The following is a 57,671-nucleotide window of genomic DNA, read 5'->3' as shown; positions in this document are numbered from 1 at the left end:
CATCCGGTGTATTTAATTTGAGGACAGACAATATTTTCATTGTCTGTCCTTTTTTGTCTGATTTTTTCGGTAAACGACCCAGCGGACAATTGAGAGGATAAGCAGCAGAATGAGAAACAGGACAATAAAAGGCAGCCAGTCCGTTTTCGACACCGTTTCCGCAGCTTCCCCGGTATAGGGAATTCTTGTCCCCCGTACCAGTAAGCGGTGTGAGTTTACGCCATAGGGCGTGCAGGTGACAAGTGTCACATAGTCTTCATTGCGGTCGATTTTGAGATCGCTGGTATCCGTTGGTTCGACAACCTTTATTTGATCAACCTGGTAGGCGAGCTTGTCGTCGAGCACGGTCAGATAAAAGACATCGGCCTCATTGAGCTCAATCAAATCGTTAAACATTTCCGCTTCGGCGTAGGCTGTGTGCGCGGAAAGAACTGCATGGGTGGCGGTTCCACCGATGGGCAGAGAGGATTTTTCCAAATGGCCGACGCCCATATCGAGTACGACTTCGGATGTTCCGTGGTAAATCGGGAGATTTACATCGATTTTTGGAATTTCGAGGTGGGCCATGATACCATTTTCCTGAACATTAAGCCTCTGGCTGTAGGCTTCGCTTACAGCCAGGTCGGCGTTTCTGTCAAAAGGGTCTGTCAGGACAACGTTTTGTAAAAGGCTTTGATTATAAGCATAGCAGGCCGCCAGTTCGGACTGCTTTGTTTCGCTGCTGATGTCAGAAACCGTGTCATTATATTCGGTTATCAGTTGTTTCTGCCACATTTGATTGTACCAGCTGCTGAAAAAGGGATAGCCCATTATGGCGATTCCCAGCAGAAAAGTGAGAATAATCAGAATGCTGGTGTAGGTTTTTTTTAGCTTCAATATAACCCTCCTTAAATTTTTGTAAAAAATGAAGGAGGACAAGTGTTGAACTCATCCTCCTTCCAGTGGTAGTACTATTGAAAAAATGTTGGTTAATTTATAAAGTATTTATGGATATGGGTTTACTCCGTATTACTGTGTTTTTACTTTTTTTCGATAATAAACCAATAATCCAGCGGCTAACACGATCAACGCTAATCCCGCTGCGATGAAAATGTAGGTTCCCTGACCACCGGTATTTGGTAAACTTCCAGGGTTATTTCCATCCAGAAGGTTGGTGATGGATTTACTGTAGCCGGTATCGGCCACGTAGGTATAGCTGCCGCTTGTTGAATCAAGCGCGTAGGATGCGTAGACATGATCGGTAGAATTTTCCGTAGCCGCGATTTCGACAGGGCTTGGAAGTGTCGCATAGCCATTTGGTGCGATTGTTTCAAAGAGATAATATGTTTTATTCTTGTCAAGGTTTCTGAACTGTAAGATTGCCTCGCTGTCAAGGTCTGTGCCGGAGGTTTTTGTTACAAAGGCAGTGGCGTCATTAATGGAAGCCGCTGTGCTCCATTGGTTAGTGGCGTTATCATAAATCAGATAATTGTAGCTGCCGCTGCCGTTATCTTCGGCAAGCACAAAGGTTGCGTCCGCCAGCGGAGAACCGTCGTCGCCAAGCTTTTTAACGCCATAGCTGTAAATCCGGACTTCCGGGTCTGGCTTGTCGGGGTCTGGGGTGATTGGGTCGATATCCTTATCCTTTGTTTTTACTTTAAGGGAGATTTCATTGGAGACGCCGCCCTTTGAATCAGAAGCACCGGATAAAATTTCTGCGTCATAGTTGATCTGAAGCGCGTCGCCATTGCCTAATTTGCCGATTCCCTGTTCTGTGAAAGCCAGGGTAAGGACATTGCCGGAATAGGTCATTGTGAAGTCGCCGTCGGCGGCTGTTAAATTATAGGCAGTACCGCCAGCCGCTGGTGCTCCGGTTACGGTGATTGACGTGGTGTCGATTTGCAGATACTGGCTGGAGGTATCCACGATGTCAAACTGTGTGTATTTTCCGTCCTGGATATCCGCCGGAACAGTCACATCAACCTGATAGTTTAAGACATCGCCAACGTTGGCATAGAAGACATTGTCGCTGCCGGCGTCTGCGCCGGAAACAATGGTTTTTTCGATGGAGGCGTTGGCATAGGTGTTTTTAGGATAAGCGTCGACGCTGTATTCCCATTCGCTGTTATCTTTGTTGAACATTGGGACAGTGATGATAAAATCGGTCGCGCCATGCACGCCGTCGGGCAGGTAGGTTTCTTTGATAAGGTAAACGCTGAAGTCGTTCAGGTTATCAAAGGTTAACGGACCGGTGGCCGTGGTGGTGCCGGTTGCCGCGGGGCTGAGGTTCGTTACATCGATGGAGGAAGGTTCCGTCGATGCGTTCAATACAGTGATGGGGTTCCCATCAATATCGGTTAAACCGGAAACAGGTGTATAAACCACCGCAACGGGGTCAGCTTCCTGTGCGAAGGTACCGATCTGGTAGACCGAATACTCGGCGTCTGCCAGGTATTCGTGGTAGAGGCCGTTGACCTCTTTGTAGACTTTTCCAGGCTCCTGCACGGAAACACCTGTGCTGTCCAGTTTGTGAAGTGTGAGCGTACCGTTGTTTGCCGCAAACGTGGTTGTTGGTAAGCTCATCATGACTGTGAATATCATAAGAATCGCGACTAAAAAGCCCTGGATTCTCGGCAGTGTGTTTGATTTTTTCATTTTAACTCCTTATTTCTACAAAATATTTTTATTAATCATTTTATTTATCATTGTACGGAAATACGTTTATGCTTATTCCAAAGTTTAAAAACACCTCCTCCAACGGATAACAGAGCAATCAGGGCTCCAATCATCAACATGATCATCCGGGTATTGTCATTATCGCCGGATACAGGCATTTGAATCGCCTGATTATCGCGGATTTCAAAAGTTATATCATATACTGGGTTGTTATTTTCATCTAAGGTTGGTATGTCCCCTTCAAAGGGCTCAACGAGTGTCTCATAGCCTGAGGGCGCTGATATTTCTTTAAAACGGTAACGCCCGACGGGCAGCTGTTTAAACACGGTGGAGGCAATGTTATTTTCCAAAAGGGTTTCCTGTGTGTAGTAATCGCCGCTCACCCAGTCCTGCCACTGGCCAGTGCCGGAATCATAGGAGATATGCTTCCAGGAACTGTCGGTTTCGTCATAACGTTCAATGGTGAAGGCTGCTCCGGGTAATGGATTGCCGCTTTCATTAAATTTTTTCAGGGTGACTGAGCCTGCGGCCTTTTGGTTTGCTAAAGACGCAGTCTTAATCACTTCTCTCCCCTTGACGGTTTCCGTGGTGGTCTCAAAATTTAATGCTTCAACAGCATTTCCGCCTGTAGACTGAAGCGTTGTAACCGTGTCGACATAGGCGATCTCATTGAGATGCAGCCGCCATTGTCCGGTGGGTACCGGATAATCTGCCGGTGCGCTTTCCTCAACAAGCTGGTAAAAGCCTGCGTAGGCGGTTGGATATTTTCCTAGCTGTAACTGCACAAGCCCATTGACATCCGATACATCACCGTCGCAGCGGTACCATTTATCACTCTCTGTCACGTCGGTGGTGATATTGCCAGCATCCACCAGACCGGAGGGCGTTCCACTGCCAGTCCAGTAGTAAAGTGAAAAGACTGCCCCTTCAAGAGGTGATTTGGTGGTGGCGTCAGTTTTTGTGAATTCAAAAAGTCCGGCGTCATAGACAGGGTCGTGATTGTTATCGGTAAAGGCATATTGATAATCACTTTCTTTTTCGCCTTCGGGTCCGGTGTAAACCAGTTTCCCCTGGAGCAGACCGGTATTTTCAATATCACCTGTGTAGGTGGTGCGGTCTGTAAACTCAGAGGCCGCGTCTTTTTCGACGAAAACCTGGAAAGCGATGGTATAGCTGGTGATTTCGCCGGAATCAGGATTCTGTTTCGGCATATCATTAAGGTAGACCACTAGCTCACGGGTGGTTTCGTCATAGGTATAGTAGGGGATAACGCTGTTATCAGTGGTCAGGGTTTGTGCCTGATCCTCTTTGTACGCGGTGCCTGGGTTTACGGTGATCGTGTCTTCCAGCAGACGGACATTTTCATGAATTGTATCGGTGACCGTGACGTTCTTAAAATCAGCCTCACTGCTGTTGTTGGTGACAGTGACATAGTAGGTCACTGTATCGCCCACCCAGGTGTAGCTGTTTTCATCATCCACATCCCAGACCGATCGGTCTGATTTTTTTTCAGCATGCGGAATGGAGGAAAAGGCAATGATGTTTGTTTTGGAGACGCCCCCCAGAGAATGGAGATCTGTTCCGAAAACAGCGCCGGGAATTTCGGTGTAGCTGGCAGTGCTGATGTCGTGCCGGCTTGTGCCGCTGTAAGGCATATAGGCTTTAACCGCTCCGGAGGACAGCGTTCTGAGAGGCAGGCTGTCCCGCTCGATATTGAAATCAGCACGCTTCTGTCCGATGCTGTGTCCGCTCTGGTATATGGTGTTGACAATGTGATAGTTGGTATCCGCTTTGCTGTGACCGTCATACTGATAGTAAAGATAGGGATAGGTTAAATCATCATCAATATACCAGGGGGCGTTATCAGTGCCTGAGCCATTGGCTTTTCCTAAAAAGTTTTCCTGAACAGACCAGGTGGCCGGATAGTTTTCTTTAAGAATCATCTGGCTGGTCGTGTAGGCTGTGATACCTGATAGTGTTTTATTTCCAACCGGTGTATGGTTTCGCGTCGTCGTGGTGTCAAAGAAGCAATCGCTGACAGAGCCGGTACCGGTATGATAGCCGATAAAACCGCCGACATAGGTATTGCTGTTTGGCGTGCTCATGGCCCCGGTGCTGTAACAATTTGTGATCTGGCCGTCGCCACTCTTGTAGCTGACAAAGCCGCCAACCTGATAGGTTGGCCGGGAGGCATTGTTCGTAATGAAAACACTGCCGGTTGAGTAGCTGTTTTTGGCCGAGGCATCGCCGCGAATATAGGCGGCAAAACCACCGGTGCTGGAATTATTATCGGTAGAGCCGTTTTTGTTGTTCTCCACATCAGTCTGTGAATAGCAGTTGGTTACGGAGGCAGAATCGTACAGGTCAGCGACAAAGCCGCCCACGCCGTATGAGGTAATAGCAGCGCCTCTTCTGGTCTGTGTTACTTTTCCGCCAGCGGTGTAGGAGTTTGTCACTGTCGCGTTATCATAGATTTTAGAAGAGAAACCTCCCTGATAATAATGCGTTCCGTTGACAATCGGATCAGTTACATAGCAGGATGTCACATCAGCGTTGTTGTAGATCCCTCCGGCAAAACCACCGTTGCAGCTTGTGCCGTTAATAACCGGGCTGACAGCGTAGCATGCAGCTGCCTTAGCATTCTCGTAGAGAACACCGGCAAAACCGCCGCTCCATGAATCACCTGCTGAGGTTCCGTTCACGTTAGGGGTTATAACCGAACAGTTGGAGAGCTCTGTTGTCCCGTGGCCCGCACCGATGAAGCCAGCGGCATAAATAACACCGTCATTTTTATTTCCGCTTCCATTGGTTACATGACAGTTGGTTAAATTTGCGTTGTGGGCCACACCGATGAATCCGGCTGAATAGTTTCCGCTTGTACGGGTATTTATATTGGTAACGGAACAGTTGTTAAAATAAACAGTAGCATCCCCTGCTGTTCCATTCGTCCAACCGGCAAAACCGCCGGACCGCCCGCCTCCGGTAACATTGATTGTGTAGCCGCTGCCGTCGACGTGGCAGTTTGTTATTTGTGTGCCGTTATCTGCTTTACCGACAAAGGCGCCGGTATCATAGACTGCGTTTATATTTCCACCCAGCTGCAAATTGAAGTTTTGAATACTTGCAGCGTTAAGGCTGCCGAACAAGCCGTATTGACCGTAGCCATTGGGGTCTGTACCCTTTAAGCCCGAGACCAGAAACCCGTTTCCGTTAAAGTTACCGGAGAATGGGCGTGTCTGTTGCCCGATTCCAGGCCAGTTCGCATAGCCTGAGAGATCAATCGGGTTTCCCAAAGCGAAGTAAGTACCGGCATAAGTGTTACCGTTATTTACATCGTTCGCCAGATCGGCCAGCTCTTCAGCTGTGTTAATGATATATGGGTTTGCCGAGGAACCATCCCCACCGCTTAACGGTGTAATCCCATAAACCTGGATACCTCCAGATGGCTCAGAGACCGGAGGCGTTTCATCCGGCACTTTGTCTTGTTCAGCTGTTTCCGGTGCGTCCTGTTCGGTTTGAATTTCAGGCTGTTCGCCGCTGTTCGTTTCGTTTTCCTGAGCAAAGATTCCGGCAGGAAGAAAGCCCATGAACAGCATCAATATGAGAAGAAAACTCATAAACGATTTAAGGCACCATCTCTTTTTCTTTATTTCCATTTCATCACCTGCGCTTTCAATTTCTATTCTTTAATGGCGAGACATCCCAAATGAAATGTCTGAACACCTGTTTTGGTGTTTTGTTTTTTGTCTCCGGTTCGATCACCTGCACTTTCTATTTTTGATTCATTCTCAAGTGAGAACCTAATCAATGATTATAGTATATCTGCACCATAGTCTTATTACAATGAACCAGATAAATTATCACAGCCAATTGTTGACGCTTGTGTGAAGCGTAAAATCCCCTGAAATAAAGTCGTATAAAATTGAAATTCCGTATATATAATGAAGCGAAAGAGTCACCATCGCAAAAAAATGGTAAAACGAACAGGCGTACAGAAATATCAAATCACCTTAAATTCAGTGATAAATTTTGATAGGACAAGGTAAATTATGTGGGTGTACAAAGGCAAAGTGAAAAATACGATAAGAATAAAGAGTATCCTTAAAATTCTATTAACCGATATGGTTCCGGGGTTGAAACTTTTAGCGATAGTAGTGGAAATACACAAAGGGAAAGAAGTGACGGTACCAGCCTATCAATCGGCTGATTTTTGATCTGGCTGGGGAAGCGAAAGCTTATAAAAAAACCAAAGACCGGAAAACCGGCCTTTGGTTAAAATTTGGTCCTGGAGTATTTTCCAGGGCTTTTTTATTTTTCGAGTTCATTTGTATAATAAAAATAGCTATCAGATTGTCTATCATAAAGCATAATTCTCAGGGGTTTCCGAATAACGGTTAGTTTGGTTTCCACATTGCCGTGAAGGATGATTTCATGCTCCTGAATAATAAAGGTACCGTTGCCGTAAACAGTGGATTCAAAAGTATTGTCTGAGTTAAGCGTTATGTAGTCATTGGAATGACCTTCCAGAAGCCAGCATCCAAGTGGTATTTTCAGCATAGCTGTAACAAGCAGGATAATTGAAAAAAATAAGATAATAAACATGGCAACGACCAGACTAAGCTTTTTGTTCATACGCTCCTCCAGCATTTTTTCTTATTATAACAAAATATATATAGCAAGTAAATCAATTAAAATATAATATAATGAGATTAAAAATGATTAGAATAGTAGCTATTGATTAAAATTCCGCATAAAAGAAAAATAAATTCCGTATTATGGAATTATAAAACGTGAAATAATTTGATATAATTTTTTCAACCACGAGAGAGTCAAAAACGGGATGCCTTAATTTTTTAAAAAAATCAAAAAATGGAATTGACAAAACCTTATTATGGAACTATAATACAAATATGGAATTAATGATTCCGTATTATGGAATACAGGAGGAAGTATTAAATGATTGAAATTCGTTGGCATGGTCGTGGGGGACAAGGTGCCTTCACAGCAGCCCGGCTTTTGGGAGATGCCGTTGTGTGCGACGATAAATCGGCATTGGCTTTTCCATCGTTCGGCCCAGAACGCCGGGGAGCTCCGGTATTAGCTTTTACGCGAATTGACGATGAGCCAATCAAGGATAGAAGCGATGTTGTTGATTGTGACTGCGCCATTGTATTGGATGAGACACTCTTAGGCGCGCCGGTGAAGGCGGGATTAAAGCCCGGTGCAAAAGTTATTATCAACACAATGAAGCCCGCAGAAGCATTTGATTTCAGTGACTGCGAGGGATGTAGGGTGATAACGGTTGATGCGACAGGGCTTGCACTGAAAATTCTCGGACGGCCAATTACGAATGTCCCTTTGCTGGGCGCGTTGACAGCCGCTACCGAGCTGACAAGTCTTGATTCTATTTATAAGGCGATCGATACACAGCTGCCGGAAAAGGTACGCGCAAAAAACAAGGCACTTTTGGAAGAAACCTATAACACTGTAAAGGAGGCACTCTAAAATGAACCGACCAAAATTATCGCCGGCACAGCCGGCGGGCACCATTGAACAGCTGCCTATGGGGCCGTCGACCCGTTCGGGCCACCTCATTGATGTGAGCTCAGGAATGCGGACCTTCCGGCCGGTGATCGATGCGGAAAAATGCGTAAACTGCTTACGCTGCTTCTTAGTGTGTCCCGATGGAACGATTGACAAATCAGGAGAAATCCTTGAGATAGATTATGATTACTGTAAGGGCTGCGGCGTCTGTGCAAAGGCATGTAAGGTTGACGCCATTACAATGATTAAGGAGGCAGACGCATGAGTGAAAAAATATTTGTATCCGGTGATGAGGCTGTTGCATTAGCGGTCAGACAGGCAAAACCACATGTGATTGCCGCTTACCCCATTACCCCTCAGACCATCGTTGTAGAACGCCTGGCGGATTATGTGGAGGACGGCAGCCTGGACAGCCAGTACATGTATGTGGAATCTGAACACAGCGCCATGTCAGCTGTAATCGGTTCTGCGGCCATGGGCGCCCGCTCTTTTACCGCGACATCGAGCCAGGGGCTTTTATATATGGTCGAAGGCCTGCACTATGCCAGCGGCTCCCGTTTCCCGATTGTCATGATGAACGCAAACCGTTCACTGGCAGCCCCCTGGAATATTTACGGCGATCAGAGAGATTCTCTGTCGCAGCTGGAATCCGGCTGGATTCAATTGTATGTTGAAAACGTTCAGGAAGCCTTTGATACAACCATTCAGTCTTTTAAGATCGCTGAGGACCCTGAGGTTATGACGCCGGTTATGGTCAATCTGGACGGCTTTGTTTTAACGCATACCTATGAACCTCTTGAACTGACAGATCAGGCAGCGGTAGACGCCTATATTCCATATCAGGATTATATTAACAAGCTTAATCTGGAAGATCCGGTGAGTACCTGCATCACTGCGGGACCGACCTACAATACAGAATTCCGTTACCAGCAGCAGATCGCAATGCTGAAGGCGGAGAAGGTGGTTGACGAGAGCGACGCGGAATTCGGCCGACGCTTTGGACGTACCTACGGTGGTATGGTAGAGGCTTATCAATGTGAGGACGCGGAAGCGATCCTGGTGACAATCGGCAGCGTGACAGGAACAGCCCGCGTGGTGGTGGACACGTACCGCGCAGAGGGCAAAAAGGTTGGTCTGCTGAAGCTGCGCTGTGTACGGCCTTTCCCAACCGAGAAGGTCGCTGCGATTGTTAAAAATGCCAAGGCGGTTGGCGTTCTGGAACGCGATATCAGCTTTGGGTTTGAAGGCGCAGTCTACTCTGATTTTAACTCTGCCCTCAAGCAGCAGGGTGTGGATGTGCCGACCTATAACTACGTTGGCGGCTTAGGCGGCCGCAGTATCTCAAAAGAAGATATCAGCGGTATTTTCGACGCGCTGCTGGAGGGCAGTACGGAAAAACCTGTTGAATTTATTAATGTAAGGAGGGACATTGATTATGGCGCTTAATGCAAAAACAATCCCAAATGAAGAACTGTTCTATGGTCATAAGGCCTGCGGCGGCTGCGGCGGCGCCCTTGCCATTCGCCTGGCACTCAAGGTGCTGGGAGAGCGGAGCATTGCGGTTATTCCGCCGAACTGTATGTCAACCGTTGCTTTTGTGTACCCCCACATGCCATTATTTGTCAATGGGATCATTCCTCCCTTTGCGGCAACCGCGGCAGTCATGTCGGGTGTTTTGGCGGGGGCCAAGGCTCTCGGGCTCGAGGACTACCATGTGGTTGGCTTTGCTGGGGACGGCGGTACTTCCGATATTGGTCTGCAGGCCCTGTCTGGCGCCATCGACCGAAACGATAAGGAAATTTTTATCTGCTATGATAATGAAGCTTACATGAACACAGGGATTCAGAAAAGCGGTCTGACCCCCTATGGCGCGAAGACCACAAATACACCGGCCGGAAAGAATATTCATGGTGCAGCACGGCCGAAGAAAAAAATCTTTGAGATCATAGCAGCCCATGAAATTCCATACGCAGCAACCGCAAGCGTAGGCTACCCAGAAGACTATTTAAGGAAGCTGGAAAAAGCCAAGAATTGTGACGGTCCTTCCTTTATCCATGTCATGGCTCCCTGTCCGACGGGCTGGCAGACGCCGACAGACATCTCGATTGAGCTGGCAAAGGAAGCTGTTGATAATGGCCTGTGGTATCTCGCAGAGTATGAAAATAAGGAATTTACCCTGAACCGTAACCCCAAAGAATTTACTTCCATTCCGGATTATCTCGCAAAGCAGGGCCGGTTTTCACATCTTGATGAAAATGATGTTGCTTTTATTACAGAAGGCAGAGATGAGACCTGGAAAAAAATACGTAAAGATTGGGTGAAATAGGAGAAAAAAATGAAAACAGCACGCGATTATATTGACAGCCTGAGAGACCGGGATATCAGAGTTTATATCAAGGGAGAGCTGATCGACAGCGATAAGGTCATCGACCATCCTTTCATTAAAGGCCATGTCAACGCCGCCTCCATGACCTACGCTTTGGCGAACAGCTCGAAATATGAAGATTTGATGACCGCCACCTCTCATTTAACAGGCAAGAAGATCAACCGTTTCACGCATATTCACCAAAGCGTTGACGATCTGATGAAAAAGGTTAAGATGCTTCGTATGATCTCTCAGAAAACAGGCACCTGTTACCAGCGCTGCGTGGGATTTGACGCCATGAACGCGACTTACTCCGTTACTTATGATATGGATAAGGCGCTGAGAACAGAATACCACGAACGTTTTAAAAAATTTCTTCTGTATGTACAGGAAAACGACCTGATGATCGCCGGAGCCATGACAGACCCGAAGGGTGACCGCAGTCTGCGCCCGAGCCAGCAGGCCGATCCGGATTTATTTGTCCATGTTGTGGATAAAAATGAAGATGGCATTGTCATCCGCGGCGCAAAAGCGCATATGACCGGGATGGTCAATTCTCATGAGATGCTGATCATGCCTACCATGGGAATGAAAGAAGAGGACGCGGATTACGCGGTATGCTGCGCCCTGCCGGTAGACGCTCCGGGTGTGATTCATATCTTTGGCCGACAGACAAATGATGACCGGAAAATGGAAGGCGAGATTGATCAGGGCAATGCAAAGTTTGGTATTGTCGGCGGCGAATGCCTGACGGTTCTCAATGATGTCTTTGTTCCCTGGGAGCGTGTGTTCATGTGTGGCGAAACCCCGTATTCCGGCCTTCTGGTCGAGCGCTTTGCCTGCTACCACAGACAGAACTACGGTGGCTGCAAGGGCGGTGTATCCGACGTCGTGGTCGGTGCGACGGCACTGATGGCCGACTACAGCGGCTACGGAAAGGCAGGGCATGTTAAGGAAAAACTCAATGAGATGATCCATTTAACAGAGACCCTTTATGCCTGCTCGCTTGCCTGCTCCTGTGAAGGAAAGCCCACAGAATCCGGCGCTTATTTTGTAGACCCGCTGTTAGCCAATGTGGGTAAGCACAATGTCACACAGCTGATCTACGATATTGACCGTTTGGCACAGGATATCGGTGGTGGTATAATTGCTACAATGCCGTCGGAATCCGATCTCCGGAATCCTGAAATCGGCAAATATGTGGATAAATACCTGAAAGGTGTGGCGGATGTGCCCACCGAAGACCGGATGCGCATCGGCCGCCTGATCGAAAATATGACCGGCGGCACAGCACTGGTAGAAAGCATGCACGGCGCAGGATCCCCCCAGGCGCAGAAGGTCATGTATTCTAAGCTCTCCAATCTGGAGAAAAAGAAAGAATTCGCAGCACACCTGGCAGGAATCCACTCTGATAAAAGTGAGGAAGAATAAAGATGCGTAACGAGATCAATGCTTATTTTTCGCAGGTAGCGAATGAATACCCGGCTTCAGGAATCCGGAAAATGTTTGAGATAGCAGCACAGTATGACCCGAAGGAAATCGTGAATTTAACCGTTGGTGAGCCAAACTTTGACACGCCCCAGAACGTAAAGGACGCGGCCCAAAAAGCCATCGACGATGGATTTACACATTATAATCCGAATGCGGGTATGCCGGCGCTGCGTGAAGCGGTAGCCGAAAGCTATGCACATTACCACTGCGGCTATAAAGCAGACAATGTCATTATCACTGTCGGTGCTTTAGAAGCGCTTACTCTGGGCCTTTTAACTGTGGTTAACCCGGGAGATGAAGTGCTTGTGCCAGACCCATGTTTCCCCAACTATCTGGGTCAGATTATGATCACCAAGGCAAAGCCGGTAACGGTCCCCGTTTATGAAGAAAATGACTATAAAATCCAGGCAGAGGATATTGAGAAGGCCATAACCCCCAAAACCAAGGCGATTATTCTCAATTCTCCCAGTAATCCTCTCGGCTCCATACTGGAAGAAGAGGATGTAAGAGCAATCGCCAAGATTGTTGAGAAATACAATCTGTATGTTTTCTCGGATGAAGTCTATGACAAAATCATTTATGACGGGCATAAGCATTTCAGCATGGCGCAGATACCGGAGCTGACGAGCCAGGTGATGGTAATGAACAGCTTTTCCAAAGCCTATGCCATGACCGGATGGCGTATTGGCTATCTGCTGGCAGACAGTACATTGACTAAGAGAATGGCCCAAATACAGGAAGGCATGGTGTCCTGTGTCTCTACCTTCACACAGGTGGCGGCCATCGAGGCGCTGAAGGGTCCCCAAACCGCAGTGCAGCAGATGATCGCAGACTACACCAGACGCCGCGAAATTTTAATTGACGGACTCAATGCGATTCCGGGCTTTAGTGTAAAGAAATCTCCAGGCAGCTTCTACGCCTTTGCCAATATTAAAGCCTTTGGAAAAACATCCCAGGAATTCGCGGAGGACTTAGTACGCGAGGCGAAGGTCATCACCGTGCCCGGTTCTGCTTTCGGCAGCATGGGTGAAGGCTATATGCGTTTTGTATTCGCGAATTCAGATGAAAATCTGAAGGAAGCATTACAGCGAATTGACGCTTATGTTAAGAAAAACTACTAACAAGAAAAATCTTGAAAAATAAAAAACCTCTATCCCCCTCTTGAAATAAATAAAAATAAAAAATACCATTAATCTCTCTACCAAATACCAAACCTTAAAATTTATGATTAAAACGGAGTAAGAAATTGAACAATCAAAAACCTGAATACAATCCTTATGATAACTTTTTAGAAGTTGTGGATACAGCAGCCGGAAAGCTCGGCTTAGATAAAAATGAATACATCACCATCACTTATCCTGAAAGAGAGCTTCAGGTAGCGGTTCCCGTACATATGGACGATGGCTCCATTCGTGTGTTCAAGGGCTATCGTGTACAGCATTCCAGCGGGCGCGGCCCAAGCAAGGGCGGCATCCGCTTCCATCCCAATGTCAATATCGACGAGGTAAAAGCCCTGGCAGCTTGGATGACCTTTAAGTGCGCGGTGGTCAATATTCCTTATGGCGGCGCTAAAGGCGGGGTTGAAGTCGACCCTTCAGAACTGTCCAGAGGCGAGATGGAACGCCTGACAAGACGTTACACCGCAGCGATTTTACCGCTTATCGGACCAGAACGTGATATTCCAGCACCGGATGTGAACACAAACGCAGAAGTAATGGGCTGGATCATGGATACCTACAGTATGTTTAAGGGCTATTCTGTTCCCGGCGTTGTTACAGGAAAGCCCATTGATATCGGCGGATCGCTGGGAAGAAATGAAGCTACCGGCCGCGGCGTCAGCATTATCGCCATGGAAGCCTTCAAATACCTGGGCATCGACTCACCCTCTCTGCGCATCGCGGTTCAGGGGATGGGAAATGTCGGCGGTACCACCGCGCGCCTGCTGGCAGAAGCCGGATATAAGATCGTCGGTGTCAGTGATGTTTCCGGCGGTTATTACAAGGCGGATGGGCTGGATATCAGTGACCTGGAAGCGTATATCGCAAACAGCAGCACCCACTCTCTGGAAGGCTACAGTGCAGAGGGTGTTGAAAAAACAGATAATGACGGCCTGTTGTGCTGTGACTGTGATGTGCTGATTCCATGTGCGCTTGAAAACCAGATCACCGCAGAAAACGCAGACCGGATTCAGGCGAAACTAATCGTTGAAGGCGCTAACGGCCCGACAACCGTGGAAGCCGATGAAATCCTTACAAAGAGAAATATTGCCGTTATCCCGGACATTCTCGCAAATGCCGGCGGCGTTGTTGTATCTTACTTTGAGTGGGTTCAGAATACTCAGAATCTGACCTGGGATGAAGACAATGTCAACAGCACACTGCGTAAAATTATGGTTGACAGCTTTGGCGAGGTACAGAATATCCATGATACCGATGCTGTGACATTCCGTGTTGCCGCCTATATCCTTGGGCTTAAACGCCTGAGCATGGCGACAAGAATCCGCGGTATCTTCCCATGATATAAGATTATCGGGCAGTAACTTTGTAACAATCTTATCGGAGAAGACACCTCCTGCTTAAAATAACCATCTCGAAATTTTTTTCGAAATCAGAGACATGATGCGCCGATAAGAAAGTGCAGAATGTTGCAAAGTTTAATATATTGCTAATAACTCTTTTATCAGAAAATTGCCCGCTTCCTTATTTCCTACGTGCTTATGGGCAGTCAATGGTAAAGGAGTTATTTTTATAAAAATTTGACTTTGGACTATATATCAGTAAAATTAGATTATCAGACACAGGGGGGAGCAGCATGGAGTATTGTATTTTATTTGATTTTGGCAGTACCTTTACGAAGGCGGCGGTGATCTGCAAAGAAACGAAAGAGGCTGTCTACACCACCCGGCATCCGTCAACGGTAAGAGAAGACGCGCGGATCGCCATGGAACAATGCCTCTCGGATATCCGGGGAGCCATTGGTGATGACGCGGTTGAAAGCGCAGAGCAGTACGCCTCCAGCAGCGCTGCAGGCGGGCTGCGGATTGTGGTGGTCGGGCTGACCTACAATCTGAGCATTTCTGCGGGGAGAAATGCGGCGTTTGGCGCGGGCGCCAAGATCATTCATGTCACAAGCGGCGCTCTGACAGAGGAAGAAGTTGAAAAAATAGAAGCGCTGCCAGCTGAGATGATTCTGTTGTGCGGCGGTTATGAAAATGGCAACCAGACAATCATCAGGCATAACGCAGAGATGATTGCCAAAAGCCAGATCAGCTGTCCGGTTATTTACGGCGGAAACAGCCAGATCGCCCAGGAAATCCGCGCGAAGCTGCTGCAAAATAAAAAGGAATGTTTCCAGGCGCCGAATATTATTCCGAAGGTAGGTGTTTTAGACATTGATGTAGCGGAAGAGATCATCCGCCATTTATTTATGAACCGCATTGTAGATATGAAAGGCCTGGGCGATATTATCAAGCTGGTTGACGGGCCCATTGTGCCGACGCCGGCGGCAGTTTTAGACGCGGGCATGCTGATGTCGCAGGGTGTCCAGGGCTATGAAGGACTGGGTGAGCTCATGCTTGTGGATATCGGGGGCGCGACAACCGATATTCATTCCTACGCTGAGCATATCCCCTATGAGGGCGCAAGGCTTGTGGGCGCAGATGAGCCCTATGCCAGACGAACCGTTGAGGGAGATCTGGGGATGCGTGAATCCTCCGATGTACTGATACGTGAGCTGGGTGTGGCGTTCTTTGCCAATGAAATCGGAGTTTCGGAGGAAATACTCGAAAAATCCATATGGAACAGGGTGCACAACACAAAATTTCTGCCAGACACCCCTGTCGAAAAACATATCGACCAGACCATTGCGGAGAGTGCCGCGTACTTAGCGGCCAGACGGCACGCGGGCGTTATTGAGCATAAAAGCAGTAATTACTGCCGCAGACTGCAGCACGGGAAGAATCTGACTCATGTGCAGACCATTATCGGAACTGGCGGACCGATCATTAACAGTGAAAACCCAAAGGCCATTTTGAGGCATGCCCTCAGAAGAGAAAAGGGTGAGAAGGATGCACTGCTGCCTTCGACGTGTGATTTTGTGATCGACCGGGATTATATTCTGTATGCAGTTGGCCTGTTAAGCTATGTGGATAAGCATTTGGCGTTTTCTGTTGGGATGAACAGTATCATAAAAAAATAAGAGGATCAAGGAGACACTAACCATGGAAATTAAAATGAAAAAACGATTTGAGTACAAGAATTTGCCGGATATGAAGAGCATTCGGGATGAAGTGGATAAGGTGGCCGCGGATACCGTTATTGGAAAAACTTTGTTCATGGAAGAAAATGGTGTGGCGTCTGAAGCCGAATATAAACGCAAAATGGCAGAGGAAGGCCATGTTATGAAGCACAGCCACATCGGTTGGAATTCATGGGACGCCACCGCGAAAGGGGTAGAAGAAGTCTATAACACACTTCGGAAGCGCGGAAGCTATGTCGATCGTTTTGGATTTTGTCTGGACTGGGTTATGGGCGTGCCAGAAAAATACCGCCATAAGCTGCCTGTGGGGACAGGACTAACCTTTAAAGACCCCGACGAATGGCAGAAGCTTGGGCAGATCGTGCCTGTTCAGCCGCATTTGGGCGACCATATGATTGCCTCGTGTAATTCCTTTGAAAATACGCGTTACGCACTGGCGGCAGGTGTAACAACAATTGGAAACGTTTCGCACTACTATACCTATGAGTATCCTGGCGTTGATATTGAAGAGGAACGCGTGATCGACATGCTCAGGGCCATCGTTTTAATGGGAAAATTTAAAGACCAGGGAACCATTATCCACTCAAATGTGGACGACGGCTTCGGCTCGCAGTTCCATGATCTGGCGAATCTTGTGGGTTGGTGCATTATGGAAAGATATATCGTAGAGGAGCTGCTGGGCGGCCGAATGTGTCACTGCTTTGGCAATCTTTTCAGCGACCCTATTCTGCGGATGACCTTCAACCAGGCGATGTGGGAGATCAATACCTACAAGACACCGGGGTCCATGATCTACGGCAATACCATCGACTTCGGCTTTGACTATGACCGCAACTTCGGCGCTTTGTCCTCATTTGTGATGGCTGACAGCATGGGACAGTCCAAGTGCCCGACCGGCCATGCCGTAACGCCGATCCCTGTGACAGAGGCGGCCCGGGTTCCTTCGATTGATGAGATTGTGCAGGCGCATATGACCGTTGACATGATGATTGAAAAAGGCCGCTACTATTCACCGTATATCAACTGGACAGAGATTAACGCGGAAAAGAACCTGCTGGTGGCGTGCGGCAGAATCTTTTTTGAGCGGATCATGAACGGTCTCGACGATCTGGATGTGGATATTACCCACGCCGGAGAAATTCTGGGAGCTTTAAAATCCATTGGTTCAGAGCAGCTTGAAGAGGTTTTTGGCGTTGGAAAAGCAGATAAGCTGGCAATGCGCGGCCGTGTGCCGGTGCGACCCACCAATATTGTCATGACTATCAATGAGCGCCAGCGCGAGATCAGCGACCAGATTCAGAATCTTGAAGGCGCTCTCCAGGATGTTAACGTCATTATCGGTTCAACCGACGGCCATGAATTTGGAAAAGAAATTGTGAAAAGTATTTTATTCCAGGCTGGCGCAAATGTATTTGACCTGGGTAAAAGCGTTCCGGTGCAGGATATTCTGGATACGATGATCGAAAGCGAAAGTCGTTTTATTGTGATGAGCAGCTTTAACGGTATTGCGCTCAGCTTTGCCCGTGAAATGCTGGAAGGGCTTGAAAAGAGCGGAATGGACGCCCATCTGATCATGGGCGGACTTCTCAATGAAAATAAAGATGGCAGCGATCTGGCTGTGGATGTCAGCGATGACCTGCGCGCTCTCGGCGTATCCTGTGATAACAACGCCGAGGGACTGGTGGATACAATCCAGGCATTTTTGTAAGTTACAGATATAAAAAAGAATTGAAAAAATAGACTAACTATTATATAGTTATTAATATAGAATCGGGAATTCTAAATTAAAGAATCGAGGTGAGAGATACGGCTAAAAATGAAAATAACACAGTGGCAAAGGGAAAAACCACGGAAAAGGAAACATCATTTTCCAAATCAATCCTAAAGACCTTAAGCATTCTGGAGCAGTATTCCAAGGCTGATGAGCTTGGCATTAAAGAGCTCAGCGAAAGTACGGGAATCCCTGCCAGCACAGTGCAGCGAATTGTAAATACCCTTGTTATGAAGCAGTATCTGGTACAAAACCCACATACACTCAAATATCAGCTGGGTATTGCGTTTTTTAATATCAGCAGCCGTTATTCCAACAGCCGTGACTGGGTAGAGGTAGCAAAAGCGCATATGGAAGAGCAGGTTGAAAAAACGCAGGAAACCGTCAATCTTGCTATTTTGCAGGGAAAGAGCGTCATTTATCTGACCAAGGTGGATTCTCCGCATATCCTGCGCCCCAATTTTACAGTAGGTACAGCCTATCCCGCGCTCAATACCGCTCTTGGCAGATGCCTGCTGGCATATCAGCCGTGGGATAAAGTCGAGAGAATGATTAAGCTTCAGCCAAATTTTAATAAGGATATCAACGCATTCCACGAAATGCTGGAGGAAGTTGAGCGGAACGGCTATGCGACAGAGGATGAAGAGTTTCAACCCGGACTTTTCTGTATTGCTGCGCCAATATGGGATGCTAACGACCGTGTAGTAGCGGCAATCAGTACCAGTATCCCCAAAATAAGGCTGGACGAAAGTAACAAAGAAAATATTATACACATGATGCAGTCCACAGCAACTCAGATTTCGTTGGATTTGAAAAAAAGATTCACATATATTGATGTGGACAAACTATCCCCAACAACCAATTAATGTTTAAAAACCCTTGTGACAAGATTAAATAGCCACAAGGGTTTTTTATATTGTATAAAAATATCAAATTACGAAAATATCTTGACAGGAAAACAGAAAAGTAATATTATGAATACATAAATCATTTTGGTATACCAAAACATATATTGTATTTAAAATGGAGGAGTCATGAAAGAAGCATATAAAGAGGAGAAATCCCTTACAGAGCAAGTATACTCGAAGATTAAGGAAAGAATACTGACACTTGATTATCCACCCGGAATCGCCATTACAGAAGCCAACCTGGCCGAAGAATTTTCAGTAAGCCGTATGCCGGTTCATATCGCAATTCAAAAATTAACCAATGAAGGATGGATTGAGACCGGTTTCCGCAAAAAGGTTTATGTAAAAGGTATTTCCGTAAAAGACGTCCGGGAGATTTATGAAATCCGCGAGATTCTGGAAATTAAAGCGCTGGATACCATTTTTAAAAAAGAATTGAATTGGGACTTTTCGTTTAAACTTGAAGAGAAGTTTGTCCGTATGAAAGCCAGCTACCATGATTATTATGCCTTTGAATATGCAGACAGCGAGGTACACCGGACAATGGTCAGCGTTTTAGATAATAAGAGAATTGATCAAATTTACCTCAATCTTCAGGATGAGCTTGTGAGAATTATGGTTTTGATTTTTAAATACCGCAAAAAAAATAACGATTATGCGGAACGGATTATCGCGAGCATGCAAAAAATAATTTTAGGAATTCGAGAAAAAAACTATGATGAAGCGCTTTTTTATTTACAACGAGAGCACCTTTCAGGTGGACTGGACGAAGCGCTTGAGGCGGTTACGTTTTATAATAAGAAAAACCTATAGAGCAATTTACAGTAAAGTTTAAAAGTTGTTTTCTTTACAAAAAATTTCATATTGACAATTGTTGCAATACCGGATATAATCAATTCATAAATGGAATCATTGATTCCGCAATGTGGAATCAATACGCGGAAGTGAATTCCAGGGTATGAGAAAGGAGTTATAGTAAGTATGTCAGTAGTATCAATTCAAAAAACTGAAGGTAATGATTATGCAAACATTGAAAAGACAGTAAGACAGGTGATTTCTGACTGCGGTGGCATTAGCGATATTATCAAACCGGGATATAAGGTTTTGATCAAACCGAATCTGGTTGCCGTGCCTGACGATCGTTTATCAGGAGGGGTTACACGTTGGGAAGTCGTTAAAGCTATTGCAGAACTCGTAAAAGAAGAGGGAGCTGAGGCCATTATCGCAGAATCCAGCGCAGCAGGCGTTGATACAGAGGAAGTCATAAAAGCCTGCGGTTACGACCAGCTGCGAGAAGAAGGCTATCAGGTTATTGACTTGAAAAAACAGGCCAAAAAAGTAAAAATTCCTGTGCCGGATGGAAAGTTAATCAAAGAATTAAGCTCCTGGGATGTTGTAGCCGAAGCCGATGCCATTATCACTGTTCCGGTTATGAAGACCCATGATCAGACAGAGGTGACGCTTGGTCTGAAAAATCTGAAAGGTTTGATCGGCGATGTTCAGAAAAAGGAATTTCACTCCATTGGCGTTATAAACGGCGTCATCGACATTATCCAGACCATTAAGCCTGTGTTAAATGTTATTGACGGTACATTTTGCCAGCAGGGGCTGGGGCCGATTTTTGGTGAAACCGTTGTAATGGATCTCATCGTTGCTTCAAAAGACGTGGTCGCCTGTGATGCTGTAGCCAGCGTTATTATGGGCTACAACGTGGACGAGCCAATGTTGACAGTTGAGGCGAATGCCAGAGGACTTGGCGAAATGGATCTTGATAAAATTGAGATTAAAGGAAAATCCATTGAAGACGTTAAACACCGTTTTAAACGCTCGAGTGAAGTGGAAATTGAAGGCTTGCCGCCCTATAAGCTGATCTTTGCTGAAGGTGCCTGTACAGGCTGCCGTAATACCGTTATCAGTTCATTGATGGATTTGAAAAGCCAGGAATTAACGCAATACCTGGAAGGAAAAATTTTGGTTGTAGGGCCGGTAAAGGAAGAAGAACTGCCACCGGAATCCACGCCGGAAAACACCGTGTTAATCGGAAAATGTACCAATCCGCTCAAGGGTAAGGGCCGTTCAGTAAAAGGATGCCCTCCGGGAAATGTCTTTGTTGTACAGGGAATTGTCGGCGATGAAGTGAAGGTCGGCCGAAGATACAGCGACGCGGATGAAGAAAAAATAAACTAACGTTTATTAAGTAAGTTAAATATAAGGGGAAAAGTATGTTCAAAAAAATGGTGGCAATTGAACGGTTGAATCTGACACCGGAAGCGGAAAATGCACTGTCACAATATGCGGAAAAAGTGCAGTTTTATTACAGTATTCCAGAGGATAACGCCGCGATCATCAAGCGGATTGGCGACGCTGATGCGGTCTTGCTAAGCTACACAAGCCAGATTGACAGCGAAGTGCTGGATGCCTGTCCGAATATTAAGTATATTGGGATGTGCTGCAGTCTGTACGCACCGGAAAATGCCAATGTAGATATTCTTACCGCAGAAAAAAAGGGAATTGTGGTAAAAGGAGTCCGTGATTATGGTGATGAGGGAGTACCTGAGTACGTAATCAGCGAACTTGTTCGGCTTCTGCATGGATTTGGTGGAGTTATGTGGAAAAATACACCAATGGAGCTTACAGATATTAATATTGGCGTGATGGGAATGGGAACAAGTGGTATTATGGTTGCCCGTGCCTTGAAATTTTTTGGCGCCAATGTTTACTATTTCAGCAGAACGAGAAAACCGAAAGTAGAGGATAAAGAGGGCTTTATATGGCTCCCAAAAGACGATTTGCTTGAAAAGGCAGAAATCCTATGTACATGTTTGAATAAAAACGTTATTTTGATGGATGAGCGTGCATTTGAAATCTTTGGTAATGGCAAAATTTTTGTAAACACTTCAATTGGGCCTTCACATGAAATAAGAGCTTTGAAAAAGTGGTTGCAAAACAAAAAAAATTACGCACTGAGCGATACGTTTGGTGGTCTTGGTTCAAAAGAGTTTTCAAACTACCCGAATGTTTTTTGCCCAGATAAAGCGGCGGGAACATCCGCTTTGTCGAAAGTCAGACTAAGCCAGAAAGTCATTAAAAACATTGAGGACTATCAGGAAAAATAGGACGTTTAACGGTTCAAAAGGAAAATGCGAAAAGGTTCGCTACAACCTTTTCGCAGGTAAGTGAAATTTAAGAAAGAGAAAACCATGAAACTATTTAAAAATAACGAAACAGCAAAAGAAGTTAAACCGGAAAGAAAAACGACTTTTGGAATCTCTGTCATTGTTTTGATAGCTGCAATCGGGGTCCTGTTGATCGGCGTGGTAGGCCTTAAACTAGACCCTCATATTCCAATTTTAATGAGTGTCACAGTCCTTTTGGTTTACAGTATTTATCTGCGTATTCCGTGGAAAGATATGCGCAATAGTATCTGTAAAAGCATTTCAGAATCCATAGAGGCAATTTTGATTATTTGCCTGATTGGGGTTACTGTTGGAACTTGGATGTCCAGCGGTACTGTGCCACTGGTTATTTATTATGGACTTAAAATTTTCTCACCACAATGGTTTTTGTTATCTATTCTGCTGCTATGCTGCATCATGTCTATTGTAACGGGGTCATCATGGACAACCGTCGGAACAATTGGGGTCGCCTTCATGGGCGTCGGAATCGGTTTAGGAATTCCAGCAGGTCTGACTGCCGGGGCGATTCTTTGTGGTGCTTATTTTGGTGATAAACAATCGCCGGTTTCCGATACAACAAATTTTGCCGCTGCTGTATCAAAAGGAGGACTTTACGAAGTGGTTCGTGCAATGATTTATACCACAGGTCCTTCCCTGCTTGTCAGTGCAGTTGTTTTTGTTTTCCTTGGGTTTAGATACGGGTCAGGGACAGCAGATATATCACAGATACAGGCCATTACGGATGGGCTTGCTTCTTCCTTTAATCTTTCACCTATATTAATAATACCATTAATTTTGTTATTGGCAATGATTATTTTAAAAGTACCCGCCATTCCAACTATGATTATCGCATCGCTGATGGGGGCATTTTTCACATTTATTATTCAAGGACAAGATATAGCTTCCTGCTTAACTTTTATGCATTCGGGATATGTTTCTGAAACAGGTGTCGAGGTTATTGACAGTTTGTTGACCCGTGGTGGATTGAACTCAATGACATCGACAGTGATGCTGATGTTATTTTCATTAGCTCTTGCCGGATGCTTAGAACGTACTGGTGTAATGAGTATTGTCATTGGAAAAATCAGTGGATTAACCAAAAATCGTGCAGGACTTATTACAACCACGCTTGTTATGGCTATTGCCTTAAGTTTTTTTGCGGCAGATCCATACCTTGCAATGCTTCTTCCAGCTAACGCTATGGGTAAAAAATTTGATGAACAGGGAATTGACCGACGTGTTCTGGGAAGGACTATTCAGGATGGTGCAACAGTCATGGCACCACTTGTTCCTTGGGGAACAAATGGTATTTATTGTTCGTTAACATTAGGTGTTGCGGTAGCAGAATATGCACCTTATTACTTAATGGGATATGCAACACCAATATTCGCTGTTATCTGTGCGGTGACAGGATTTGGTGTTCTCTATACTAAAAAGAAAAATGATCAAGATGAACCGGTACTGGAACAGTAGAGACACTGCACTGGTGTTTAATATCCAAAAATGTTCAATTCATGATGGACCTGGAATACGCACGATTGTTTTTTTAAAAGGTTGTCCATTGAACTGCTTATGGTGTGCAAATCCAGAGTCGCAGGAATACGGAAAAGAGATTGCAGATACCCAATCACATTGCATAGGTTGTGGTGTTTGTATTGAAAAGTGTCCAAAACGGTGTATCACATTAGATGCAAGCGGTCACGGTGTTATAGACAGAGGCATATGCAATGTGTGTGGTATTTGTACAGAAGTATGCTATGCAAAATCGAAGCGTGTGGTTGGAGAAGAAATGACCATCGAAAGGCTTATGGAAAAGGTACAGCGCGATAGAATTTATTATACCAATTCTAATGGTGGAGTTACCTTTTCAGGAGGAGAACCGTTAACACATCCTGATTTTCTTTTGAATGCGGCCCGGGAGTGTAAAACGTTGGGAATAAATGTAGCTGTTGAAACCTGTGGTTATGCAGAATACCAGCTTTTTGCACCAGCTATGCAATACATAGATTTGCTTTTTATGGATATTAAAGAAATTGATTCAAAGAGACATGAAGTTTTGACAGGACGCGGAAACGAAAGAATCATTGATAATTTTAAAAAAATTGATGCTTTGGGAAATAAAATAACAGTACGAATTCCAGTGGTTCCAGGCTATAATGACCGTTTGGAAAATTTTAAAGGGATCGCTGAATTAGTGGCCTCCGCCGATCATGCGAAGGGTATTGAACTGTTAGCATACCATGCTCTTGGGGTTCATAAATATGAAATGCTGGGCAGGAAATATGCGTTGAAGGATGTTAAAACACCAGAAGAGGAAAAAATGTTGGAATACGTTGACTATATAAATCAGTTTTTGATGCCAGCAGGTAAGAAATGCTGGTTTGAGCAGTATGAATAGCTCAAAATTAATGGAGGAATATAAAATGATAACCAGACGTGTAGAAAAATTAAGAGATAGGATGCGTGAAACAAAACCACACATTTGTGTTGAACGCGCGGAATTAATTACTAAATTCTACAGACAATGCTCCTGTGATACCCCAATGCTCAGACGCGCCAAGCTATTAAAATATTTATTGGCAAATATGACGATATACATTGCTGACGATGAATTGTTCGCCGGCAATCAAGCTAAAGAATATCGGGGAGTTCCAGTATTTCCTGAATTTGGAGCAAATTGGATTATTGAGACGATTGATACCTTTTCTACCAGACCAACGGACCCTTTATTCATTAGCGATGAAAATAAAGAAAAGCTTCTTGAGGATCTTGAGTTTTGGAAAAATAATAGTTTTAAGGAGCTTGTTGATGATCAGTTAACAGAGGAAGTATTGGAGGTCGAACAACTTGGGGTTTTGTCTGTTGGCTCAAGAACTACCTCCACAGGACATGTGGTTCCCAATTATCCAAAAGTTTTCAGCTTAGGATTAAAAGGAATTATAGAAAAAGTACAGAGAAAAATTGATGCTGTTGAGTTTGTTAATCATAATACACAGCGCCAGATTGATTTTTGGCAGGGTGTAATTATTGTTTGTGAAGCTTGCATAGACTTTGCACGACGCTATGAAAAATTAGCTAAGGAAATGGCTGAAAAAGAAAGCGAACCAAAACGAAAAAAGGAGCTTTTACAAATTGCCAGCAATTGTGCGAATGTTCCTGAGAACCCGCCGCAGACCACCTATGAAGCACTCCAGTTTTTCTGGTTTATGCACTTGATTATGCAGATTGAAACAAATGGACACTCTATTGGTCTTGGGCGGTTTGATCAAACGATGTTCCCTTTTTACAAAAAAGATATTGAAGAAGGTCTTATCACCTTTGATCAATGCGTAGAGTATATTGAGTGTTTGTGGATTAAAATAACAGAAATTATTAAAGTGCGCGACGACTTTGACGCACAAGCTTTTGCAGGATATCCTATGTGGCAAAACTGTGCGGTTGGCGGCGTAACACCGAATGGTAAAGATGCAGTCAATGAATTTTCTTTCTGTATTCTGCAGGCAACCAGCGAAGTGAAAACAACACAGCCAACCATATCTTTCCGCTACCATGATGCTATTAATGAAGAATTTTTCAAGAAGGCACTGACAATGATACAGGATGGTCTTGCAACACCGGCAATGTTTAACGATAAGCTGATTATTCCACTTGTTCTTTCAAAAGGAGCTACTATCAAGGAAGCCAGAGACTGGAGCATCGAAGGCTGCGTTGAAAATTATGTTACCGGAAAAACAGATGGCAGACCGGTTGTAGGTTACATTAATACCGTGAAGCTTGTTGAGTTTGTTCTGAATGATGGTGTTGACCCGCTTACAGGAAAGCAGGTTGGACTTAAGACCGGTGATCCAAATCGATTTGAATCGTTTGAGGAGTTTATGGATGCCTACCAAAAGCAGATGGAATATTTTACAAGGCTGATGTGTGAAGCCTACAATATTGTTGGCGCATGTCAGGCCAATATGGTTCCTGCTTTATTGTCTTCCAGCCTAGTGGATGATTGTATTGAAAAAGGGAAAACATTGCAAGAAGGTGGCGCAAAATATAATTTTTCAGGTTCGTTTATCACTGCGATGGCTAATGCAGCGGATTCGATCGCAGCAATTAAGAAGTTCGTTTATGATGAGCACAAGATAAGTTTTGATGAACTTAAAGTAGCCATTGCGGATGATTTTAAAAATTATGAACCTTTGAGACAGATGCTGATGAATAATGCGCCTAAATACGGTAATGACGATGATTACGTTGATGAGATCGCGCAAAAAATTGTAGAAATCGCAACAGATGAAATTGAAAAATACCCTGATTCAAGAGATGGTAAGTACGTTTTGTCAGTTCTTTCACAGTCCTTTAATGTCCTTCAGGGCAAAAGTGTTGGGGCTACACCTGACGGACGGCATGCCTTTGAAGCGTTGGCGGATAATGCATCCCCAGCTGCATCCAGAGATGTCAACGGTCCGACCGCAGCTTTGCGTTCGGTTTCCAAAATTGATCAGTTCCGTCCTTTGATTGGCACGCTACTCAACCAGAAATTTGATCCGGTTATCGTTAAAGGTGAGAAAGGTTTGAATATTCTTGGAACATTGATTAAATCTTATTTTGACGAATATGGAGAACATGTTCAGATAAATGTTGTTGATGAGGAAACGCTGAGAGATGCACAAATTCATCCGGAAAACCATCGAAATTTGATGGTTCGAGTCGCGGGATATTCTGCGTATTTTATTGAGTTGGATAAAGATGTTCAGGAAAATGTCATTGCAAGAACAGCTCAGCAAAGTCTATAAATTTTCAAATCAAAAAGCCAAGTAACTATGCAAAAGAGTTCTAGTCCAACTCTTCTGCATAGTTTTAAAAGAAATTAAAAGTGAAAAGTAAAAAGTAATATGGTTATTCGTCTTTAAAATAACAGATTACTATAAATAAAATTTTCACTAATCTCTTTTGTGATAATAATACCATGGTTTTTATAATTAGCAAGCCTATTTTAAAAATTCATTTTATTTCTCAAGAAGATCGAGTTATATCGACATGATTAGTGAAAATCGAGTAATTTAACAGTAATTGGTAAAGTGTTTTTAAAAATCAGGAGGTTAAAAATGTCGATCGGCACTTGGATTATGTTGATATTTTATGGTGTGGTTCTCGGTGGGGGTAGTATTTTTTTAATTGCACATGCATTGAAAAATAAAGAGATCTAAAAGGGGATAATAAAATGAATGATAAAAAAAGCCGTGGTGCCTGGGGATCACGGATAGGCTATATCTTGTCAACCTTGGGGATGGCAATTGGTGTTGGCGCAATGTGGCGCTTTCCAATGCTGACAGCGAAATATGGTGGCGGCGCTTTTGTTCTGGCATTTTTTCTGATCAGTATCATTATCGTTATTCCAGCCGCTTGGGGAGAAGTGGGGCTGGGACGGCATACAAAATCCGGTGTCGCCGGCGCGCTGGAGTCTTTGGCTGGCAAAAAAGGTAAAGTTATCGGGACGTTTATTGCATTGATTCCATTGCTGCTAATGTTTTATTACCCGGTTATTATGGCAAATGTTGTGCAGTACATCTACTATACGGTTGCGGGGTCACCATTTTTGGCGGATCCGGAGGGTTTTTACAGCGTTATATCGAACAATAAAATCGTTGTGTTCTTGATTGTCGCCGGGCTTGATATTTTAACGGGTGTTATCTGCCTGGGCGGCATCAAGGGTGGGATTGAAAAAGCATGTAAAATCCTTTTGCCAACCCTTTTCGTCATTCTGGTAGTTTTAGTAATTCGTATCTGTACCTTACCTGGTATCATTGAAGGAATCGAGTTTTATGTCCGTCCGGATTTTTCCCAATGGGCCAATCCAAAGCTATGGGTTGAAGCGGCTGGCATGGCCTTGTTCGCAATTGGCTGTGGCCCCGGTTATCTGATAACCTTTGGCAGCTACTGCTCTGATAAAGCGGACATTGGTACAGATCTGGTAACGGTTAATATTACTCAGATGTTAATCTGCGTTTTAAGCGGCTTTGCAATGATCCCGGCAGTTATCCTCTTTGGGATGAACCCGGACGCGGGAAGCGGCCTCATTTTCATGGTATTGCCAAAAGTTTTCGAGCAGCTGGCTGGCGGTCCTGTCTGGCTGGTGTTTTTCCTGATTGCGTTGCTGTTCGCAGGCTTATCCACAACCATGTCCGCCTGGGAAGTACCGGTTGCGGTTTTGATCGACAGCTTTGGCCTCAAGAGAAGAACGGCTGTTATCATTGTAACACTTGTCGCCATTATCGGGGCAATTCCATGTATCTGGATTGCTGAGTTCCTGGAACATTTCGATTATTTGGTTGGAACCTTCCTGTATACGGCTGCTGCAACGGGGATCGCGCTTTATCTGGCGTGGTTTTATAAAGCGAAACGCGTGCGTGAAGAATGGATTAATCCGACATCGGTTATTAAATACGGCGCATGGGAAGATGTTCTGTATAAATTCCTCACAGTGCCGGTGTTCGTATATTTCCTTGCGACAGGCTTTATTGGTTTCTTTAATTAATGATTGTATTTCAGGGTTAAGAGACTGGAAAGGAGAAAGACCTTTCCAGTCTTTCATTTGAAAAGGTCGGAGGAAAAAATGAACGCAGAAAGATTAAAAAATTTATTGTCAGAGGTAAAAAGCGGTCAAACCAGTATCGACAGCGCTTTTGAAAAGATAAAGGATATACCGTATCATGATCTGGAATACGCAAAGGTCGATTATCATAGAGAATTGCGCAATGGTTTTCCGGAAGTAGTGTACAGCCCTGGGAAATCCCTTGAGCAGATTCATGGAATTGTTGAGGATATGATTACGCATACCGATGGGAATATTATGGCAACACGGGCAGATCAAAATGTTTACAAAACCATTGCGGAGCTTTCTGATAAAACGGAATATTATAAGGATGCCAGAGTTGTCGTGGTCAGGCGAAAGCCTTTTGAAGTCAGCGAAAAAAGTGTTGCGGTCGTGTCCGCAGGCACTTCGGATATACCGGTGGCCGAGGAGGCGGCGGTTTGCGCGGAGGTCATGGGAAATCGTGTGGATCGGCTTTATGACGTCGGCGTTGCGGGAATTCACCGGCTGCTCGACAATGTAGACCGGATCAATCGTGCCGGAGTTATCATTGTAATCGCTGGAATGGAGGGCGCTCTGGCGAGTGTGGTTGGCGGCTTGACGGATAAACCCGTTATCGCAGTGCCTACGAGCATTGGGTATGGCGCGAACTTTGGCGGCGTTTCAGCCTTGCTGGGAATGCTGACATCCTGTGCCAGCGGCATTGGCGTTGTGAATATTGATAATGGATTCGGCGCGGCCTGCCTCGCGTCAAAAATCAACAGATAAAGAGGACCCAGAATTGAAAGAAAAGTATTATGTTACAACGCCTATTTATTATCCGAGCAGTGATTTGCACATAGGCCATACCTATACAACTGTGGCGGCGGATACGCTCAAGCGCTTTAAAAAGCTCCAGGGCTACGACGCCTATATGATTACAGGAATCGACGAGCACGGCCAGAAGATCGAAAAGGTCGCGGAGGAAAAAGGCATGTCTCCGCAGGACTTTGTGGATGAAGAAGCTACACGCATCGCAGAGCTCTGGAAGCTGATGCAGATTGATAATGACCAGCTCATCCGGACCACGGATCCCCAGCACATGAAGACCATTCAGCGCATCTTTAAAAAGCTTTATGACCAGGGTGACATCTATAAAGGAAAATACGAGGGCTGGTACTGTACTCCCTGTGAATCTTTCTGGACTGAAAGTCAGGTGGTTGACGGAAAGTGTCCGGACTGTGGCCGGCCGGTTGAGATGGCTTCTGAGGAGGCTTACTTTTTCAAAATGTCCAAATACGCAGACCGGCTGCTTAAACACATTGAAGCACACCCGGATTTTATCCGGCCGGAGTCGCGGAAAAATGAAATGATCAATAATTTCATCAAGCCTGGTCTTCAGGATCTTTGTGTGTCCCGAACCTCCTTTAGCTGGGGTGTTCCGGTTGACTTTGACCCTGAGCATGTTGTTTATGTCTGGATCGATGCACTGCCGAATTACCTGTCGGCTCTGGGCTATCTTAATGACAAGCCTGACCTGATGGAGCAGTACTGGCCGGCGAACGTCCATCTGGTAGGAAAAGACATCATACGCTTTCACACGATTTATTGGCCGATTATGCTGATGGCATTGGATTTACCGCTGCCAGATCAGATTTATGGTCATGGATGGATACTGCTTAAAGGCGGCAAGATGTCAAAATCAGTTGGAAATGTTGTGAATCCTGTGGAACTGGCGGATAAATATGGCGTAGATGCTCTGCGCTACTACCTGCTGAGGGAGATGAAGGACGGATCGGATGGTGTGTACAGTGAAGAGCTGTTGATAAATCGTATCAACGCGGATCTGGTCAATGATCTGGGAAACCTCCTGAGCAGAACAGCCGCGATGACTGTGAAATATTTTGGCGGGAAGATACCGGAGAAACGGGAAGCTGAGGTGCTGGATGCTGAGTTGATTAAACTGGCAGAGAATACACCTGAAGTTTTTGCTGCCCATATGGACAAAGTGGACTTCAGCAGAGCGCTGGAAGCGGTTTGGAAATTGGTTGGGCGAACCAACAAATATATTGATGAAACTGAGCCATGGATTTTGTGTAAAGATTCGGGAAAATACAACCGTCTGGCAGCAGTTATGTATAATCTGACAGAAGCCCTACGTTTTATCGCGGTTATGGTTGGCCCGGTAATGCCGGATACAGGCTTGAAGATACTTGAGCGTTTGAAGGTGCCGGAGGCGCTGAGAACCTGGGAAAGTCTGGCGGCGTTTGGACAGTATCCGGAAGAGATAGAAATTGAATGCTGTGACGCGCTGTTCCCGAGAGTGGAAACCGAAAAACAGAACAAGAAAACCAAGGCAGTGCAGAAAGAAAAGCAGAAGAAACCCGAAATGCAGAGTAGTGACAGGATCACCATTGATAATTTTTCAAAGGTTGAATTGAAAACCGGAGAGATCCTGGCCTGTGAGAAGCACCCGGACGCAGATAAGCTTTTAGTTTTTCAAATTGATCTGGGTGGTGAAAAGCGGCAGATTGTTTCGGGAATTGCGGAGTACTATGCCCCAGGGGATTTAATTGGAATGACGGTTGTGGTATGCGTTAATCTTAAACCTATCGTGCTGCGTGGCGTAGAATCCAATGGAATGATTTTGTCCGCCATCGGCGGAAAAAAACTTTCACTGCTGACCGTAGAGGATGCTTCGATGCCGGCGGGAAGTAAGGTTTGTTAAAATGTTATGGATGGAAATCCTATCTGGTATCTCCATCCTTTTTTATTTAAGCCAAATTAAAACATGTTGCATTTTTAGCAAAATATGATATAATATGAAGCATACTTCATGTGAAAGGAACTTCATATTTAGAAATAAATTGAAAAACAGAATAAAAGAACTGAGAAAAGAAAATGGCTTGACACAGCTCCAACTGGCAGATGCTGTAGGAGTGTCAACCAGGACCATTATTTCGTTGGAAAAGGGGCAGTATAATCCATCGATTATGTTAGCCTACAAAATCGCGCGTTTGTTTAATACAACAATTGAAGAATTGTATTGTTTGGAGGCGAATCTGGAAAATGAAATGGAAAATTTATAATTGGATGCCCTGGATAAGATTGGTTGTTCTGACAGTCTGTATTGGTTTTTCTCTTTTTCTGATGGTAAACGATTTGATAGAAAACAGAGTTCCTCAAAATCAATTATGGCTTTTTTGCATCATTATTCCCGCAGGTTTAGAGCAGATCAGTCAGATTATGGATAGCAGAGCGGGGGTAATGGTTTATAAAGATGAAAGAGAACAGTATTTGAAGCTGGAAGCCGGAGCTTTAGCCTTCAAATACGCTAAGATAGCTTGTGTTATTCTTTTATGCCTGTCCGCTGTTCTGAATTATTTTCTGCCCAGTCTTTTATTTACTGGGATTGTGCTGGGTTTGAGTGTTTTTTTGATCCTGATGTATGGAATGGAATTAATCGCTTATTTTTATTTTGAAACAATGAAATAATAATCAACTTAAGGACAAATCTCATTTTTCTTTAATAAAAAAGAATGAGGTTTTGTCCTTTTTCAGATTGTGGTAAAATTGAACAGAAAAAATCAGAGGAGAAGGAGGGGTGGAGTTTTATGCTTAATCCTATCGTTATGGTTGCGTAGGCAGGGCTGTCGCAACGGTTTATAAATTGAATAAATGCTTGTCGGTAGCTTTGCTGTTCCCGTTTAAAAAACTAAATCAGGAGCGCAAAATGAGCTATAAGAAAGCAATACATATTCTGCCGCGTGAGCTGTTGGAAAAGGTTCAGGAGTATATTGACGGGGAGTTTATCTACATTCCGAGAATTGCTGATAACAAAAAGTGCTGGGGCGCATCGACCTCGACGCGTCAGGAATTGAAAGAGCGGAATGCCCGTATTTATGCGGACTATCTGGCAGGAGTGTCGATGGAGGCTCTGACGGAAAAGTATTTCCTTTCCCTGAAGAGTATCCAGAGAATTATCGGGCAGTTGAAAAAAGAAAAAAATCATTGACAGAGGCTGATTCAGTTTTACGGACTGGATCGGCCTTTTTCTTATGTTCTTTTATGAAATGAGGTTTAGGTAGGGTGGACAAAAGCATCATGCTACAATGAATTCATAAAGAGAGGAGGCGCAGGATGAAAAGCGTTTGTGACAATCCACCTGATCAGGCTTCTTCTTTAAAATAAAGAGAGGAGCCAGACAATGAAAAAAATTATCTGGAAAATTGAACCCCTTGAGCCGCCGTTGGTGTCAAGGCATTGTAAAAAATGCGGTAAAAAGGAAGAATTCACCTGCTCAGGACAGTTTCGGGTTAACGCTCAGCGCAAGTATCTGGATATCTGGCTGATCTATAAATGCGTAAAATGTGATACAACCTGGAACGCGGCAGTATATTCGCGCGTGTCGCCCCAGACGTTAAACCACGGCTTATTGGAGGGGTTTTACAGCAATGATGAAAAGCTTGCCCGGCAGTATGCCCTGGATTTTCAGTTTCTGAGAAGAAACGGCGCCGAGGTGGTGCCGGCACGCTGCTCTGTTTCTGGCGATATACCCGTATCCGGGGAAATATCAGAAGTGGAGCTGCAAACCGAGTACGTGCTTCCCGTCAAGGTTTCCACACTGGTACGGGACAAGCTGTGCCTGTCACAGAAGCATTATCTGGAAATGGTCGCAGAGGAAAAGATAAAGTGCGGCTCTGGGCAAGATTTGCGAAAGTGCAGAGTGAAAAATGGAATTACCCTTATCTTTCGGTAAACGGTAAATCCCAATTCAACTGAGAGCCGCCATAGAAAGAAGAACCCCTTATGCCGAATAAGAGGTTCTTTTTTTGATTAAATGCGACTGGCTGAGAGAATGGTTTGTCGGTTTAAGCCCTATACCGGTTGGCCGAGGTAGAGGCGCTCCAGGAGAAGTTTTCCTCTTTTCATCAATATTGAAAGGATACTTTACTGCACGGTGTAAAGATAGCGCATTTGCAACAGCATAGAAAGAATTTGTCATAAAATATGATTTTATACCAAAATAAAGTGTTTTCAGCTGCTGAAAAGAATTTTTTACAGGCCCGGCGGTTGGAAATTTAAAATTATTTCAAGGTAAAAGTCGTGAAATTCATTCTTTCTGCCTCGAAGAATATTTTTGAAAAGATAAAAAAACAATAATATATGAGAAAAGATAATAAGCAGTTAAGCTTTGCGCTAGAAAAGCAAAAATCTTACAAAAACAGTCTTAAGATTTATAAATACAAAACGTACAATTGGATTGTTTGACAAATAAAATGAAAGCTGATAATCTAAAGAATAAATATAATGAGATATCTGAGGAGAAAAGGGAAGTATGATTAATTTTGCGGATACAGGATTTATTCTTGTCTGTGCGGCAATGGTATGCCTGATGACGCCGGCATTAGCTGTTTTTTATGCCGGGCTGCTGAGAAAGGGCAATATCATCGACATTATGTTTCAGTGCTTTATTGCCATGGGCATTGTAACAGTGCTTTGGTTTATCGGCGGTTTCAGTCTGATTTTTGGCGGCGATGTCTCGGGGATTATCGGCAGTCTGGAGTTTGCGTTTTTACAGAATGTGAGCCTGGCGCCTTCGGCGCTGTGGGCGCCGACCATTCCGTTTATCGCCTTCTTTGTCTTTCAGCTGATGTTCGCCCTGGTGACGCCTGCGCTTATCTGCGGCGCGGTGGCAGAGCGGATGACGCTTAAGAGCTATATGATATTTCTGACGCTCTGGAGCCTTTTAGTTTATATACCGGTAGCGCACTGGGTATGGGGCGGTGGATTTCTGTCACAGATGGGCCTGGCCGACTTTGCCGGCGGCACGGTGGTTCATATGAGTGCAGGCTTCTCGGCTCTGGCGGCAGTGCTGGTCATCGGCGGAAGGAAAAAAAGGGATTATACCCCGCATAATATGGTATATGTTGCCATCGGAGCGGGACTTCTGTGGTTTGGCTGGTTTGCTTTTAACGGAGGAAGCGCTCTGGCGGCCAACGAAATTGCCGCTATGACCATCACCAATTCACAGATTTCCGCGGGCTTTGGGCTCATAACCTGGGTGACTGCCAGTTGGATTCAGGAAAAACACCCCAGCGTTTTAGGGGCGATGATGGGGGCTCTGGCAGGCCTGGTCTGCATAACGCCGGGATCAGGCTTTGTGGAGCCCTGGGCGGCAGCCATTATTGGTGTTGCGGGCACCTTGTGCTGCTATGGCGTGATTCAGCTGCGGATTAAAAAGAACCTAGACGACACACTGGATGTTTTTGGACTGCATGGAGCCGGAGGGACTGTGGGCATTATCATGACCGGCATTTTTGCCAGCCCGGCCATCAATACTGTAACGGGAGCGGTTTATGGCAACCCTGGACAGGTGCTGACACAGCTTGCCGGAGCGGCGGTCGTCATGCTTTACAGCTTTGTATTAACCATTGTCATGCTGAAAATAATCGGCCGGTTTACGCCGCTGCGAGTTTCGGACTCCCAGGAAATCGGGGGAATTGACGAGAAATATTATCAGGAAAAAGGATTGGTGGAATAAAATCTGACGGTATGTTACCGCCCTGCCAGATGGCAGGGCGGTGTTGTTTTTTGAAGGAAGGGGATCAATCAAATAAGACCCGCTCCGCCAGGTCGGCCAGCACTTTTTCGCAGCGGTCGATATCCGTCAGTGGAACATATTCGTCAGGTTTATGAGCCAGCTCGAGATCGCCGGGTCCGTAGGAAAGGCAATTATGGTTGCGCAGGGTTCCGGCGATAACGGCGCTGTCGGTGTAACCGGGAAAAAAGCTGACGCTGGCAGGCTGGCCGGTTACAGCTTCACAGCTTTCTTTCAGCGCGTTTAGAAGGAAGGACTGCGCGTTCTTTTCCACGAACGGCCGGTCACCGGTGATTCTGTAATGGCCTTTGACCCCGGGAATCTGTTTTTCTGCCTGGCGTATGGCAGATTTTACGATGCTTTCCGCCGCGGCTGTGGTGGTTGGCGGCACCAGGCGCATATCGATGGTAACGGCGCAGTGGTCCGGAACCACATAGGGGCGGTAGCCGCCGTTGATCTGGCCAAAGGTGACGGTGGAGCGGCCAAGGTCGTGATGCGTTGGCGTTTCGGCGATGCCTCTCCGGATGGCGGCGATCATTTCAGCCATAGCGGCAATGGCGTCCGCACCTTTCCAGGGGGTGCTGGCATGGGCGGTAATACCGTCTGCGGTCAACTCAAACCAAGTGCGGCCTTTATGGGCGACCTGGATCTGGCCGTTTGTAGGCTCGGTATCCAATACCCAGCTCTTTTCAGTAACCCAGCCTGAGGCGATGGCGGCCTCCACTCCCCGCATATAGTCCTCCTCGTCGACCGTTCCGATGAAAATAAAGGAGTGGCGGGGGCGTATGCCGGAAGCGGCTGCTTTTAGGAAAACAGAGAGTGCGCAGGCCAGACCGGATTTCATATCGCAGGCGCCTCGGCCGTAAAGCCGTCCGTTTTTTATTTCTGCAGCGAGCGGCGGCACACTCCAGCCCCCGCCCAATGTCACGGTATCCATATGGCAGATATAGATAAGCGCAGGATCGTCGATTTCCCCCTCGATTTTGCCCATAACATTAAAACGGCCGGGCAGAACCTGCTCTCTGATAACGGCAACGCCTGCCGACTCCAGAAGCTCTGTGATTTTAAGGCCGATGGCCCCTTCATATGCGCCGGGGTCGGAGCTGTCGATGCGGACAAGCTCACGGGTGAGTGTCTGCGCGTTTGTGCTGTACATAAAAACCTCCCAACAAAACAATAAATTCTTTTTATATTATATAATAAAATTCCTGAGATAGAAAGGAAAACAATAAAAGATTCTTAAAGTATTCCGAGAGGTTAATGTTATAATATTATCATAAGGGAGGGATGTCTGTGGAAAAACTGAACGATTTTACCAAAGGAAGCATATCTGGCAATATCATGCGGCTGGCCATGCCGATGATGGCGGCGCAGCTTATCAATGTGCTGTACAGCGTGGTTGACCGTGTCTATATCGGACACTTGCCGGATGCTTCGACACTTGCCCTGACAGGCCTTGGGCTCACCTTTCCCATTATTATGATCATTACGGCTTTTGCCAATCTTTTTGGCATGGGCGGCGCGCCGCTCTGCTCCATCGCCAGGGGAAAGGGAGACGACCGCAGGGCGGAGCGCATTATGGGAAATTCCTTTGCCATGCTGCTGATCACCGGTGTTTTGCTCATGATGGTATGCCTGATCTTTAAGCGGCCGATTTTATACGCCTTTGGCGCCAGTGAACAAACCTTTCCGTATGCTGACAGCTATGTTGAAATTTATCTCTGCGGCAGTCTCTTTGTGATGATTGGTCTGGGGATGAACAGCTTTATCAATTCACAGGGCTTTGCGAAAACCGGAATGATGACCGTGGCCCTGGGGGCGGTTGTCAATATTTTGCTGGACCCGGTATTTATTTTTATCCTTGGCTTAGGCGTCCGGGGCGCAGCTCTGGCCACCGTGTTGTCTCAACTGCTCTCCGCTCTCTGGGTTTTACGCTTTCTGACCGGAAAGAAAGCCATTTACCGGCTTAGCCTGAAAAATATGAAGCTGGATTTTCCGCTGGTCGGTGAAATCGCCGGTCTGGGACTTTCGGGATTTATCATGTCTGTCACCAACAGCGCGGTACAGATTGTATGCAACGCAAGCCTTCAGTTTTACGGGGGTGATATTTACGTTGGGGTCATGACCGTTTTAAACTCCATCCGTGAGGTGCTCACCATGCCTGTACAGGGCATTACCAACGGTGCGCAGCCTGTACTCGGCTTTAATTATGGCGCCGGGGCCTACGGCAGGGTGCGGAAGGGGATTCAGTTTACAGCGGTTATCGGGGTGGCGTATACCTTTATTGCATGGCTGATTCTGATGCTTACGCCCCAGGCCTTTATCCATATTTTCAACAGTGAGCCAGAACTTATCAGGCTGGGGGTTCCGGCTTTATATATTTATTTCTTTGGCTTTTTTATGATGGCCCTCCAGTTTTCCGGGCAGACGGTTTTCATCGCGCTGGGGAAATCAAAGCAGGCTATTTTCTTTTCACTGCTTCGAAAAGCGATCATTGTTATCCCGCTCACGCTGTTTTTACCGACGGTTTTTAACCTTGGTGTCAACGGTGTTTTTCTGGCAGAGCCCATCTCTAATTTTATCGGGGGAGCCGCCTGCTTTATTACCATGATGGTCACGGTATGGTCAAAAATGAAAGAAGAATAGCTGTTAAAGGACGCTGTGAGTTTCGCAGAGTCCTTTTTTAGTGGATAAAATACAAACGGATGGGTAAATATATTCATGTTAAAATTAAACGCTTGACAGCTGTATCATATCAAGCTGCGTTTAAAATACGATCATTCTTAATTGCAAAACGATTGAGAACAGGAGGTAATCAGATGAATGTCGCTGTATGTATTAAGCAGGTTCCCGCCGTGTCTGAAATCAAGCTGGAAAAGGGCACAAACCGAATGCTGAGGGAGGATGTCCCCGCGATTGTAAACCTTTGTGATAAAAACGCTCTGGAGGAGGCCCTGAGGCTTCGGGAAAAGCATGGGGGCAAGGTAACGGTTTTATCCATGGGGCCGGCTCAGGCAGAGGAGGCGCTCCGGGAGTGCATCGGCATGGGGGCAGATGAAGCGGTCTTGCTGTATGACGACGCACTGCGCGGCTCGGATACTCTGGCGACAAGCCGTGTGCTGGCAGCCGCGATCCGCAAGCTGGGCGGATACGACGTTGTGCTCTGCGGCAAGCAGGCCAGTGACGGCGATACCGGGCAGGTAGGCCCGGGCATTGCTGAACGACTGGATTATGCCCAGGCCACCTATGTGAACCGGCTGAAGATCGAGGACTATGTGCTGACTGCTGAACGTGAAAACAAAGACGGCGTTGAAATTCTACAGGCGGCTCTGCCGGTGGTCTGCACCATCACGGAAAAGGCCCATGCGCCGAGACACCCCTCCATAAAGGGAAAAATGAAGTCAAAAAACGCGGAGATTCGGACGTTATCAGCGGCAGATATCGGATTATCCCCTGAGGAGGTCGGCTTTAAGGGCTCGGCTACTCAGGTGGTCGGGACTTTTTCACCGGCGGTTTTGGATACCGGTATCCGGATCGACGCGAAGGATGGACGTGAAGGCGCAAAGGCCCTGTTTGAAACCCTGGAAAGCCTGGGCGTGTGGTAAGGAGGAAATGTCATGAAAGAAAATGCGATTTGGATTTTTATTGAAAAAGAGGACGAGCAGATCAGACGTGTGAGCCTGGAGCTTTTATCCAAGGGTAAAAGGTTAAAACGCGAGGACGACGCGCTGGTCGCAGTGGTTTTCGGCTATCTTTCCTGTGATATGACCGCTGAGCTTTCGGGCTGCGGGGCCGATATTATTTTAAATGTCCCTGGTGACGGTTATGAAATCTATGGCACCGATGCTTATACCAACGCCATGGAGGACTTGATCCGGCGTTATGCGCCGAATCTCCTGCTGGTGGGCGCGACCCATAACGGCCGTGATCTCTGCGGGCGTCTGGCCACCCGGCTGGAGCTTGGCCTCGCGGCGGACTGTACTGATATTGAACTGGCGGCAAACGGCGCTGCGACTTTTATTCGTCCGGCTTACGACGGCAAGGCGTTTGCCAAAATTACCATGGACACACGTCCTCAGATCGGCAGTGTCCACGCCGGTATTTTTGCCAAGGGCCTGCCGGTAGAGGGCTTAAAGGCTGAAGTGATCGAGGCGGATATTCCCATAAAGGAAAGCGTGCTCCGGGTGAAGCTGCTGGAGTATGTCGAGGCTGTCTCCAAGGTGGTGGATGACCTGGAGGCTGCGGACATTGTCGTAGCTGGCGGCCGTGGACTCGGAGGCCCGGAGGGCTTTGACATTATCCGGGAGCTGGCAGATGCCCTGGGCGCCGCGGTCGGCGCGTCCAAGCCAACGGTGGAGGACGGCTGGATTGATGTTGAGCATCAGGTTGGCGTGACCGGCAAAAGGATTCATCCCAAGCTTTATATTGCCTGCGGAATTTCTGGTGCGGTACAGCATACGCTGGGGATGAAGGACTCGGACATTATTGTGGCCATTAACAATGACCCTGAAGCCCCAATCTTTAAAATTGCCCATTACTGTGTGGTGGGAGACCTGTTTGAGGTCGTTCCGGCACTTACGGGCCTGATCCGAGAAAAACGTCAGCTTAAGGCACCGGATGAACGGCGCCAGAATCCAACCGACACACAGACCGCCTATTTTGAGGAAACGACAGTAGAAAAGCAGGAATCCCGGGCCCCTGAATCCGAAGTGAAAGAAGAAAACGTAAAAGCGCCTTTAGAGCAAGGGCCAAAGCGTGAGATTAAAAAGATCCGTACAATCGATAAAACCAATGCGAACGAGGAGGAAGAAACCATGAATTTTGAATTATCCAAGGAACACCAGGAGCTGCGTGAAATGTTCCGTGAGTTTGCCCAGATGGAGGTAAAACCCATTGCCAAGGACTTAGATGAAAAGGAACGTTTTCCGGAAGAGACCATTCCCAAGCTCGCCGAAGCCGGCATGCTGGGTATCCCCTTCCCTGAAGAATACGGCGGAGCGGGTATGGACAACCTGGCTTACGCCATGTGCGTCGAAGAAATTTCAAAGGTCTGCGGCTCCACCGGGGTGATTATTTCTGCCCACACCTCTCTGTGCGCATGGCCGATCTTTGCCTTTGGAACAGAGGAACAGAAGCGTAAATATCTGGTACCCCTGGCCAAGGGCGAGCACCTTGGAGCCTTTGGCTTAACGGAGCCGGGGGCAGGAACAGACGCGGCCGGACAGAAAACCACAGCAGTGCTCGATGGCGACCACTATGTCCTGAACGGCAGTAAAATTTTTATTACCAACGGCGGCAAGGCCGACACCTATGTTATTTTTGCCATGACGGATATTACAAAGGGCAATCACGGGATCACCGCCTTTATTGTGGAAAAGGATTTTCCGGGCTTCTCCATCGGCAAAAAGCTGGATAAAATGGGAATCCGAGGCTCCTCCACAACGGAGCTGATCTTCAAAGACTGTAAAGTGCCAAAGGAAAACCTGCTGGGCGAAGTTGGAAAGGGCTTTAAGATTGCCATGAAAACTCTGGACGGCGGCCGGATCGGCATTGCCTCTCAGGCCCTCGGTCTGGCGCAGGGAGCCATTGATGAGACCATCCCATACGTCAGGGGAAGAGAACAGTTCGGACAGCCGCTGTCATCCTTCCAGAATACCCAGTTCCAGCTGGCCAATATGATCGCCAGGGCAGAGGGCGCGCGCCTGCTGGTCTATCAGGCAGCCTGTGCGAAGGATGCAGGGAAGCCCTATAACCATCTGGCGGCTTTGGCCAAGCTTGTCGCTTCAGAAGCGGCGAGAGACGTCACCTGCGAAGCCGTCCAGCTATTCGGCGGTTACGGCTTTACAAGAGACTATCCAGTCGAACGGATGATGCGGGACGCCAAAATCACCGAGATTTACGAAGGCACCTCCGAAGTCCAGCGCATGGTTATCTCCAGCTGGGCTGGAGTTAAATAAAAATAGCAAATGCCCTGCGTATTGTTAAATGCGCAGGGCATTTTGTCTTTACCGCCAGGCCTTGAATTTTTTACGAACCGCGGATTCCGCCTTTGCGAGCCGCGTATCCAGCAGCTTCTGGTCGGGAACAGCCTGCCTGAAATAGCCGTACTCATCAAAAATTCCCTGGGGATGCGGCACCCGGAAAGCCCCCGCATCACTGCCAAGAGCTACAGAAGCCCCGAGATCAAAGGCTTTTTGGATATTGGACAGCTGCCGTTTGTGGATACTTGTCAAAACAGCATCGTTATACCGTCCGCTTCCGATAATATTGCCGGTTATGGCTATGGTCGGGCACCAGACGACTCCGGTTTCCTTCAGCAGAGAAAGACACTCCATATCCATGAAATTACCGTGCTCAATACTGTCCACACCCGACTCCAGAGCGACTTTAATGTTATCGGCTCCGTTGACATGGGTCATCACCGAATAGCCCTCAGAATGGGCGATATGAACCATCTCAGACACTTCCTGCTCTGGAAGGCCGGGGCAGCTCAGACGGCCGGCGTGGTCAAAATCCATGATGCCGGCTGTCATGATCTTGATAAAATCACACCGCTGGCGTCTGGCCTTTTGAACGAGCTGAGCATATTCCTTTAAGCTGTCATAGGAAAAGCCGACGATACTGCCATAATAGCCCCGGTGATGGATGGCAAATACCGGCGTCCGGCAGTCGATACCGTATTCCGGCGCAAGGTCGGCGGCCAGACGCGAAACGCCCAGATTATCGCCGCCGTCACGGATAAAGAGCACGTCCCGTTTTTGATAGTCTGATAAAACCTGCCGGATCAGGGCTTCATCGGGGGTGTTCCTGTGCTTTGCCGCGGCTTCCCGGAAAGATACGCCATCCATGATTATGTGGGCATGACATTCTCCAAACATACAAATCCCTTCTTCGTTTAAATTCTGAATTCCATTATACCGCTGGACGGCTGAAAAACAAAGGGAAAGCTGTAAAAAGGACAGTGGAACTGCTATAATAGAGCTATTACGATAACTGGAGGTAGGAAATGGATTACGAAGCGTATCTGTTTGACTTTGATTATACACTGGCAAACTCGGAAAAAGGCATTGTCATGTGCTTTCAGCATGTTTTTGAGCGCAACGGCTTTAAGGGGATTGAGGATGAAGCCATCAAGAAAACCATTGGCTTAACCCTTGAAGAAGCCTTTATGCTGTTGACGGGCATTAAAGACCGCAAAACGATTGCCGGGTACCGGAAACAGTATGTCGAGAAATCCGACGAGGTGATGGTGGCAAACACTAAGCTGTTCCCTGAGGTGCTGCCCATGCTTAGAAAGCTGAAAGAAAAGGGCGCAAAAACGGGTATTATCTCCACCAAATACCGCTACCGGATCGAGAGCACTACCCGTCTTTACGGTATGGATGAGCTGATTGACCTGATTGTCGGCGGCGAGGATGTAAAGGCAGCCAAGCCGAGCCCCGAAGGGGTCTGGAAAGCCCTGGATCAACTGAAATGTGACAGAGAAAAGACACTTTATATTGGTGACAGCCTGGTCGACGCCCGCACAGCGGAGAATGCCGGGGTCTCTTTTGCGGCTGTGACCACCGGTACCACCACGGCTGCGGACTTCGATGAAGTGCCCCATGTGAAAATAATGGGGGACCTGTCTGAGCTTGCAGACTGAACCATTAAAAAAACGGCCCATGGGCCGTTTTTTTAATGGTTCAGCAAAATTTGAAGGGTAAACAGGCAGTGCTCTGTTTTATAATGCAGAATGCCATTGTATTTTTTTACAATAAAGGCAATGCTTTGAGTACCGATGCCGTGGTGCTCGTCATGGTTGACGGGAAGGCCTTCTTCGCTGAACTCGGCCTGGCCGTTAAAGGTGTTGTTGATCTCAATGACGAGCTTATCCGGATAGTTCCGGCAGATCAGGCTGATACTCCGCTCGTCGGCAGCGGGGAGCTTGGCGCAGGCGTTGAGGGCGTTCTCGAGAGCGTTGGAAAAAATGACGCAGAGATCGGTATCCTCCACAAAAAGCTCCTTGGGAATGGACAGCTCACTGCAGATCGTGATGCCTTTTGTCATGGCCAGCTCGGTGTACAGGGAAACCAGGGTGTTTACCAGATAATTTTCGCAGAACTGGTAATAGGCGGTCTCGTCAATCATGCTCTGAATCCGTCGGGAATAAGCTTCAGCCTTTTCCGGATGGCCGTCCTGCAAAAAAGCGGTGATGATGCCAATATGGTGGCGCATATCGTGCCGGTACATACGGATAACCTCCATTTTCTGCTGCTGGGTGTCAAACTGGCGTTTTTGCAGGTTGATCTGGAGGCCCAGAAACTCAGCCTCCCTCCGGGCAGTGGTCAGCTCATAGGAACGCTGAAAGGTAATAAAGATAACCGCGTAAACGCCGAACATGGTCAGGTAGACCAGTCCCAGCGTGGGAAGTATCTGAGGCCTCTCATAAAAAATAGTGGGAAAAAGCACCAGCGACATAATCACAGCGCAGAACAGGATTGGTACAAAAGAAATTAAGACCCATCCGGTTTCCAATGATTTTGTAAAAAGGCGGAAGGGCCTGCGGAGGTACCGGGTATAGAGCAGAAAGACTACCCCATAGGACAGGAGCCGCATGAACAGCTCGGTATAAAAACCGCCGCCCACGGCTTTTGTACCGTAATAGGACAGTACGGCAATGGCAAAAAACAGATTGATCTGAGTCCAGAAGTTAAACTGAGCCTTAAAAATATCATCCTTTGCCAGAACTGCCAGCAGGATAACACAGGGAAGCGTGGTGGTGAGCAAAAAATAGCGGAAAAGCACACTGAGGCCCGCCACGTAAAGGATAACGCCGTTGATCGTCATGGAGGCTATAAAATAAAAGAAAATGATCAAAAGGCATTTTCTGCGGGAATACCGGAATTCTGTCATGACAAAAACCAGGCCAATGGTGCATAAAAGGGCCAGGGAGGCCCGCAAAAAAGACTGGTAAAAGTTTCCGGCCATCATAGCAGAAGACCGCCCTTGTTATACAGCAGAAAATTGAGGTACTGATCCTTGACCTCTGTGTAGCGGCGTCCGGCGATGGGGATAACGGTGCCGTCCTCCAGAATAAAGCTGTCGGAGTTCAGGGTGCTGATGGCATAAAGATTTACCACAAATGCCCGGTGCGGCCTTAAAAAACAGGTGGAGTCGTTAATCTGGTTTTCAAGCTCTGTCAGGGTAATGGTGGAATTGGCAGTGGCAATGGTGGCACCGTTTTTTGTGTGGATATGGAGCACGTGGCTGATATGCTCCACATAGGTGATGTCATAGACCTTTAAGCTCTGGATGCCATGGGAAGTGGTTATGGCCAGGCGCTGGGTTTGTGTCAGGGTCAGGCGTTCCAGCAGCTTATCCAGAATATCATAAAGCTTTTTCCGGTCAAGGGGCTTGAGAAGATACTGAAAGGCGTTGACCTCATAGGATTTCAGGGCATAGTCCGGGGAGGTGGTCAGGAAAATAATGGTGCTCTCATCATCGATGGCCCGAAGCGCTTTGGCCAGGGCGATACCATCCATATCCGGTAGAATGATATCCAGAATCAGAATATCGAAGCGGTTCTGGTCCTCCACGGCATCCAGCAGGGCATGGCTGGACTGAAAACAGTCCAGCGAGATGAGCTCCTGCTTGTGTTTACAGTAATTTTTGATAATGGCGGCCAGATCAGCCAGTTCGCTGGGCTGATCGTCGCAGATGGCAATTTTTATCATGGCTGCGCCTCCTCGTTCTGGGCTTTTTATCATTATAGCACAAGTTGAGAGAACCGTGATGGCATTTAAGCGGTGAAAGGGGTCATTCGTGCGGCTGGCCGGCCTTTCTTTCCAGCAGAGCGGCAGCGGGAGTAAGGCATAACCCGCCGTTTCCGGTACAGCGCAGCTCCGATGGAAGCTGGCAGCCGACACGGTACATTGTCTCGATGGTTTCATCCAGCGGTATCTGGGAATCATAGCCGCCGAGGGTTATCTCCGCGCTTGTCAGAGCATTGGAAACAGCCATGGCGTTTCGGCTGACGCATGGAATTTCGACTCTGCAGGCAACAGGATCGCAGATAAGGCCGAGCACATTCTGGAGAGCGGTGGAGGCAGCGCGAAGCGACGCGTCTGGGTCACTGTTTATGAAGGTGACCGCCATCGCTGCTGCCATGGCGCTGGCGGCGCCATTTTCGGCCTGACAGCCGCAGACCTCGGCGGCAAAGGTTGCCTGCTCCGCGATAAATACGCCAACGATGCCGGCGCACAACAGGGCCTTTGCGGCTGGCTCCAGCTGTTCTTCCTCCAAAACAGGCGGGAAGACGGCAGGCTTTTCGGATTTCTGGAGCAGTGCGAAGAGTACACCGGGGAGTACGCCGCAGGAGCCGGCCGTGGGTCCGGCAACCACAACGCCCATGGTATTGCTGGCCTCCATGACCGCAGTGCTGTAGACCGCCCCGCTTTGATAGGGGCTGGGGGAAAGCAGACGGCCGGCAGAGGCGGCGGCCGCCATTGAAGCGGCAGCGGGCTTTGTGAGCCCTTCACCTGCGGAGATGTACTGTAAGCCGAAGCTTATGGACTGGTGCATGGTTTTTACGAGCATTTTAGCGTAATCTAGTATTTCTTCCATCGGCCATCCGCTTCTAACAGATTCATATGTTACAGCGGCCCGCCAGAGTGGCATGGGATTTTTTCTTAAAAAAGCAATGAGGGTGCCGGCAGTGCCAAAGGGCAGCGCTGAACACTCCGGCGTGGGCACAGGCAGAATCGCGGGAATACAGCGCAGCTTGCCCGGCGCTGTTTTTATCAGGCTTTCAATTTCGGCGCGTTTAACGGTTGCTTTCAGCGGCAGCGCATAAAAGCCATCGCCGCTGACCAGACTCTGCGGGTCAGCCATGGATGGCGGCAGCTTCTGCAAAAAATGTTTGAGGATACGCTGCTGCTCACGGGAGTAAAAACCCGCGAGTACAGGCCTGTCTCCCCTGAAGTCAACGGCGGTGCCGTTGATGGCGGTTATGCAGAACATTCCGCCGCCTGTGGAAAGGGAGGTGACGCAAAGACGTCCAGATGGGCCGGACAGAATAAGATCGCAGGTATTGGGATGCTCGCAGGCCTTGTCGGACAGGCTGACTTTAAAGGAAACGCCCTCTTGTCTGAGGTATCTGAGACTGTTTTTAAAATTAGGATGGTTCAGAGGCATCCCAAGCAGGCCGGCGGCAAAGGCGGTATCTGATTTCTGACCTTTATAGGTGGTGGCGTATGAACTGTTTTTAGGGAAAATCAGCTGGATGGATTTGAAATCCGGCATCAGGCAGCCGGCAAAGTATCCGATACGTCCGGGAGCGGCTGTATGAGAGCTGGAAGGTCCGGTCATCACTGGGCCCAGTACGTCATTAAAAATACTTGTTTTATAATTTATCATGGGAAGCTCCTTTGGTGGGTTGCTTTTATTGTAAGGCGGTGGACGGGCCGGGGTCAAGAAGAAAAAAAGGTTTAACCGTCATCGAATTTTACATCTGTTACACAGGACAAAAGGGTGCTATAATACGGTTAAGCTGAGAAAGGAGCAGTAGTTGTGGAATATCGTAAGCTAAAGGGTGTTGAAACACCTGTGAGTGTGATTGGCTTTGGCGGGGTTTATCTGGAGGGCATGCCCGGTGATGAAATCATCGAGATGGTATACCATGCCATGGATCTGGGCATCAATTTGCTGGATCTTTATATGCCTCAGCCGGAGATAAGGGACGCCATCGGCGCGGCGGTGCGGACACATCCGGGCAAGATGCTGATCCAGGGGCATTTATGCACAGTCTGCGACCAGGGGCAGTATGTCCGCAGCAGGAACCTGGAGGAGGTGAAGCGTTCCTTTGAGGATATGTTGAACCGTCTGGGGCAGGATTACGTAGACTTTGGGATGATCCATTTTCTGGATTCAGAGAAGGATGTGGAGTCAGTGAAGAAAAGTGGGATTCTGGATTACGCTATAAACCTGAAAGAGCAGGGCGTTATCCGAAAGCTTGGGTTTAGCTCTCACAATGCCGTCACAGCCATGAAGCTGGTGGAAACCGGCTTGTATGAGATGCTTATGTTCAGCCTCAATCCGGCCTATGACCTGGATCATGGGCAGCGTGAGGTGGAGGATATTATGGCGTTTAAGGGCGTGGCGGTGGATGAAAAGGCACTGGGCATCGCACCGGTCAGAAGTGCGCTGTATCAGCGCTGTGAGGCAATGGGGATTGGGATAACGGTCATGAAGGCACTGGCGGCCGGACGGCTGCTGTCAGCGGAAAGCTCACCCTTTGGCAGAGCCATGACTCCGGCACAGTGCTACCATTACGCTCTGGACCGCCCTGGAGTGGTGTCCGTGCTTCCCGGGTTTTCTTCTCTGCGGGAAATCGACGAAGCGGCAGCCTACTGCCGGAGCTCTGAGATAGAACGGGACTACAGCGCCATTGCTGATGCACCGAGCTTTCAGCTGCAGGGGCAGTGCATGTACTGCAATCACTGCCAGCCCTGTCCATCAGGGATTGATGTGGCGGCGGTGACAAAATATCTGGATGTTGCGAGACAGCATAAGGGCAGAATACCAGGCGCTACGGCTGAGCATTACAAAGCGCTGAAGGCCCATGGGTCAGACTGCATTGAGTGCGGCAGCTGTGTGAAGCGGTGTCCCTTTGGTGTGGATGTTATCCGCAATATGCAGGAAGCATCTGGTATTTTTGGACTGTAAAAATAAAAAGCCCTGTCATCTTACTCTGCGAGGTACCGCAGAACAAGATGACAGGGCATTAACTATGGATGGCAAAATCTGATTTGTCAGACGATTGAGGTACCGCCGTCTACGACAATGTGCTGGCCTGTGACATAGCTTGAAGCGTCACTGGAAAAGAAGAGCACCGGTCCGCTGACCTCACCGCGTTTTCCCGGCCGACTCATGGGGCATTGGGCACTGTAGCCCTGAAGGAAGGCTTCGGACTTAAACAAGGTGTCCTTTGTCATTTCGGATTCAAAGAGTCCCGGACATACGGCGTTGACGGTGATATTAAATTGCCCATAAGAAGCGGCCATGCCGATTGTCAGGCCAAGCACCGCGCTTTTGGAGGCATTGTAGGAGTGGCGGATAAACATATCGGCTTTATCCCCGATCAGAGCGTTGACAGAACTGATATTGACGATTTTTCCGTAGTTTTGTTCTTTCATATGCGGAATGACATATTTGCTCATAATAAAGATGCCCTTGACGTTGACATCCATGGCATGGTCCCAGTCTTCTACGGTCAGGGTATCCACACCGCCGCGGACGGCAACGCCGGCGTTGTTAAGCAGAATATCAATTTTACCAAATTCTGTAATGATTTTTTCTACGGCGTCTTTAACGCACGCTTCATCGGTCACATCACAGGATATGACCAAAACTCTGCGGCCCATCCCTGAAATTTCGGCGGCCACCTGTTCCAGCTTTTCTTTTCTTCTGGCGAGCAGTACAACATCTGCTCCATTTTGCGCATAGGCTCTTGCGGAATCTGCACCCAGGCCGCTGGAGGCTCCGGTGACAACCGCTACTTTATCGGTTAATTCAAACATGGCAGTGATCTCCTTTTATATTGTAATAGTTAGTAATTATTAACATTAAAATACCCATTTGAAGCGGCCTCAAACATTAACTGTACTCGCAGAGCTCACAGGCATCGCAGTTGCCGTTGCAGCCATAGCGGTCCATAAGCTTTTGCTGTCGGAGATATTTTTTAATATTATTGCCATCCACATAATAGATGGTCCGCGTCGAATCTGAAATCATTGTGCTGGGCGGAGCATTGTCATCAACCTGATCCTCCATCACAGGCTTGTGTGGATCGGATTTAGGAAAAAAACCGGTTGAAGCTTTGTACTCTGTGACATAGTTAAGCAGCCGGCTGGAGACTTTATTTCTGGCAGAGCTTTTGTCTTCATGGATTTCATAAAGACCGGCGGTTGGAATATTAATACAGTGGTGGCCATTTTTCAGGTCATAGATATGGGCAATGTAAGCGAGACGCATTTTAAAACTCCTTAGTTTTATTCGTTTTCAAAAACTGATAATAGTATATCACAATAAGTAAAGGTTATCAATAACAAAAATAATTTTTTTGAAAAAATAAAAAACTACTGGAAAAATCTTCCAGTAGTTTTTTCATCAATCTTGTTGATCAATGACCTCACGGGCCACAGCGGGCTTGTCTGTGATCAGGCCGAGTACACCAAGATCGAGGTATTGCTGCATCGCTTTTGGGTCATCCACTGTCCAGACATAAACCGGAAGCCATGCCTTTCGGGATTTACTGATCAGTTTTTTTGTGACCATATTTTCCTCTACAGTGAGAAAGTCAATATCCATATTTACCAGCCGTCTTGTGTCCGCCTTGCCCAGGTTTCCGTAAACACAGTAGCCCACCGTATAATCGGGGTGAAGTGTTTTCAGCTGTTCTACCAGACTGTAGTCCAGAGACATGAACATACAGTTCTTTTCATCATTTTGCGCTTCAACCACTTTGGCAGTTTCGGCAGCCACATCAGCCGTTTCGTGTCCGTGGGTTTTCAGCTCGATGAGCAGCTTAATCTGACCTTTTGTGACTTTGATCACTTCCTCAAGCGTTGAGATTTTTCCTTCGGCGTTGTTTTGAGACAGGTTCAGTTCTCCGAGCTCTGCGGCGGTCAGATCATAGACATTGATATTTTCACCGGAGAGGCGCTGGAGATTGCTGTCGTGTATTACCATGGGCACGTTATCCTTAGACAAGAGAATGTCAATTTCCGCGTAGTCTGCGCCCTGGTTGATGCCGCCCTGAATAGAGCCAAGGGTATTTTCCACACCTTCAGAGCTTCCCCGGTGTCCAATGACAATGGGGCTGTGCAGTGCGGGTGGGTTATAAAACAGGCTGAACATGGCCACAGCGAACAGAATGACAGCACCCAGAGCGATGGGCTTCTGATGCCTGACGAAGAATGGATGGGCTTTGATGCATGTCCAGGCGTTCTTTGCCGTATGGCGCGAAACATGAAAGAAGCTCATGGCCCTTTCTTTTGTGTGGCCCAGCTTCTCATCAATAAAGGGGAGGGCGCCCTCATCGATGTTAACTCTGCCATCGAGTCCGCTGTAGCCGGCGGTCAGTATGGTCAGCAGCAGGAGCATAAGCGTGATACGCAGCAAGCCTACCAGCAGAAAGCCCATGAGCGGGGCAAATGTGTTTCCTGAAAAAAGGCCCAGGAAAACAGTGAAGGGGCCGTTGCCTGAAATGCCGGGAAAATAAGTGGGGACAAGTCCTGGAAGGTTAAACAGAATAAGCCATATAAGCATATAAAAACCCAGTACTAAGGCGACGGGAAGACGCCCTCTTTTTAAAATATCAAAGCTGCGGCGGGAGGCTTTTACAAAGGAAACACGATCCAAAACCATCGCTGGCAATACGAAGAGCAGGAGCACAAAAATCACAAAGATAACCGCATAAAACAGGCAAACGCCAACGTTTCCCATCAGCGTTTTAGACAGCTCACCGGTAATGAAATTAGGTATCCGGGTCTGCGGCAGCAGAGAAGGGCGCAGGCCGATGTGTATCAGGGGCAGAAGGCCAAGCACGTAGGCTGTAAAGCCAACTGCCCCCAAATTTTTAAGGCTTTTATAAGTCGTCAGGGCCATCTTCATGGCAGTGCCCAGACTGACCGGTTGTTTATGGAGCCTGTGGTAGAGCATTAAGATGATGACTGCAAACTCGTAATAGACCATAAGCGCACCCAGCGCCAGCATAATGATGAGGGTAAGGACGCCGGGAATATTTGTGAAAAAATTAAGAATTCTTTCGTTGAATGCCAGGCTGTAGCCGCTGAGGTTTAAAAATATCTGCATAATAAATGACAGCAGCGGCTTAAGAAGAACCGCGCAGAGCATTTTATAGACGATCTCGAAGGCCAACAATGCCGGAAATGTCTGGATAAAGGCAATAAGAGTATTTTGAATGTTTTTTGATTTCATGTCAAAGGCTCCAGAGTTTTTTAATAGTTTACCATAAAACCCGGCCGCAGGCATGAAAAACAGAAATTTTTATAAAAGAAAAACAAATAAGTGTACTTGACAAAATATGAACAAATGTATATAATTAAAGCATAATTAAAAACAAATGTTCATACCAGCAACGCCGCTGCTTTTGGCAGGCGAGCCAACCGCCGGATGATGCCTTCCTGTATTTTTACGGAGGTGTTATCCGGTTTTTTTGTTTTAAAAACGGCTGCTGGCAGGCATAAAAGGAGGGATAAAATGAAAAAAATGTACTGTTCCATGCTTAAGGGAAGTGATCAAAATTCGATGCGGAAGCCTGTTCGAATTGTGGTGCCGTCAGATATGCGGGAGGTCTATTACCATCTTGAGGATATGGCGGGAAATCTGGGAATTCCAGCAAATAATGCTGTATGGGAGGAGCTGAGCAGCGAGGATGTTGAGCTGCTGGCTTTTCCCTTTAATGGGGACAACAGGGTTTTTACACTTGAGGAGTTTGTCGGCGCGGGCGGTGTCCAGAAGCTTTTTAAAACTGCGCGTCTCCGTGGAAATATTTCACTGATAGGCGAGATGGATTTTTTCTGCAGTCTGGCAAAGGGGACCAGTGAAGCGACGAACCAGGTTTTAGAACAGGAAGGATTGATGGAGTAAAAAATATATTGACAAGGAAAATAAAAGGGACTAAAATAGAAAAGAACAAATGTTTATACTTGAGGGGAGATGGCACTATGGTAAAACGTATTGCGGTTCGCTGCCCGCATTGCGGGCAGCGTCTGCTGGATGTTATTCAGACCGATGAAGTACCGGGCGGCTGCATTCTGGAAACAAAATGCCGGCGCTGCCGGAAGGTTTTGACAGTAAGGGTCAATTTTAGCGGGAAAGGTCTCCAGGGCCATTCCAGAGACAGCGCCGCATATTGACTTTACCGTTTGGCAGAAAGGCGACGCCTTCCTTTTTCAAAAGCTGTTTCTGAACGCCGGGGCCGCCAAAGATAAGGCCCTCGCAAAGGGAACCGTCACTGAAAACAACCCGGTGGCAGGGAAGCTCCAGATGTTCAGGCACACGACGGAGAGCAGCGCCCACAGCCCGCGCGGCGCGGGGCCGGCCGGCCAGCAGGGCAATCTGTCCGTAGGAAGCTACCCGGCCCTCAGGAATCTCTGCAATGACGCTGTAGAAATTTTCGTTGAGTGATGCTGGCATTGTGTATTTCCTCCTGCTTGTATCAATTCATTATAAAAGACGCCTCTGTAAAAAACAATACGCAAAAAGCCTCCTGGGAATGGAGGCTTTTCTTAAATCAGCAGGTTGCGCCGGATACGGTGGCAATACCTAAGATACTGTCTTTTTCGTTTAATAAATCGTTGGTGGTCAGTGCGCGTTCAACGGCTTCTGCGCCCAGGCGCTCAACAGTAGAGCCAAAACGTTCACTGTTCTGGCCTTCTTTTTTGTACAAAAGGATGGCTTTTTCCACAACGTCCATGATCTCATCACGGGTGAACAGTGTCTGAAGCTCTGTGCCCCGGCGGATAGATTTTCCCCAGCGGCCGCCGACATAGACCTTATAACGGACTTCACCGTCAGGAATCGCATCAAAACGGCAGTTATCAACACACAAGCCGCAGTTGTTGCATTTTTCGGCATCGATGACAAGCTTACCGTCTGTTACGGCAGCGGCATCCATTGGGCAGCGGTCCTCAACCGAGCATTTACTGCAGCCTTTGCACAGTTCATCATTGTAATTTGGAATTTTCTGGCCGACGATACCTAAGTCATTGAGGTCAGGCTTTACACAGTTGTTTGGACATCCGCCAACAGCAATTTTAAATTTATGGGGCAGAGTAACGTCACGGTAGCCTTTATAAAAGCGCTCGTGTACTTCCCGGGCAAGACCCTGCGTATCGATCAGCCCATAGGTGCACACGGTTCCTTTGCAGGCCACGACCGGGCGAACCTTTGGGCCGGTGCCGCCGGTCACCAGACCTTCTTTGGCAATAAATTCCTGGAAAGGCACTATATCATCCCATGTTAATCCCTGGACCTCTACGGTGAGACGGGTGGTAAAGGCAATATTGCCGTTTCCGAATTTCTGGGACGCTTCACTCAGGCAGGCAAACTGAGCGGCGTTTAGGACACCGTCTTCCGTGATAACACGGGCGGCAAAATGTTCGTGGTCATTGTTGAACAGGAAACCCTGCCCTTTGACGCGTTTAATCTCTTCAGGTGCAATGTTCATAAGCTTGTAAATCTCCTTCTCCGTTTAACTGAAAATATTCTTTGTTCTTCTGTCTATAGATTAACGGATTTCTTGACGATTGTAAAATAGTATTTTATAATCAGTTTAATAGCTAAATGCCTATAGAAAGAAAATGGGGGAGAAATTATGACCATCAGGCATCTGAAAGTTTTTCTGGCAGTCGCGGAAACAGGAAAAATGAGCACAGCGGCGGAACAGCTGTTTATCGCACAGCCGTCTGTCAGCCAGGCCATCGCAGATATTGAAAAATATTATAATGTACGCCTTTTTGAGAGGCTGTCCCGCAAGCTTTTCATCACGCCGGCAGGTGAAAGGCTTTTGGACTACGCAAGGCACATTGTGGCGCTGTTTGACGAGATGGAGCTGGAAATGAAATATTCTGCGGAGCATACGACGCTTAAAATAGGGGGGACTGTAACGGTTGGAACCACCATTCTCAGTGAGCTGGTCAGCCGCTTTGAGGCTGAAAACCCACCGGTCACCCTGACGGTTCTGGTCGATAACACACCGGTCATCGAGTCCATGATCTTAAAAAGTGATCTGGATCTTGGGATTGTTGAGGGGGAGGTAAAGAGCGAAGACCTTATCCAGATACCAGCCGTGGAGGATGAGATGGTGTTGATTTGTGGAACAGGCCATCCTTTCGCCGGCCGAAAGAGTATTAGTCTTGATGAATTGCAGGGCCAGTATTTTGTGATTCGCGAAAAAGGCAGCAGAGCCCGCAGCTTTTTTGAGAAGATTCTGGACAGCGAAGGGGTAGAGATTGTGGAAAAATGGACCTGTACAAACACAGAAGCCATTAAAAACGCCGTGATGGACGGCCAGGGTCTCGCGGTTCTTTCCAAGCGCCTGGTAGAACGGGACTTTGAACAGGGGCGGCTTTGCATCCTCATGATCCAGGGAATCCCATTAATGCGGAGCTTTACGCTGATCTATCACAAAAATAAATTTCTGTCGCCGCCTCTTAAGGCATTTGTTCAAGCCTGTAAGGAATATAATGACTAGTTTTCCACTTTTTGTTCACTTTTTGTCCACATTTTAACGTGGATAGTGTGGATAAGTTTTGTCTCAAAAAAAGCCTTCAACGAAAAATAAAGGGATTGCGTCCACAGGTTGTGCATAACTTGTGGATAAATTGTTGGTTTTCAGAGTAAAACTGTGAATAGACTGTGGAAACGGGGTATATAAAATATTTTGGTGCAAATTTTTCCATGACTCGGGCGGAGTTTCTTCTTTACTAACAAAATGACAGATGATATGATAATAGGCAATACAGAAACGTTAAAAATCTTAAAAAAGGGAGTTAAAAAATGACCGGGGATTTATTGAAAGCACATGTTCTGTCCAGCAAGCTGATGACAGACATTGAAGATATCATGATTGAAGAATTCGGTCTGCCGGAAGGCCATATTGACATCGGCCTTTTTACCACAGACAATGAGGATATTGGCTACGTAGCCGCAGATGAAGCGACCAAAAAAGCCAACGTACAGGTCTGCTATGCCAAATCGACCTACGGGGGACTTGGCTGCGCCTACGGCGGTGAGATGATTGGTATTATCTCAGGGCCATCCATCAGTGATGTTGAGAGCGGCCTGCGGACCATCACACATTTCACAGAGCATAATGCCTGCCTGTTCAGTGCACGCGAGGATGACGGGGTGCAGTTCTATGCACAGGTTATCTCAAAAATTGGTACATATCTGGCAGAAGTCTGTGATCTGCCGGTAGGTTCATCTGTCGCCTACCTTGTCGGCCCACCTTTGGAATCCATGATGGGCGTCGATGAAGCCCTGACAGCCGCCGACGTAGAGGTTGTAAAATTCTTCGGACCGCCGACCGTCTCAAACCGGGGCGGCGCCATCGTAACCGGCACCCAGTCCGCCTGTAAAACCGCCTGTATGGCCTTCGCTAAGATGGTAATGGACTGCGTCGAAGAACCCGTGGATTATTGACGGCGAATCCAAATTTTGGATAAATTTGGTAGCGAACAAGGAGCGTTAGCGGGTGAGCGGCAATGAGTCTAATGCAGATGCTGAGGAAATCATCCGAAAAGGATAATCGATTTCCGAAGAATCTGTTTTCCTTGAGCGAACGAGTACAGCAACTTTCGTGCCGCAATTAAAAACAATCTGCAAGAACAAAAGACTCTGGTTTTTGGCCAGGGTCTTTTTTGTTCACCAAATTTACAGAAAACCTGTTATAATAAAGATAATTAAAGAAGGAAGCGAGGGATAAAGATGGCCTATACCATTACAGAAAAATGTATCGGATGTACGCTTTGCGCGAGAAACTGTCCGGTGATGGCCATCACCGGCGAAAAGAAAAAGCAGCATGTAGTGAATGATAGGCGCTGTATTGACTGCGGCGTTTGTGGAAAATCCTGTCCACAGGCCGCGATTTTGGACAATCGTGGAGAGACAGCGGACAAAGTGCCAAAGAATCAATGGAAGAAACCAATGGTGGACCCGGCCGCGTGCAGCGCCTGCTCCATGTGTGTGGACGGCTGCCGTTTTGGATGTCTGGCAATCTCGATGCCAGCCTTTAAAGGGGATATCCGGGTGTACGCGGAGCTGGTCAGGCCAAAGGCCTGCGTGGGCTGCGGACTATGCGAGAGCCTGTGTCCGCTCTCAGCCATTCATATGGAGGTGATTCAATGAAACCCCTGAATTATTTGCACATTAACCTGACAACCGGGAAGATACGCCCGTTGCCGATCAAAGAAGGGGTTGTGGCAGCATACCTCGGCGGCAAGACGCTGGCAGCCAAGCTGCTTTACGATTTGCTGCCAAAGGGGGTGGAGCCTTTATCAACCGATAATATCCTGATTATTAACACGGGGATTATGACAGATACTGGCGCGCCGTCCTCCAGCCGGTTTAATATGACCTTTAAAAATGTGATGACCGGGGGAATCGCATCCTCCAACTGCGGCGGAACCTTTGGAATGATGCTGCGGCGTGCGGGAGTGGACGGGCTGATTCTGGCTGGCGGGGCAAAAAAACCCGTGTATCTGGAAATTTTGGACGGCGAAGTGACCATTCATGACGCAAAAGACCTGTGGGGATTGGACACCGAGGCTGTCCAGGAACGCTTCCCGAAGGTCTACGGAAAGGTATTTATCGGGCCCGCCGGGGAGAATAAGGTTCGTTATGCCTGTGCGGTTTCGGGTGAGCGGGTGGCCGGCCGCTGCGGCTGCGGCGCGGTAATGGGTGTCAAGAATTTGAAAGGCATTGTGGCTTATGGGACCAAACGGCCAGAGCTTTACAATAAACCGGCCTTTGACGCTTATGTGAAAAAGTGGGTGAAATTTATTCAGAATCATCCCATGACCGGTGACAGCCTGCCCCACTATGGCACTGCCGGTCTGGTGAACAATGCCAACGCTTCACATGCGCTGCCGACACACAATTTTAAAAGGGGCCAGTTTGAGCCTGCGGAGGACATCTGCGGAGAAACGCTCGCGGATAAATACCTGACCCGCAACAGCGGCTGTGTGAGCTGTCCGATACGCTGCGAGCGGCGCGTGAGGGTGGACGGACGCGAGGTAAAGGGGCCGGAGTTTGAGACTGTCGGGCTTTTTGGCTCAAATATAGAGAACAGCAATCTGGAGTTAATCAATGAGATTAATTACAAAGCCGATATTCTGGGAATAGATACAATTTCATTGGCAGGTACACTGGCTTTTGCGATGGAGCTCCAGGAAAAAGGAATGGCCGATTTTGGCCTGCGCTTTGGTGAAACCGGAAACTTGATGGCAATAATTGAGAAAATTGCTTACCGGCAGGGAGTTGGCGGTGAGCTGGCTGAGGGCAGCGCCCGTCTGGCAGAAAAGTACGGCGGCAAAGCTTTTGCGATTAATGCCAAAGGCATGGAGCTGGCGTCCTATGAGCCGCGGCGTTCGGTGGGCATGGGACTCGGTTATGCGACCTCCAACCGCGGAGGCTGTCATCTGAACGGCGGCTATCTTGCGCTGATGGAATCAGTGGGTGTAATGAGTGTCGGCGCACAGGGAACAAAGGGTAAGCCGGAGCTCACAGCTTTTATGCAGAATGGTATGGAGGCTGGTTCGGCGGCAGGCTTTT

49 protein-coding genes and 1 pseudogene (1 of these 50 cut by a window edge) are annotated in these 57,671 nt (G+C 47.2%); 36 read left to right on the top strand and 14 right to left on the bottom strand.

What is annotated here, in order from left to right:
* Positions 1–36 precede the first annotated feature (36 nt).
* The 4 genes from I2B62_RS18370 to I2B62_RS18355 form a co-directional block, all read right to left on the bottom strand.
* A complete protein-coding gene (locus I2B62_RS18370) occupies positions 37–876 on the bottom strand; it encodes a class C sortase (protein WP_243259599.1) in 840 nt (279 codons plus the stop codon).
* Between the two features lie 132 nt (positions 877–1,008).
* Positions 1,009–2,634 carry a SpaH/EbpB family LPXTG-anchored major pilin gene (locus I2B62_RS18365; protein WP_195270491.1) on the bottom strand — a complete coding sequence of 542 codons (1,626 nt, stop codon included), beginning with the start codon at positions 2,632–2,634 and terminating at the stop codon, positions 1,009–1,011.
* Positions 2,635–2,681: 47 nt separating this feature from the next.
* Positions 2,682–6,311 carry a SpaA isopeptide-forming pilin-related protein gene (locus tag I2B62_RS18360; RefSeq protein ID WP_195270490.1) on the bottom strand — a complete coding sequence of 1,210 codons (3,630 nt, stop codon included), beginning with the start codon at positions 6,309–6,311 and terminating at the stop codon, positions 2,682–2,684.
* A gap of 652 nt (positions 6,312–6,963) precedes the next feature.
* Positions 6,964–7,287 (bottom strand): hypothetical protein, encoded by a 324-nt coding sequence (locus tag I2B62_RS18355; RefSeq protein WP_195270489.1) that lies wholly within the window; start codon positions 7,285–7,287, stop codon positions 6,964–6,966.
* Positions 7,288–7,611: 324 nt separating this feature from the next.
* On the opposite strand from I2B62_RS18355, the gene I2B62_RS18350 reads away from it, so the two are divergent.
* The 24 genes from I2B62_RS18350 (at position 7,612) to I2B62_RS18235 (ending at position 35,273) form a co-directional block, all read left to right on the top strand.
* Positions 7,612–8,160, top strand: coding sequence for a 2-oxoacid:acceptor oxidoreductase family protein (locus tag I2B62_RS18350; protein ID WP_195270488.1), 549 nt, complete (start codon positions 7,612–7,614; stop codon positions 8,158–8,160).
* A gap of 1 nt (position 8,161) precedes the next feature.
* A complete protein-coding gene (locus I2B62_RS18345; protein ID WP_195270487.1) occupies positions 8,162–8,464 on the top strand; it encodes a 4Fe-4S binding protein in 303 nt (100 codons plus the stop codon).
* Positions 8,461–9,645 (top strand): transketolase C-terminal domain-containing protein, encoded by a 1,185-nt coding sequence (locus tag I2B62_RS18340; protein ID WP_195270486.1) that lies wholly within the window; start codon positions 8,461–8,463, stop codon positions 9,643–9,645. Before I2B62_RS18345 ends, I2B62_RS18340 begins: the two co-directional genes overlap by 4 nt.
* A complete protein-coding gene (locus I2B62_RS18335; RefSeq protein WP_195270485.1) occupies positions 9,635–10,525 on the top strand; it encodes a thiamine pyrophosphate-dependent enzyme in 891 nt (296 codons plus the stop codon). Before I2B62_RS18340 ends, I2B62_RS18335 begins: the two co-directional genes overlap by 11 nt.
* A gap of 9 nt (positions 10,526–10,534) precedes the next feature.
* A complete protein-coding gene (locus I2B62_RS18330; RefSeq protein WP_195270484.1) occupies positions 10,535–11,995 on the top strand; it encodes a 4-hydroxyphenylacetate 3-hydroxylase family protein in 1,461 nt (486 codons plus the stop codon).
* Between the two features lie 2 nt (positions 11,996–11,997).
* Positions 11,998–13,176 (top strand): pyridoxal phosphate-dependent aminotransferase, encoded by a 1,179-nt coding sequence (locus I2B62_RS18325; RefSeq protein WP_195270483.1) that lies wholly within the window; start codon positions 11,998–12,000, stop codon positions 13,174–13,176.
* A 125-nt stretch (positions 13,177–13,301) separates the two neighbouring features.
* Positions 13,302–14,573, top strand: a complete 1,272-nt coding sequence (locus I2B62_RS18320) for a Glu/Leu/Phe/Val dehydrogenase (RefSeq protein ID WP_195270482.1) — start codon at positions 13,302–13,304, stop codon at positions 14,571–14,573.
* A gap of 293 nt (positions 14,574–14,866) precedes the next feature.
* Complete coding sequence (locus tag I2B62_RS18315) at positions 14,867–16,252, top strand: glutamate mutase L (RefSeq protein ID WP_195270481.1); 1,386 nt, start codon at positions 14,867–14,869, stop codon at positions 16,250–16,252.
* Positions 16,253–16,274: 22 nt separating this feature from the next.
* Positions 16,275–18,020, top strand: coding sequence for a cobalamin-dependent protein (locus tag I2B62_RS18310; RefSeq protein ID WP_195270480.1), 1,746 nt, complete (start codon positions 16,275–16,277; stop codon positions 18,018–18,020).
* 122 nt (positions 18,021–18,142) lie between these two features.
* Positions 18,143–18,949 (top strand): IclR family transcriptional regulator, encoded by an 807-nt coding sequence (locus tag I2B62_RS20810; protein ID WP_195270479.1) that lies wholly within the window; start codon positions 18,143–18,145, stop codon positions 18,947–18,949.
* 168 nt (positions 18,950–19,117) lie between these two features.
* Positions 19,118–19,804 (top strand): GntR family transcriptional regulator, encoded by a 687-nt coding sequence (locus I2B62_RS18300; RefSeq protein ID WP_195270478.1) that lies wholly within the window; start codon positions 19,118–19,120, stop codon positions 19,802–19,804.
* A gap of 168 nt (positions 19,805–19,972) precedes the next feature.
* Complete coding sequence (locus I2B62_RS18295; protein WP_195270477.1) at positions 19,973–21,178, top strand: DUF362 domain-containing protein; 1,206 nt, start codon at positions 19,973–19,975, stop codon at positions 21,176–21,178.
* A gap of 35 nt (positions 21,179–21,213) precedes the next feature.
* Positions 21,214–22,107, top strand: a complete 894-nt coding sequence (locus tag I2B62_RS18290) for a D-isomer specific 2-hydroxyacid dehydrogenase family protein (protein WP_195270476.1) — start codon at positions 21,214–21,216, stop codon at positions 22,105–22,107.
* A gap of 84 nt (positions 22,108–22,191) precedes the next feature.
* Complete coding sequence (gene nhaC, locus I2B62_RS18285; RefSeq protein ID WP_195270475.1) at positions 22,192–23,640, top strand: Na+/H+ antiporter NhaC; 1,449 nt, start codon at positions 22,192–22,194, stop codon at positions 23,638–23,640.
* Positions 23,609–24,565 carry a glycyl-radical enzyme activating protein gene (locus tag I2B62_RS18280; RefSeq protein WP_207736073.1) on the top strand — a complete coding sequence of 319 codons (957 nt, stop codon included), beginning with the start codon at positions 23,609–23,611 and terminating at the stop codon, positions 24,563–24,565. Before nhaC ends, I2B62_RS18280 begins: the two co-directional genes overlap by 32 nt.
* Before the next feature lie 25 nt (positions 24,566–24,590).
* The gene (locus I2B62_RS18275) at positions 24,591–26,951 is read left to right on the top strand and encodes a glycyl radical protein (protein WP_195270473.1); all 2,361 of its coding nucleotides are present in this window, start codon (positions 24,591–24,593) and stop codon (positions 26,949–26,951) included.
* Positions 26,952–27,379: 428 nt separating this feature from the next.
* On the top strand, positions 27,380–28,693 hold the full coding sequence (locus I2B62_RS18270; RefSeq protein ID WP_195270472.1) for a sodium-dependent transporter: 1,314 nt from the start codon (positions 27,380–27,382) through the stop codon (positions 28,691–28,693).
* A gap of 78 nt (positions 28,694–28,771) precedes the next feature.
* Positions 28,772–29,518, top strand: a complete 747-nt coding sequence (larB, locus tag I2B62_RS18265) for a nickel pincer cofactor biosynthesis protein LarB (protein ID WP_195270471.1) — start codon at positions 28,772–28,774, stop codon at positions 29,516–29,518.
* Positions 29,475–31,457: a methionine--tRNA ligase gene (metG, locus tag I2B62_RS18260; protein ID WP_243259606.1), complete on the top strand. Its 1,983-nt coding sequence runs from the start codon at positions 29,475–29,477 to the stop codon at positions 31,455–31,457. Before larB ends, metG begins: the two co-directional genes overlap by 44 nt.
* 139 nt (positions 31,458–31,596) lie before the next feature.
* The gene (locus tag I2B62_RS18255) at positions 31,597–31,818 is read left to right on the top strand and encodes a helix-turn-helix transcriptional regulator (RefSeq protein ID WP_195270469.1); all 222 of its coding nucleotides are present in this window, start codon (positions 31,597–31,599) and stop codon (positions 31,816–31,818) included.
* Complete coding sequence (locus tag I2B62_RS18250; protein WP_195270468.1) at positions 31,799–32,224, top strand: hypothetical protein; 426 nt, start codon at positions 31,799–31,801, stop codon at positions 32,222–32,224. The genes I2B62_RS18255 and I2B62_RS18250 overlap by 20 nt, the downstream gene beginning before the upstream one ends.
* 238 nt (positions 32,225–32,462) lie before the next feature.
* A complete protein-coding gene (locus I2B62_RS18245; RefSeq protein ID WP_195270467.1) occupies positions 32,463–32,744 on the top strand; it encodes a CD3324 family protein in 282 nt (93 codons plus the stop codon).
* A gap of 192 nt (positions 32,745–32,936) precedes the next feature.
* Complete coding sequence (locus tag I2B62_RS18240) at positions 32,937–33,488, top strand: DUF1062 domain-containing protein (RefSeq protein WP_195270466.1); 552 nt, start codon at positions 32,937–32,939, stop codon at positions 33,486–33,488.
* Positions 33,489–34,067: 579 nt separating this feature from the next.
* Positions 34,068–35,273: an ammonium transporter gene (locus tag I2B62_RS18235; protein ID WP_195270465.1), complete on the top strand. Its 1,206-nt coding sequence runs from the start codon at positions 34,068–34,070 to the stop codon at positions 35,271–35,273.
* A 64-nt stretch (positions 35,274–35,337) separates the two neighbouring features.
* On the opposite strand, the gene I2B62_RS18230 is transcribed toward I2B62_RS18235, so the two are convergent.
* The gene (locus I2B62_RS18230; RefSeq protein WP_195270464.1) at positions 35,338–36,486 is read right to left on the bottom strand and encodes a M20 family metallopeptidase; all 1,149 of its coding nucleotides are present in this window, start codon (positions 36,484–36,486) and stop codon (positions 35,338–35,340) included.
* Positions 36,487–36,617: 131 nt separating this feature from the next.
* On the opposite strand from I2B62_RS18230, the gene I2B62_RS18225 reads away from it, so the two are divergent.
* From I2B62_RS18225 to I2B62_RS20565, 4 genes and pseudogenes are all read left to right on the top strand, one after another.
* Positions 36,618–37,976 carry an MATE family efflux transporter gene (locus tag I2B62_RS18225; RefSeq protein ID WP_207736066.1) on the top strand — a complete coding sequence of 453 codons (1,359 nt, stop codon included), beginning with the start codon at positions 36,618–36,620 and terminating at the stop codon, positions 37,974–37,976.
* 173 nt (positions 37,977–38,149) lie between these two features.
* Complete coding sequence (locus I2B62_RS18220) at positions 38,150–38,935, top strand: electron transfer flavoprotein subunit beta/FixA family protein (RefSeq protein WP_195270462.1); 786 nt, start codon at positions 38,150–38,152, stop codon at positions 38,933–38,935.
* A gap of 12 nt (positions 38,936–38,947) precedes the next feature.
* A pseudogene (locus I2B62_RS20570) lies at positions 38,948–39,790 on the top strand (electron transfer flavoprotein subunit alpha/FixB family protein); the annotation flags it as partial.
* A gap of 354 nt (positions 39,791–40,144) precedes the next feature.
* Complete coding sequence (locus tag I2B62_RS20565; protein ID WP_243259605.1) at positions 40,145–41,287, top strand: acyl-CoA dehydrogenase; 1,143 nt, start codon at positions 40,145–40,147, stop codon at positions 41,285–41,287.
* A gap of 48 nt (positions 41,288–41,335) precedes the next feature.
* Here the strand turns inward: I2B62_RS20565 and I2B62_RS18210 are convergent, their stop codons facing one another.
* A complete protein-coding gene (locus tag I2B62_RS18210; RefSeq protein ID WP_195270460.1) occupies positions 41,336–42,208 on the bottom strand; it encodes an amidohydrolase family protein in 873 nt (290 codons plus the stop codon).
* A 128-nt stretch (positions 42,209–42,336) separates the two neighbouring features.
* Between I2B62_RS18210 and I2B62_RS18205 the strand changes: the two genes are divergently transcribed.
* Positions 42,337–42,975: an HAD-IA family hydrolase gene (locus I2B62_RS18205; RefSeq protein ID WP_195270459.1), complete on the top strand. Its 639-nt coding sequence runs from the start codon at positions 42,337–42,339 to the stop codon at positions 42,973–42,975.
* 32 nt (positions 42,976–43,007) lie between these two features.
* Here I2B62_RS18205 and I2B62_RS18200 read toward each other — a convergent pair whose 3' ends face one another.
* The 3 genes from I2B62_RS18200 to I2B62_RS18190 form a co-directional block, all read right to left on the bottom strand.
* Entirely contained in the window at positions 43,008–44,303 is a 1,296-nt protein-coding gene (locus tag I2B62_RS18200; protein WP_195270458.1) for a GHKL domain-containing protein, read from the bottom strand.
* Positions 44,300–45,046 (bottom strand): LytTR family DNA-binding domain-containing protein, encoded by a 747-nt coding sequence (locus I2B62_RS18195; RefSeq protein ID WP_195270457.1) that lies wholly within the window; start codon positions 45,044–45,046, stop codon positions 44,300–44,302. Before I2B62_RS18195 ends, I2B62_RS18200 begins: the two co-directional genes overlap by 4 nt.
* Before the next feature lie 82 nt (positions 45,047–45,128).
* Positions 45,129–46,727 (bottom strand): L-serine ammonia-lyase, iron-sulfur-dependent, subunit alpha, encoded by a 1,599-nt coding sequence (locus I2B62_RS18190; protein ID WP_195270456.1) that lies wholly within the window; start codon positions 46,725–46,727, stop codon positions 45,129–45,131.
* 153 nt (positions 46,728–46,880) lie between these two features.
* Between I2B62_RS18190 and I2B62_RS18185 the strand changes: the two genes are divergently transcribed.
* Entirely contained in the window at positions 46,881–48,035 is a 1,155-nt protein-coding gene (locus I2B62_RS18185; RefSeq protein ID WP_195270455.1) for an aldo/keto reductase, read from the top strand.
* A gap of 86 nt (positions 48,036–48,121) precedes the next feature.
* Here the strand turns inward: I2B62_RS18185 and I2B62_RS18180 are convergent, their stop codons facing one another.
* From I2B62_RS18180 to I2B62_RS18170, 3 genes are all read right to left on the bottom strand, one after another.
* Positions 48,122–48,889, bottom strand: a complete 768-nt coding sequence (locus tag I2B62_RS18180) for a glucose 1-dehydrogenase (RefSeq protein ID WP_195270454.1) — start codon at positions 48,887–48,889, stop codon at positions 48,122–48,124.
* Between the two features lie 76 nt (positions 48,890–48,965).
* The gene (locus I2B62_RS18175) at positions 48,966–49,343 is read right to left on the bottom strand and encodes a hypothetical protein (protein WP_195270453.1); all 378 of its coding nucleotides are present in this window, start codon (positions 49,341–49,343) and stop codon (positions 48,966–48,968) included.
* 135 nt (positions 49,344–49,478) lie between these two features.
* The gene (locus tag I2B62_RS18170) at positions 49,479–51,311 is read right to left on the bottom strand and encodes a glycerophosphodiester phosphodiesterase (RefSeq protein WP_195270452.1); all 1,833 of its coding nucleotides are present in this window, start codon (positions 51,309–51,311) and stop codon (positions 49,479–49,481) included.
* 282 nt (positions 51,312–51,593) lie between these two features.
* Here I2B62_RS18170 and I2B62_RS18165 point away from each other — a divergent pair, with 282 nt between their 5' ends.
* Together I2B62_RS18165 and I2B62_RS18160 are read left to right on the top strand one after the other, a co-directional pair.
* Positions 51,594–51,983 carry a hypothetical protein gene (locus tag I2B62_RS18165; RefSeq protein WP_195270451.1) on the top strand — a complete coding sequence of 130 codons (390 nt, stop codon included), beginning with the start codon at positions 51,594–51,596 and terminating at the stop codon, positions 51,981–51,983.
* A gap of 77 nt (positions 51,984–52,060) precedes the next feature.
* Positions 52,061–52,252 carry a hypothetical protein gene (locus I2B62_RS18160; protein ID WP_195270450.1) on the top strand — a complete coding sequence of 64 codons (192 nt, stop codon included), beginning with the start codon at positions 52,061–52,063 and terminating at the stop codon, positions 52,250–52,252.
* Here the strand turns inward: I2B62_RS18160 and I2B62_RS18155 are convergent.
* A complete protein-coding gene (locus tag I2B62_RS18155) occupies positions 52,203–52,532 on the bottom strand; it encodes a methylated-DNA--[protein]-cysteine S-methyltransferase (protein WP_195270449.1) in 330 nt (109 codons plus the stop codon). The two genes, I2B62_RS18160 and I2B62_RS18155, sit on opposite strands and share 50 nt — an antisense overlap.
* A 97-nt stretch (positions 52,533–52,629) precedes the next feature.
* On the bottom strand, positions 52,630–53,565 hold the full coding sequence (locus tag I2B62_RS18150) for a 4Fe-4S binding protein (RefSeq protein ID WP_195270448.1): 936 nt from the start codon (positions 53,563–53,565) through the stop codon (positions 52,630–52,632).
* 147 nt (positions 53,566–53,712) lie between these two features.
* Between I2B62_RS18150 and I2B62_RS18145 the strand changes: the two genes are divergently transcribed.
* From I2B62_RS18145 to I2B62_RS18130, 4 genes are all read left to right on the top strand, one after another.
* Positions 53,713–54,591 (top strand): LysR family transcriptional regulator, encoded by an 879-nt coding sequence (locus I2B62_RS18145; RefSeq protein ID WP_195270447.1) that lies wholly within the window; start codon positions 53,713–53,715, stop codon positions 54,589–54,591.
* A 305-nt stretch (positions 54,592–54,896) separates the two neighbouring features.
* Entirely contained in the window at positions 54,897–55,541 is a 645-nt protein-coding gene (gene eutL, locus I2B62_RS18140; RefSeq protein WP_038351958.1) for an ethanolamine utilization microcompartment protein EutL, read from the top strand.
* A gap of 285 nt (positions 55,542–55,826) precedes the next feature.
* A complete protein-coding gene (locus I2B62_RS18135; RefSeq protein WP_195270446.1) occupies positions 55,827–56,246 on the top strand; it encodes a 4Fe-4S binding protein in 420 nt (139 codons plus the stop codon).
* On the top strand, positions 56,243–57,671 hold the 5' portion of the coding sequence (locus tag I2B62_RS18130; RefSeq protein ID WP_195270445.1) for an aldehyde ferredoxin oxidoreductase family protein. The gene runs 464 nt beyond the window's last position; 1,429 of the gene's 1,893 nt are visible here — the first part of the coding sequence; it begins with the start codon at positions 56,243–56,245; the stop codon falls past the right edge of the window. The genes I2B62_RS18135 and I2B62_RS18130 overlap by 4 nt, the downstream gene beginning before the upstream one ends.

Origin of the sequence: Eubacterium sp. 1001713B170207_170306_E7 (assembly GCF_015547515.1) — a bacterium.
Taxonomy (GTDB): domain Bacteria; phylum Bacillota; class Clostridia; order Eubacteriales; family Eubacteriaceae; genus Eubacterium.
This window is presented reverse-complemented; position numbering and strand designations above follow the sequence as displayed.

Bases quoted from the DNA above. Each gene is read 5' to 3' on its own strand.
- I2B62_RS18195 (WP_195270457.1), bottom strand. From the start codon at position 45,046: ATGATAAAAATTGCCATCTGCGACGATCAGCCCAGCGAACTGGCTGAT.
- I2B62_RS18235 (WP_195270465.1), top strand. From the start codon at position 34,068: ATGATTAATTTTGCGGATACAGGATTTATTCTTGTCTGTGCGGCAATG.
- I2B62_RS18275 (WP_195270473.1), top strand. From the start codon at position 24,591: ATGATAACCAGACGTGTAGAAAAATTAAGAGATAGGATGCGTGAAACA.
- I2B62_RS18240 (WP_195270466.1), top strand. From the start codon at position 32,937: ATGAAAAAAATTATCTGGAAAATTGAACCCCTTGAGCCGCCGTTGGTG.
- I2B62_RS18350 (WP_195270488.1), top strand. From the start codon at position 7,612: ATGATTGAAATTCGTTGGCATGGTCGTGGGGGACAAGGTGCCTTCACA.
- I2B62_RS18180 (WP_195270454.1), bottom strand. From the start codon at position 48,889: ATGTTTGAATTAACCGATAAAGTAGCGGTTGTCACCGGAGCCTCCAGC.
- I2B62_RS18220 (WP_195270462.1), top strand. From the start codon at position 38,150: ATGAATGTCGCTGTATGTATTAAGCAGGTTCCCGCCGTGTCTGAAATC.
- I2B62_RS18295 (WP_195270477.1), top strand. From the start codon at position 19,973: ATGTCAGTAGTATCAATTCAAAAAACTGAAGGTAATGATTATGCAAAC.
- I2B62_RS18355 (WP_195270489.1), bottom strand. From the start codon at position 7,287: ATGAACAAAAAGCTTAGTCTGGTCGTTGCCATGTTTATTATCTTATTT.
- I2B62_RS18300 (WP_195270478.1), top strand. From the start codon at position 19,118: ATGAAAGAAGCATATAAAGAGGAGAAATCCCTTACAGAGCAAGTATAC.
- I2B62_RS18310 (WP_195270480.1), top strand. From the start codon at position 16,275: ATGGAAATTAAAATGAAAAAACGATTTGAGTACAAGAATTTGCCGGAT.
- I2B62_RS18160 (WP_195270450.1), top strand. From the start codon at position 52,061: ATGGTAAAACGTATTGCGGTTCGCTGCCCGCATTGCGGGCAGCGTCTG.
- I2B62_RS18170 (WP_195270452.1), bottom strand. From the start codon at position 51,311: ATGAAATCAAAAAACATTCAAAATACTCTTATTGCCTTTATCCAGACA.
- nhaC (WP_195270475.1), top strand. From the start codon at position 22,192: ATGAAACTATTTAAAAATAACGAAACAGCAAAAGAAGTTAAACCGGAA.
- I2B62_RS18270 (WP_195270472.1), top strand. From the start codon at position 27,380: ATGAATGATAAAAAAAGCCGTGGTGCCTGGGGATCACGGATAGGCTAT.
- I2B62_RS18135 (WP_195270446.1), top strand. From the start codon at position 55,827: ATGGCCTATACCATTACAGAAAAATGTATCGGATGTACGCTTTGCGCG.
- I2B62_RS18210 (WP_195270460.1), bottom strand. From the start codon at position 42,208: ATGTTTGGAGAATGTCATGCCCACATAATCATGGATGGCGTATCTTTC.
- I2B62_RS18200 (WP_195270458.1), bottom strand. From the start codon at position 44,303: ATGATGGCCGGAAACTTTTACCAGTCTTTTTTGCGGGCCTCCCTGGCC.
- I2B62_RS18365 (WP_195270491.1), bottom strand. From the start codon at position 2,634: ATGAAAAAATCAAACACACTGCCGAGAATCCAGGGCTTTTTAGTCGCG.
- I2B62_RS18155 (WP_195270449.1), bottom strand. From the start codon at position 52,532: ATGCCAGCATCACTCAACGAAAATTTCTACAGCGTCATTGCAGAGATT.
- I2B62_RS18225 (WP_207736066.1), top strand. From the start codon at position 36,618: ATGTCTGTGGAAAAACTGAACGATTTTACCAAAGGAAGCATATCTGGC.
- I2B62_RS18345 (WP_195270487.1), top strand. From the start codon at position 8,162: ATGAACCGACCAAAATTATCGCCGGCACAGCCGGCGGGCACCATTGAA.
- I2B62_RS18280 (WP_207736073.1), top strand. From the start codon at position 23,609: ATGATCAAGATGAACCGGTACTGGAACAGTAGAGACACTGCACTGGTG.
- I2B62_RS18190 (WP_195270456.1), bottom strand. From the start codon at position 46,727: ATGATAAATTATAAAACAAGTATTTTTAATGACGTACTGGGCCCAGTG.
- I2B62_RS18230 (WP_195270464.1), bottom strand. From the start codon at position 36,486: ATGTACAGCACAAACGCGCAGACACTCACCCGTGAGCTTGTCCGCATC.
- I2B62_RS18245 (WP_195270467.1), top strand. From the start codon at position 32,463: ATGAGCTATAAGAAAGCAATACATATTCTGCCGCGTGAGCTGTTGGAA.
- I2B62_RS18165 (WP_195270451.1), top strand. From the start codon at position 51,594: ATGAAAAAAATGTACTGTTCCATGCTTAAGGGAAGTGATCAAAATTCG.
- I2B62_RS18250 (WP_195270468.1), top strand. From the start codon at position 31,799: ATGAAATGGAAAATTTATAATTGGATGCCCTGGATAAGATTGGTTGTT.
- I2B62_RS20565 (WP_243259605.1), top strand. From the start codon at position 40,145: ATGAATTTTGAATTATCCAAGGAACACCAGGAGCTGCGTGAAATGTTC.
- I2B62_RS18335 (WP_195270485.1), top strand. From the start codon at position 9,635: ATGGCGCTTAATGCAAAAACAATCCCAAATGAAGAACTGTTCTATGGT.
- I2B62_RS18330 (WP_195270484.1), top strand. From the start codon at position 10,535: ATGAAAACAGCACGCGATTATATTGACAGCCTGAGAGACCGGGATATC.
- I2B62_RS18315 (WP_195270481.1), top strand. From the start codon at position 14,867: ATGGAGTATTGTATTTTATTTGATTTTGGCAGTACCTTTACGAAGGCG.
- larB (WP_195270471.1), top strand. From the start codon at position 28,772: ATGAACGCAGAAAGATTAAAAAATTTATTGTCAGAGGTAAAAAGCGGT.
- I2B62_RS18175 (WP_195270453.1), bottom strand. From the start codon at position 49,343: ATGCGTCTCGCTTACATTGCCCATATCTATGACCTGAAAAATGGCCAC.
- eutL (WP_038351958.1), top strand. From the start codon at position 54,897: ATGACCGGGGATTTATTGAAAGCACATGTTCTGTCCAGCAAGCTGATG.
- I2B62_RS18325 (WP_195270483.1), top strand. From the start codon at position 11,998: ATGCGTAACGAGATCAATGCTTATTTTTCGCAGGTAGCGAATGAATAC.
- I2B62_RS18360 (WP_195270490.1), bottom strand. From the start codon at position 6,311: ATGGAAATAAAGAAAAAGAGATGGTGCCTTAAATCGTTTATGAGTTTT.
- I2B62_RS18150 (WP_195270448.1), bottom strand. From the start codon at position 53,565: ATGAACATTGCACCTGAAGAGATTAAACGCGTCAAAGGGCAGGGTTTC.
- metG (WP_243259606.1), top strand. From the start codon at position 29,475: ATGGATTCGGCGCGGCCTGCCTCGCGTCAAAAATCAACAGATAAAGAG.
- I2B62_RS18340 (WP_195270486.1), top strand. From the start codon at position 8,461: ATGAGTGAAAAAATATTTGTATCCGGTGATGAGGCTGTTGCATTAGCG.
- I2B62_RS18205 (WP_195270459.1), top strand. From the start codon at position 42,337: ATGGATTACGAAGCGTATCTGTTTGACTTTGATTATACACTGGCAAAC.
- I2B62_RS18290 (WP_195270476.1), top strand. From the start codon at position 21,214: ATGTTCAAAAAAATGGTGGCAATTGAACGGTTGAATCTGACACCGGAA.
- I2B62_RS18145 (WP_195270447.1), top strand. From the start codon at position 53,713: ATGACCATCAGGCATCTGAAAGTTTTTCTGGCAGTCGCGGAAACAGGA.